Source organism: Butyrivibrio sp. M55, assembly GCF_900116865.1.
Classification (GTDB): domain Bacteria; phylum Bacillota; class Clostridia; order Lachnospirales; family Lachnospiraceae; genus Butyrivibrio.
Genome location: NZ_FPCD01000002.1, coordinates 57,672 through 113,049, shown reverse-complemented (window position 1 = coordinate 113,049; position 55,378 = coordinate 57,672). Strand labels below are relative to the sequence as shown.

General features: G+C 41.4%; 69 protein-coding genes (2 of these 69 only partly in view). 5 read left to right on the top strand and 64 right to left on the bottom strand.

Annotation, left to right across the window (positions count from 1 at the left end; genetic code table 11):
• The 3 genes in view from BM398_RS02880 to BM398_RS02870 are tightly spaced (at most 20 nt apart) and all read right to left on the bottom strand, a layout consistent with a single transcriptional unit that may run on beyond the window.
• A protein-coding gene (locus BM398_RS02880; RefSeq protein WP_092336330.1) for an energy-coupling factor transporter transmembrane component T family protein crosses the window boundary here: on the bottom strand, positions 1-147 show its 5' end (the start). Its footprint begins 657 nt before the window's first position; only the first 147 of its 804 coding nucleotides appear in the window; its start codon is at positions 145-147; the stop codon falls past the left edge of the window.
• A gap of 20 nt (positions 148-167) precedes the next feature.
• Positions 168-1,016 carry an energy-coupling factor transporter ATPase gene (locus BM398_RS02875; protein ID WP_092336329.1) on the bottom strand — a complete coding sequence of 283 codons (849 nt, stop codon included), beginning with the start codon at positions 1,014-1,016 and terminating at the stop codon, positions 168-170.
• 13 nt (positions 1,017-1,029) lie between these two features.
• On the bottom strand, positions 1,030-1,878 hold the full coding sequence (locus BM398_RS02870) for an energy-coupling factor transporter ATPase (protein WP_092336328.1): 849 nt from the start codon (positions 1,876-1,878) through the stop codon (positions 1,030-1,032).
• An 80-nt stretch (positions 1,879-1,958) separates the two neighbouring features.
• Here BM398_RS02870 and BM398_RS02865 point away from each other — a divergent pair, with 80 nt between their 5' ends.
• From BM398_RS02865 to BM398_RS02855, 3 genes are all read left to right on the top strand, one after another.
• A complete protein-coding gene (locus BM398_RS02865; RefSeq protein WP_092336327.1) occupies positions 1,959-2,873 on the top strand; it encodes a M15 family metallopeptidase in 915 nt (304 codons plus the stop codon).
• A 104-nt stretch (positions 2,874-2,977) separates the two neighbouring features.
• Positions 2,978-4,966, top strand: coding sequence for a methyl-accepting chemotaxis protein (locus tag BM398_RS02860; RefSeq protein WP_092336326.1), 1,989 nt, complete (start codon positions 2,978-2,980; stop codon positions 4,964-4,966).
• Positions 4,967-4,982: 16 nt separating this feature from the next.
• A complete protein-coding gene (locus BM398_RS02855) occupies positions 4,983-5,975 on the top strand; it encodes a substrate-binding domain-containing protein (protein ID WP_175531814.1) in 993 nt (330 codons plus the stop codon).
• 110 nt (positions 5,976-6,085) lie between these two features.
• Here BM398_RS02855 and BM398_RS02850 read toward each other — a convergent pair whose 3' ends face one another.
• The 32 genes from BM398_RS02850 to rpsJ form a co-directional block, all read right to left on the bottom strand.
• Complete coding sequence (locus BM398_RS02850) at positions 6,086-6,622, bottom strand: bL17 family ribosomal protein (RefSeq protein ID WP_092336324.1); 537 nt, start codon at positions 6,620-6,622, stop codon at positions 6,086-6,088.
• Between the two features lie 167 nt (positions 6,623-6,789).
• Positions 6,790-7,749 (bottom strand): DNA-directed RNA polymerase subunit alpha, encoded by a 960-nt coding sequence (locus tag BM398_RS02845; RefSeq protein ID WP_026655607.1) that lies wholly within the window; start codon positions 7,747-7,749, stop codon positions 6,790-6,792.
• A 48-nt stretch (positions 7,750-7,797) separates the two neighbouring features.
• A complete protein-coding gene (gene rpsD / locus BM398_RS02840; RefSeq protein ID WP_026655608.1) occupies positions 7,798-8,391 on the bottom strand; it encodes a 30S ribosomal protein S4 in 594 nt (197 codons plus the stop codon).
• A 139-nt stretch (positions 8,392-8,530) separates the two neighbouring features.
• On the bottom strand, positions 8,531-8,938 hold the full coding sequence (gene rpsK / locus BM398_RS02835) for a 30S ribosomal protein S11 (protein ID WP_026655609.1): 408 nt from the start codon (positions 8,936-8,938) through the stop codon (positions 8,531-8,533).
• Positions 8,939-9,021: 83 nt separating this feature from the next.
• On the bottom strand, positions 9,022-9,390 hold the full coding sequence (rpsM, locus tag BM398_RS02830) for a 30S ribosomal protein S13 (protein WP_026667352.1): 369 nt from the start codon (positions 9,388-9,390) through the stop codon (positions 9,022-9,024).
• 137 nt (positions 9,391-9,527) lie between these two features.
• On the bottom strand, positions 9,528-9,641 hold the full coding sequence (gene rpmJ, locus BM398_RS02825; RefSeq protein WP_013280022.1) for a 50S ribosomal protein L36: 114 nt from the start codon (positions 9,639-9,641) through the stop codon (positions 9,528-9,530).
• Positions 9,642-9,781: 140 nt separating this feature from the next.
• The gene (locus BM398_RS02820) at positions 9,782-10,594 is read right to left on the bottom strand and encodes a GGDEF domain-containing protein (RefSeq protein WP_175531813.1); all 813 of its coding nucleotides are present in this window, start codon (positions 10,592-10,594) and stop codon (positions 9,782-9,784) included.
• Positions 10,595-10,936: 342 nt separating this feature from the next.
• A complete protein-coding gene (gene infA, locus BM398_RS02815; protein ID WP_013280019.1) occupies positions 10,937-11,155 on the bottom strand; it encodes a translation initiation factor IF-1 in 219 nt (72 codons plus the stop codon).
• A gap of 23 nt (positions 11,156-11,178) precedes the next feature.
• Positions 11,179-11,931 carry a type I methionyl aminopeptidase gene (gene map / locus BM398_RS02810; protein ID WP_092336322.1) on the bottom strand — a complete coding sequence of 251 codons (753 nt, stop codon included), beginning with the start codon at positions 11,929-11,931 and terminating at the stop codon, positions 11,179-11,181.
• 14 nt (positions 11,932-11,945) lie between these two features.
• The gene (locus BM398_RS02805; RefSeq protein WP_026655614.1) at positions 11,946-12,590 is read right to left on the bottom strand and encodes an adenylate kinase; all 645 of its coding nucleotides are present in this window, start codon (positions 12,588-12,590) and stop codon (positions 11,946-11,948) included.
• Between the two features lie 88 nt (positions 12,591-12,678).
• Complete coding sequence (secY, locus tag BM398_RS02800) at positions 12,679-13,998, bottom strand: preprotein translocase subunit SecY (protein ID WP_092336321.1); 1,320 nt, start codon at positions 13,996-13,998, stop codon at positions 12,679-12,681.
• On the bottom strand, positions 13,998-14,438 hold the full coding sequence (gene rplO / locus BM398_RS02795) for a 50S ribosomal protein L15 (RefSeq protein WP_026655616.1): 441 nt from the start codon (positions 14,436-14,438) through the stop codon (positions 13,998-14,000). Before rplO ends, secY begins: the two co-directional genes overlap by 1 nt.
• A 117-nt stretch (positions 14,439-14,555) precedes the next feature.
• Positions 14,556-14,750, bottom strand: a complete 195-nt coding sequence (rpmD, locus tag BM398_RS02790; protein WP_026515601.1) for a 50S ribosomal protein L30 — start codon at positions 14,748-14,750, stop codon at positions 14,556-14,558.
• A 27-nt stretch (positions 14,751-14,777) separates the two neighbouring features.
• Positions 14,778-15,287 (bottom strand): 30S ribosomal protein S5, encoded by a 510-nt coding sequence (gene rpsE, locus BM398_RS02785; protein WP_026655618.1) that lies wholly within the window; start codon positions 15,285-15,287, stop codon positions 14,778-14,780.
• 17 nt (positions 15,288-15,304) lie between these two features.
• Entirely contained in the window at positions 15,305-15,673 is a 369-nt protein-coding gene (gene rplR, locus BM398_RS02780) for a 50S ribosomal protein L18 (protein ID WP_026515603.1), read from the bottom strand.
• A 20-nt stretch (positions 15,674-15,693) separates the two neighbouring features.
• Entirely contained in the window at positions 15,694-16,233 is a 540-nt protein-coding gene (rplF, locus tag BM398_RS02775; RefSeq protein WP_026655620.1) for a 50S ribosomal protein L6, read from the bottom strand.
• A 15-nt stretch (positions 16,234-16,248) separates the two neighbouring features.
• Positions 16,249-16,650: a 30S ribosomal protein S8 gene (rpsH, locus tag BM398_RS02770; RefSeq protein ID WP_026655621.1), complete on the bottom strand. Its 402-nt coding sequence runs from the start codon at positions 16,648-16,650 to the stop codon at positions 16,249-16,251.
• A gap of 191 nt (positions 16,651-16,841) precedes the next feature.
• On the bottom strand, positions 16,842-17,027 hold the full coding sequence (locus BM398_RS02765; RefSeq protein ID WP_026515606.1) for a type Z 30S ribosomal protein S14: 186 nt from the start codon (positions 17,025-17,027) through the stop codon (positions 16,842-16,844).
• 21 nt (positions 17,028-17,048) lie between these two features.
• Positions 17,049-17,588 carry a 50S ribosomal protein L5 gene (gene rplE / locus BM398_RS02760; protein ID WP_026515607.1) on the bottom strand — a complete coding sequence of 180 codons (540 nt, stop codon included), beginning with the start codon at positions 17,586-17,588 and terminating at the stop codon, positions 17,049-17,051.
• 22 nt (positions 17,589-17,610) lie between these two features.
• Positions 17,611-17,940: a 50S ribosomal protein L24 gene (gene rplX / locus BM398_RS02755; RefSeq protein WP_026655622.1), complete on the bottom strand. Its 330-nt coding sequence runs from the start codon at positions 17,938-17,940 to the stop codon at positions 17,611-17,613.
• A gap of 12 nt (positions 17,941-17,952) precedes the next feature.
• Positions 17,953-18,321 (bottom strand): 50S ribosomal protein L14, encoded by a 369-nt coding sequence (rplN, locus tag BM398_RS02750; RefSeq protein ID WP_022764361.1) that lies wholly within the window; start codon positions 18,319-18,321, stop codon positions 17,953-17,955.
• A 21-nt stretch (positions 18,322-18,342) separates the two neighbouring features.
• A complete protein-coding gene (rpsQ, locus tag BM398_RS02745) occupies positions 18,343-18,597 on the bottom strand; it encodes a 30S ribosomal protein S17 (RefSeq protein WP_013280005.1) in 255 nt (84 codons plus the stop codon).
• A gap of 33 nt (positions 18,598-18,630) precedes the next feature.
• On the bottom strand, positions 18,631-18,840 hold the full coding sequence (gene rpmC, locus BM398_RS02740; protein WP_026515609.1) for a 50S ribosomal protein L29: 210 nt from the start codon (positions 18,838-18,840) through the stop codon (positions 18,631-18,633).
• Complete coding sequence (gene rplP, locus BM398_RS02735; protein ID WP_026655623.1) at positions 18,830-19,267, bottom strand: 50S ribosomal protein L16; 438 nt, start codon at positions 19,265-19,267, stop codon at positions 18,830-18,832. Before rplP ends, rpmC begins: the two co-directional genes overlap by 11 nt.
• Entirely contained in the window at positions 19,267-19,938 is a 672-nt protein-coding gene (gene rpsC / locus BM398_RS02730; protein WP_022778093.1) for a 30S ribosomal protein S3, read from the bottom strand. The genes rplP and rpsC overlap by 1 nt, the downstream gene beginning before the upstream one ends.
• Before the next feature lie 19 nt (positions 19,939-19,957).
• Complete coding sequence (rplV, locus tag BM398_RS02725; protein ID WP_420314844.1) at positions 19,958-20,353, bottom strand: 50S ribosomal protein L22; 396 nt, start codon at positions 20,351-20,353, stop codon at positions 19,958-19,960.
• Between the two features lie 28 nt (positions 20,354-20,381).
• Entirely contained in the window at positions 20,382-20,672 is a 291-nt protein-coding gene (rpsS, locus tag BM398_RS02720) for a 30S ribosomal protein S19 (protein WP_026515612.1), read from the bottom strand.
• Positions 20,673-20,683: 11 nt separating this feature from the next.
• Entirely contained in the window at positions 20,684-21,526 is an 843-nt protein-coding gene (gene rplB / locus BM398_RS02715) for a 50S ribosomal protein L2 (protein ID WP_026655625.1), read from the bottom strand.
• Between the two features lie 185 nt (positions 21,527-21,711).
• A complete protein-coding gene (rplW, locus tag BM398_RS02710; RefSeq protein ID WP_026515614.1) occupies positions 21,712-22,011 on the bottom strand; it encodes a 50S ribosomal protein L23 in 300 nt (99 codons plus the stop codon).
• Positions 22,011-22,634, bottom strand: coding sequence for a 50S ribosomal protein L4 (rplD, locus tag BM398_RS02705; protein WP_026655626.1), 624 nt, complete (start codon positions 22,632-22,634; stop codon positions 22,011-22,013). Before rplD ends, rplW begins: the two co-directional genes overlap by 1 nt.
• A gap of 26 nt (positions 22,635-22,660) precedes the next feature.
• Entirely contained in the window at positions 22,661-23,344 is a 684-nt protein-coding gene (rplC, locus tag BM398_RS02700) for a 50S ribosomal protein L3 (RefSeq protein WP_026515616.1), read from the bottom strand.
• A gap of 170 nt (positions 23,345-23,514) precedes the next feature.
• On the bottom strand, positions 23,515-23,826 hold the full coding sequence (rpsJ, locus tag BM398_RS02695) for a 30S ribosomal protein S10 (RefSeq protein ID WP_013279995.1): 312 nt from the start codon (positions 23,824-23,826) through the stop codon (positions 23,515-23,517).
• Between the two features lie 477 nt (positions 23,827-24,303).
• Here rpsJ and BM398_RS02690 point away from each other — a divergent pair, with 477 nt between their 5' ends.
• On the top strand, positions 24,304-25,170 hold the full coding sequence (locus BM398_RS02690) for a class I SAM-dependent methyltransferase (RefSeq protein WP_092336320.1): 867 nt from the start codon (positions 24,304-24,306) through the stop codon (positions 25,168-25,170).
• 123 nt (positions 25,171-25,293) lie between these two features.
• Here the strand turns inward: BM398_RS02690 and BM398_RS02685 are convergent, their stop codons facing one another.
• From BM398_RS02685 to BM398_RS02650, 8 genes are all read right to left on the bottom strand, one after another.
• Positions 25,294-26,004 (bottom strand): GTP pyrophosphokinase, encoded by a 711-nt coding sequence (locus BM398_RS02685; protein ID WP_092336319.1) that lies wholly within the window; start codon positions 26,002-26,004, stop codon positions 25,294-25,296.
• A gap of 137 nt (positions 26,005-26,141) precedes the next feature.
• Positions 26,142-26,669 carry a hypothetical protein gene (locus tag BM398_RS02680; protein WP_092336318.1) on the bottom strand — a complete coding sequence of 176 codons (528 nt, stop codon included), beginning with the start codon at positions 26,667-26,669 and terminating at the stop codon, positions 26,142-26,144.
• A 27-nt stretch (positions 26,670-26,696) separates the two neighbouring features.
• Positions 26,697-27,149, bottom strand: coding sequence for a hypothetical protein (locus BM398_RS02675; protein WP_092336317.1), 453 nt, complete (start codon positions 27,147-27,149; stop codon positions 26,697-26,699).
• Between the two features lie 40 nt (positions 27,150-27,189).
• Complete coding sequence (locus BM398_RS02670; protein ID WP_092336316.1) at positions 27,190-27,717, bottom strand: hypothetical protein; 528 nt, start codon at positions 27,715-27,717, stop codon at positions 27,190-27,192.
• 14 nt (positions 27,718-27,731) lie between these two features.
• Positions 27,732-28,166, bottom strand: coding sequence for a hypothetical protein (locus tag BM398_RS02665; RefSeq protein ID WP_092336315.1), 435 nt, complete (start codon positions 28,164-28,166; stop codon positions 27,732-27,734).
• The gene (locus tag BM398_RS02660) at positions 28,163-28,687 is read right to left on the bottom strand and encodes an RNA polymerase sigma factor (RefSeq protein WP_092336314.1); all 525 of its coding nucleotides are present in this window, start codon (positions 28,685-28,687) and stop codon (positions 28,163-28,165) included. Before BM398_RS02660 ends, BM398_RS02665 begins: the two co-directional genes overlap by 4 nt.
• A gap of 117 nt (positions 28,688-28,804) precedes the next feature.
• The gene (locus tag BM398_RS02655; RefSeq protein ID WP_092336313.1) at positions 28,805-31,048 is read right to left on the bottom strand and encodes an extracellular solute-binding protein; all 2,244 of its coding nucleotides are present in this window, start codon (positions 31,046-31,048) and stop codon (positions 28,805-28,807) included.
• A gap of 305 nt (positions 31,049-31,353) precedes the next feature.
• The gene (locus BM398_RS02650; RefSeq protein ID WP_092336312.1) at positions 31,354-31,923 is read right to left on the bottom strand and encodes an HAD domain-containing protein; all 570 of its coding nucleotides are present in this window, start codon (positions 31,921-31,923) and stop codon (positions 31,354-31,356) included.
• 654 nt (positions 31,924-32,577) lie between these two features.
• Between BM398_RS02650 and BM398_RS02645 the strand changes: the two genes are divergently transcribed.
• Positions 32,578-34,107 (top strand): MFS transporter, encoded by a 1,530-nt coding sequence (locus tag BM398_RS02645; protein ID WP_092336311.1) that lies wholly within the window; start codon positions 32,578-32,580, stop codon positions 34,105-34,107.
• 66 nt (positions 34,108-34,173) lie between these two features.
• Here BM398_RS02645 and BM398_RS02640 read toward each other — a convergent pair whose 3' ends face one another.
• The 21 genes from BM398_RS02640 to fusA all read right to left on the bottom strand — a co-directional run.
• Positions 34,174-35,304 (bottom strand): DUF3048 domain-containing protein, encoded by a 1,131-nt coding sequence (locus BM398_RS02640; RefSeq protein WP_175531812.1) that lies wholly within the window; start codon positions 35,302-35,304, stop codon positions 34,174-34,176.
• Positions 35,291-36,703: a permease prefix domain 1-containing protein gene (locus tag BM398_RS02635; RefSeq protein ID WP_092336310.1), complete on the bottom strand. Its 1,413-nt coding sequence runs from the start codon at positions 36,701-36,703 to the stop codon at positions 35,291-35,293. Before BM398_RS02635 ends, BM398_RS02640 begins: the two co-directional genes overlap by 14 nt.
• A 2-nt stretch (positions 36,704-36,705) precedes the next feature.
• Positions 36,706-37,035, bottom strand: a complete 330-nt coding sequence (locus BM398_RS02630; protein WP_074462676.1) for a PadR family transcriptional regulator — start codon at positions 37,033-37,035, stop codon at positions 36,706-36,708.
• Between the two features lie 64 nt (positions 37,036-37,099).
• On the bottom strand, positions 37,100-38,518 hold the full coding sequence (locus BM398_RS02625) for a permease prefix domain 1-containing protein (protein ID WP_092336309.1): 1,419 nt from the start codon (positions 38,516-38,518) through the stop codon (positions 37,100-37,102).
• A gap of 8 nt (positions 38,519-38,526) precedes the next feature.
• Positions 38,527-39,948 (bottom strand): permease prefix domain 1-containing protein, encoded by a 1,422-nt coding sequence (locus tag BM398_RS02620; RefSeq protein ID WP_092336308.1) that lies wholly within the window; start codon positions 39,946-39,948, stop codon positions 38,527-38,529.
• A gap of 26 nt (positions 39,949-39,974) precedes the next feature.
• A complete protein-coding gene (locus tag BM398_RS02615; RefSeq protein ID WP_092336307.1) occupies positions 39,975-41,363 on the bottom strand; it encodes a permease prefix domain 1-containing protein in 1,389 nt (462 codons plus the stop codon).
• A gap of 47 nt (positions 41,364-41,410) precedes the next feature.
• Positions 41,411-41,740, bottom strand: a complete 330-nt coding sequence (locus BM398_RS02610) for a PadR family transcriptional regulator (RefSeq protein WP_026655646.1) — start codon at positions 41,738-41,740, stop codon at positions 41,411-41,413.
• A gap of 5 nt (positions 41,741-41,745) precedes the next feature.
• Positions 41,746-43,083 carry a permease prefix domain 1-containing protein gene (locus BM398_RS02605; RefSeq protein ID WP_092336306.1) on the bottom strand — a complete coding sequence of 446 codons (1,338 nt, stop codon included), beginning with the start codon at positions 43,081-43,083 and terminating at the stop codon, positions 41,746-41,748.
• A 70-nt stretch (positions 43,084-43,153) separates the two neighbouring features.
• The gene (locus tag BM398_RS02600) at positions 43,154-43,483 is read right to left on the bottom strand and encodes a PadR family transcriptional regulator (RefSeq protein WP_092336305.1); all 330 of its coding nucleotides are present in this window, start codon (positions 43,481-43,483) and stop codon (positions 43,154-43,156) included.
• A 54-nt stretch (positions 43,484-43,537) separates the two neighbouring features.
• A complete protein-coding gene (locus tag BM398_RS02595; protein WP_092336304.1) occupies positions 43,538-44,926 on the bottom strand; it encodes a permease prefix domain 1-containing protein in 1,389 nt (462 codons plus the stop codon).
• 52 nt (positions 44,927-44,978) lie between these two features.
• Positions 44,979-45,428 carry a permease prefix domain 1-containing protein gene (locus tag BM398_RS02590; RefSeq protein ID WP_092336303.1) on the bottom strand — a complete coding sequence of 150 codons (450 nt, stop codon included), beginning with the start codon at positions 45,426-45,428 and terminating at the stop codon, positions 44,979-44,981.
• Positions 45,429-45,447: 19 nt separating this feature from the next.
• Positions 45,448-45,726 carry a PadR family transcriptional regulator gene (locus BM398_RS02585; RefSeq protein ID WP_092336302.1) on the bottom strand — a complete coding sequence of 93 codons (279 nt, stop codon included), beginning with the start codon at positions 45,724-45,726 and terminating at the stop codon, positions 45,448-45,450.
• A 64-nt stretch (positions 45,727-45,790) separates the two neighbouring features.
• Positions 45,791-47,218, bottom strand: a complete 1,428-nt coding sequence (locus BM398_RS02580) for a permease prefix domain 1-containing protein (protein ID WP_092336301.1) — start codon at positions 47,216-47,218, stop codon at positions 45,791-45,793.
• Position 47,219: 1 nt separating this feature from the next.
• Positions 47,220-47,522: a hypothetical protein gene (locus BM398_RS02575; protein ID WP_092336300.1), complete on the bottom strand. Its 303-nt coding sequence runs from the start codon at positions 47,520-47,522 to the stop codon at positions 47,220-47,222.
• A 48-nt stretch (positions 47,523-47,570) separates the two neighbouring features.
• The gene (locus BM398_RS02570; RefSeq protein WP_092336299.1) at positions 47,571-47,900 is read right to left on the bottom strand and encodes a PadR family transcriptional regulator; all 330 of its coding nucleotides are present in this window, start codon (positions 47,898-47,900) and stop codon (positions 47,571-47,573) included.
• 132 nt (positions 47,901-48,032) lie between these two features.
• Entirely contained in the window at positions 48,033-49,046 is a 1,014-nt protein-coding gene (locus tag BM398_RS02565; protein WP_092336298.1) for a hypothetical protein, read from the bottom strand.
• Positions 49,047-49,081: 35 nt separating this feature from the next.
• Complete coding sequence (locus tag BM398_RS02560; RefSeq protein WP_175531811.1) at positions 49,082-50,434, bottom strand: MBOAT family O-acyltransferase; 1,353 nt, start codon at positions 50,432-50,434, stop codon at positions 49,082-49,084.
• 315 nt (positions 50,435-50,749) lie between these two features.
• A complete protein-coding gene (locus BM398_RS02555; RefSeq protein WP_092336296.1) occupies positions 50,750-52,402 on the bottom strand; it encodes a ribonuclease J in 1,653 nt (550 codons plus the stop codon).
• Between the two features lie 57 nt (positions 52,403-52,459).
• Entirely contained in the window at positions 52,460-53,461 is a 1,002-nt protein-coding gene (locus tag BM398_RS02550; RefSeq protein ID WP_026655659.1) for an asparaginase, read from the bottom strand.
• A 147-nt stretch (positions 53,462-53,608) separates the two neighbouring features.
• Positions 53,609-54,799 (bottom strand): elongation factor Tu, encoded by a 1,191-nt coding sequence (gene tuf, locus BM398_RS02545; RefSeq protein ID WP_092336295.1) that lies wholly within the window; start codon positions 54,797-54,799, stop codon positions 53,609-53,611.
• Between the two features lie 102 nt (positions 54,800-54,901).
• Positions 54,902-55,378, bottom strand: the final stretch of a protein-coding gene (gene fusA, locus BM398_RS02540) for an elongation factor G (RefSeq protein ID WP_026667375.1). 1,641 nt of this gene lie beyond the right edge of the window; 477 of the gene's 2,118 nt are visible here — the last part of the coding sequence; the start codon falls outside the window, past its right edge — the gene reads right to left on this strand; it ends in the stop codon at positions 54,902-54,904.

Here is a 55,378-nt window from a genome sequence, read left to right as displayed (position 1 = left end):
TCCTGCGATAACATATCCCAATGCGTTATTTACCATAAAAATAGCGATAAGAAAAACAAACGTGCCGACTATCTTAACTCTCGGGTCAAGTCTGTGTATTATGGATTCAGTTCTGTAATATTGTCCTAATGTAATATCTCTAAGCATCTTTTTGCCTTACATGTCTTTTATTTTGAAAAAGCTCTCAATATCTCGTTTTTCGCTTCGTCAAGAGTTGTGACATCTATGTCAACATCAAATCCGGCCGCCTTAAGCTCCTGCATAACGTACGTAACCTGCGGAGCCGCAAGGCCTATAGCCTCAAGTTCCTGTCTGTGTCTGAAAACTTCTTTGGGAACATCGTCAAATGCGACTCTTCCCTTATTCATAACTATTATTCTATCCACATAATCCGCGACATCATCCATACTGTGGCTTACAAGTATGATGGTTATGCCGACTTCATCATGGAGCTTTTTTACAAGATTGAGGATATCCTCTCTTCCCTTTGGATCAAGTCCGGCTGTAGGCTCGTCAAGAATAAGTATCTCAGGCTTCATGGCAAGAACGCCTGCTATTGCGACTCTTCTCTTTTGTCCGCCAGAAAGGTCAAACGGTGACTGGTAAAAATAGTCATCGTCAAAGCCAACCTGTTTCAGCGCTTCATAAGCTCTAAGTTCCACTTCCTTCTGTGAAAGTCCGAGGTTCTTTGGTCCGAAACAAACATCCTTAAAGCAATCCGTTTCAAAAAGCTGGTGCTCGGGATACTGGAAAACAAGTCCCACCTTGGCTCTTAATGCTTTTCTGTCAAACTCAGGATCACTGATATCTTTTCCTTCAAAATATACCGTACCGCTCGTAGGCTTAACAAGACCGTTCATATGCTGGATCAGCGTTGATTTTCCGGAACCGGTGTGCCCTATAAGTCCGATAAATTCGCCCTCATCAATCTTTATATTCACGTCCGTCAGCGCCGCATGCGCCATCGCGGTATCTTCATCATATATATAATTTACATGGTCGAGAATTATAGACATTTCCTTCTCCGTATCATCTCTTTAATTTCTTAAGTTCCTCAACAAACTCCTCTTTTGTGAGAATTCCGTCAGGAAGCGGCAAACCGCTCTTTTTAAGTTCGTGTGCCAAAAGAGTCACCTGCGGAACACCAAGCCTTAGCTCTTTGAGCTTCTCAACCTGGGAAAAAATCTCTTTAGGCGTGCCCTGCATCTCTACATGCCCTTTATCCATGACAAACACCTTATCGGCGTAGATAACTTCTTCCATATAATGTGTTATGAGAATGACAGTTATTCCTTCAACGCTGTTAAGCGCTCTGGCTGCCCTTATAACATCTTTTCTTCCGTTGGGATCGAGCATCGCCGTGGGCTCATCCATAATAATGCACTTGGGGTGCATAGCGATAACTCCGGCAATTGAAACTCGCTGTTTCTGGCCACCTGAAAGATGATTGGGTGATGATTTTCTGAATTCAAGCATATTCACCGCCCTAAGGCTCTCATCAACGCGCTCCCAGATTTCTTCCGTGGGAACACCCATATTTTCAGGGCCAAATCCGACGTCCTCTTCGACAACCTGTCCGATTATCTGATTGTCGGGATTCTGAAAGATCATTCCGGCTTCCTGTCTGATATCCCAGAGTTTCTCACTGTTTCTGGTATTCATTCCGTCAACAATAACTTCGCCTTCTGTCGGATATAAAAGAGCATTGAAATGCTTGGCAAGCGTCGATTTACCGGATCCATTGTGTCCGAGAACCGCAATAAACTGCCCGGGTCTGACATCAATATTGACATCATCGACAGCCCTTGTGATGCCTTCGACATTTCCCTCTTCATCTCTTCTGATATATTCAAATACAAGTTTATCTGTACGTATCATCTCTTTTTACCTACCATTCGAAATATTATAGCATAAATGTGGTAATATTGATTTATAAAATTAACATCGGAGATTTCCAAATGAACAGTAAATATGTAAAAGATCTTATTCTTCTTTTGGCGATAATCGTTTTTTGTGCTCTCGCCGCAAGACATCTTGCAGGTCACGAAACTCTCGAAGATTATGCCAATTCCCACCTTTCTGTAGAATCACAGGAAAACATCACAGCTTCGGCCGCGTTTGATTCAAATCTTGAACAAAGCTCATCAGTTGCCTCTTCCGAAAACACTTCCGAAGCATCGATCAGTGCATCAGAATCATCGACCGATACGGTCAATTCGAGTGTCATGTCAAGTTCAAACTTACCCGACGATTCAGACGTATATGACACAAGAGTCACATACGAAGAAGGCTTCTACTACGAGGAAATTCCGGATTCAATTGTATCAAAGATAACAGACGTATCATATCCTCATGATTGCAAAATCCCACTTGATGATCTCAGATATTGTGTTATCAGTTATGTCGATTTTGACGGTGAAGAACAGGTCGGCGAAATGATTTGCAATAAGGCAATTGCTGACGATATCATGGAAATTTTCCACGAATTATATGAGAATGATTATCAGATTGAGAGTATAAAGCTTGTTGATGATTTCAACGCAGATGACGAGGCTTCTATGGAAGCAAACAACACATCCTGCTTCAATTATCGCCCCATAGCAAAAGGCCATAAGCTCTCCATGCATTCTCAGGGACTCGCAGTCGACTTAAATCCTTTATATAACCCACAGGTTAAGTACAAGAACGGCACAACTACCATCGCTCCCGCTGCCGGCAAAGAATATACCGACAGGTCTGCCTCTTTTCCTTATAAGATTGACAAAGACGATCTTGCCTATAAGCTCTTTAGAGAACACGGTTTTACATGGGGAGGAAACTGGAATTCATCTAAAGACTATCAACATTTTGAAAAGAAATTCGCTAAAAAGTAAAATTGTTCATAATATTCCATATAATTTTCAATACAAAAAGTGTACAATAGCTATTAAGCTTCTAACATTCTTATCTATTTATATCTTAAGGAGACTTATCTAAAATGAAAAAAGGAAAGAGACACACAAAGATCAAAAACAAGCTTTTATTGTTCTTGGTCCCTGCCGTAGTTGCAACCATTCTTATTTTGGTGCTCATTTCAGGGTACCTGTCAGGTAAGAGTATGACACAGATGGCAACATCGGCACTTAATTCTTCTATTTCCAATCAGGCAGACAACATTGAAGCATGGCTCGACGAAAATCTCCAGAATTTCTCTACCGTTAAGCAAATGGTCGAAAAGACAAAGCCTACAGATGCACAATTGTCTGCTATGATGAACGCTTGCTACGGTTTTAACCCATATTGTAAAAACGGACCGTATATTGCCACAAAGAGCGGCAAAGTATACAAAGCTTCCGAATCTACAAAAGAAACAGGAAATGTCACAGAACAGGAATGGTTCAAACAGGGAATGACCCGCGTAAACATGGTTTACGGAAATACCTATCAGGATGCAAACGGCACAAGTGTCATAAGTGCATCGGGTATCATCGACGACGGATCTTCAGACCTAAAGATCATGGCTGCCGATCTCTCTCTTGACCAGATCAGTATCATCGTTAACTCTAAGGTTAAGATGGATCAGGCTGCTTCTTTTCTTGTTGATATAACAGATAACACTATTCTTGCCCATCGTGACAAGAACCGTGTATCAACCAAACTTGACACAAATGACAACGACAGACTTATGGCTGCAATAGCAGGCAAGATTGCCGAGAGAGACTACTCCACCGTTACTCTTGCCAACAATGTAGTTGCATTTAAGCAGATTGCCGGAACCGACTGGGTTCTTATCTCATATATAAGCAAATCGATTGTCATGAAGGACGTGACAAGACTTGTTACCACTCTTATCGTGACAGGAATACTAGCAATTATAGTTATCGTTGTACTTATCAACCTCATGGTTACCAAAGTCATTGCTCCTCTCGGCGGAATCACCAAGAACATTACAGATATGTCAGCCGGTGACTTCACTATCAACGTTAAACACGGAAGAAGTAATGATGAGATTGGTCTCATGGGCGATGAAGTAAATGAATTCGTTCACTCTATGAGAAGTATGCTCACCGCTATCAATGATGAATCAAAGAGACTCAGAGTGCAGTCCGACAATTCAGATATTGTATCAAAGAGCATGTATGAGGCATCTCAGTCACAGTCAGAAGCTATGAAGAACCTCAATTCAACTGTCGATCAGCTCGCTGTTGCAGTTAACGAGATTGCCCAGAATGCCACAACTCTTGCAATGGTAGTTGCTGACACAAGAGACAATTCAAATCAGGCTAATGAGAGCATGAAAGAAACTGTTGCGATCAGTAAGAAGGGCCGCGACAACATGGAACAGCTTGCCGATGCTATGCAGTACATTAAGAGCAGCAATGACGAGCTTGTTACTTCTATTGACGCTGTAGGAAAAGCTTCCGAAGAGATCACCAATATTGTCGGTCTTATCGCTGAAATTGCCGAGCAGACCAATCTCCTTTCACTTAATGCTTCTATTGAAGCCGCACGTGCCGGTGATTCCGGAAAGGGATTTGCCGTTGTTGCTACCGAGATTGGTAAACTTGCGAAGAACTCTGCAACAAGTGCCGATAACATTGCAAAACTTATCGATGAAGTCAGAAAAGCCATCGACAACGTTGTCGTTCAGGCTCAGACAAGTGCAAAGAATATTGAAAACAACAGCGATCTTATTGATACAGCAGTACAGACATTCGATCAGATCTATCAGAACATTGAAAAATCAAATTCTCTTATCGACCTCATGATCAAAGACGTGCAGAAGGTTGATGATGTTGCAAGCAATGTTGCTGCTATCTCCGAAGAACAGGCTGCAAGCACGGATGAAATCCTTGAAACCAGTCGTAAGATGGTTGAACAGGCTAATAGCATTACCAAGAACAGTCAGGACGTTGCCGACAACTCACACGAGTTGGCAAATACTTCAGAAACGCTTACATCCTATGTTCAGAAGTTCAAGATTTGATAAGGAGATACATATTATGAAAAATCGAATTAAAAGATCAATGGCTTATCTACTATGCGTGATACTGCTATCTCTTTCAATTACAGCTTGTGGCAAGGCAGGCTCCGGATCGGTTTCCGGTAACGGTATAAAAATACTTATGACGCTTCACGCTGACGATGACTCATTCCTAAATACACTTGCCGATTCAATAGTTGCAAAGGGACAAGAACTTGGCGCAACAATTGATGTCGTATACAGCCAGAAAGATACAGAAACACAGATGCAACAGATAGCAAACGCCGCTTCTGAAGGATATGATGCCATCATATGCAGATTATGTGATACAAGCACCACACTTCAGATGGAGAATGCAGCAGGCAATCTTCCTATTGTATTCATCAACAACGAACCCGAAAGTGACTATTTAAAAAGTGACAAATATGTCTATGTCGGTTCATATGAGCAGGATGCCGGTGAATTCCAGGCAGATTACATCTGGAGCGGTCTCGGAAAGCCACCTGCACTTAATGTGATCATCATGGTCGGAGAAAAGATGCATGCCGCTGCTCCAAAGCGTACAAATGCAGTAAAATACTTCTTCCTTGACAATAAGGTCGATGTAAACTATGTATGGGTCGACAACGGTGATTGGGTTGAAGACGTAACATATGACAAGCTCAATATATTCAAAAAGACAGGACAGTCATTTGATTGTATCATATGCAATAACGACACTATGGCGATGGGCGCTATCAAATGGATGAAAGAAAACGGATATGATACACACAAGATACTTGTAGCCGGAATCGACGCTACAGACGAGGGATGTGAAGCTGTAAGAAGCGGAGACCTTTATATGACGGTTCTTCAGGATACCGCAGGACAGGGTGCTGCAGCCGTACAAAGTGCTGTTTCACTTGCAAAAAACGGTTCGGTTTCTTCTGTTTCAGGCGTATCCGCAGACCATAAGTATATTTGGGTTCCATTTGTTCCCATAACGCCCCAGAATGTGGACCAGTATAAATAAATGACCATTGTCACATCATTTGTTTAAATCGCAAATAAAGGCATTAAAAAGAGGTTTCAGAGCATTTGCTCTGAAACCTCTATATTTATGGTTTAAATAATCAAAAGCTATTAAACAAGCTCAAGAACAACCATCATAGCTGCATCGCCTTTTCTCTGACCGATCTTGATGATTCTTGTGTAACCACCCTTACGATCTGCGTACTTAGGTCCGTACTCATCGAAAAGCTTTGCTACAAGGTCAACTTCCTTAGTGTTCTTCTTTCTTCCCTTGTTCTCCTGAGGAACATCAACTACAGGGTAAAGAGTCTTAAGAAGCTGTCTTCTTGCGTGCATACGTGTAGGAAGATCCTTCTTGATCTCCTTAGTAACAGTTGTGAACTTAGTAACTTTCTTACCGTCAACAACTTCCTTTACTCTCTTTCCGTCCTTATCCTTCTCAGGAATCTTAACTTCAACGGAAACAGTCTCATAATTGTCCTTTTCCTTAGCAGCTAGAGTGATCATAGGCTCTACGATCTTCTTGATTTCCTTAGCTCTTGCCTCAGTAGTAACAATCTTTCCATTGTAAAGAAGTGCTGTTACCTGGTTACGAAGAAGTGCTCTTCTGGGCTTTGTTGCTTTTCCAAGCTTTCTGTACATTGCCATGTTATTTTACATCCTTTCTCATTTGCGGAGTTCCCTCCGCTGTAGGTACATCATAAGATGCGCATCGGTCTTACTCTCACAATGCAGTTTTTTGATCCTATGAGAATCCGCATCAGTACGCTTCGGATTTACCTTCCGCGGACATTCATAATTAATAGTTCGTGATATTACTGTTCGCCATCTGACTTAAGTGAAAGTCCAAGCTCATCAAGCTTAGCAAGAACCTCCTCAAGTGACTTACGTCCAAGATTACGAACCTTCATCATATCATCAGAAGTCTTGCTTGCAAGCTCCTGAACGGTATTGATGCCAGCTCTCTTAAGGCAGTTGAATGAACGAACTGAAAGTTCAAGCTCATCAATTGACATCTCGAGAACTTTGCCCTTCTCATCGTCTTCCTTCTCGATCATAACTTCTGCTGTCTTAGCATTCTCAGAAAGGTCGATGAAGAGGCTCAAATGCTCACTGAGTACCTTTGCTGCAAGGCTTACAGCCTCGTCGGGAGCAAGTGTTCCGTCAGTGTGAACATCTAATGTAAGCTTATCGAAATCAGTTACCTGACCTACACGAGTGTTCTCGATGGTTATATTTACTCTCTCTACAGGAGTGTAGATAGAATCGATAGCGATAACTCCGATAGGAAGATCGCCTGTCTTATTCTTGTCAGAGCTTACATAACCTCTTCCCTTTGTGATGGTGAGCTCCATGTAGAGCTTAGCATCCTTTCCGGAAAGTGTAGCGATAACCTGATCAGGATTCATGATCTCAATATCCTGGTCCACCTGAATATCTGATGCTCTTACTACTCCTTCGCCGTTGAACTCGATATAAGCTGTCTTAGGTTCGTTAGTATCAGAGGAATTCTTTATAGAAAGATTCTTGATATTCATAATGATCTCAGTTACGTCTTCCTTTACTCCGGGAATAGAACTGAATTCATGCAGCACGCCTTCAATCTTGACCTGACTTACTGCTGCACCAGGTAATGATGAGAGCATAATCCTACGAAGGGAATTGCCCAGTGTAATACCGTAACCTCTTTCAAGAGGCTCTACTACGAATTTACCATATTTCTTATCATCTGAGATTTCAGCAACTTCAATATTTGGTCTTTCAAAATCAAACACTGATATACCCTCCTTATGTGACTAGTTAACAAGTTTCTATTTAATAGATTACTTAGAATACAACTCGACGATAAGCATCTCATCAACAGGAACGTCGATTACTTCTCTTGAAGGAAGTTCCTTTATTGTACCCTTAAGTCCTTCCTTGTTAACGTCAAGCCACTCAGGAACAAGTCTGCTTGCAGTGATTTCTGAAATATCCTTAAATCTCTGAATGTTCTTAGCTGCCTCTTTAACTTCGATGACATCACCGGCCTTAATGAGGTATGAAGGAATGTTGATTACCTTACCATTTACAGTGATGAACTTGTGAAGAACAACCTGTCTAGCTTCTCTTCTTGTTCTTGCAAAGCCCATTCTGAAGATAACGTTATCAAGTCTTGTCTCAAGAATAGTCATAAGGTTGGAACCTGTCTGACCCTTCATTCTGTCTGCTCTGTCGTAGTAATTTCTAAAAGGCTTCTCAAGGACGCCATATATGAATTTAGCCTTCTGCTTCTCGCGGAGCTGAAGTCCATACTCACTCATTTTCTTACCAGCGTTAGCTGATGTTCTCTTAGACTTTTTGTCATATCCAAGAAATGTAGGATCCAGATCAAGTGATCTGCATCTTTTTAATACGGGAACTCTGTTTACTGCCATTTTAGGCTCCTTTCTTTTACTCAGACAACATTCTGTTATCTGATGTTGTTTACAGTGTCATGCACCTTCATCCAACGCGTTAAATACATATATATTTGCACATGTATTCTGCAATGAGAGTAACGCGATATAAAATCGATTATACTCTACGACGCTTGGGAGGTCTGCATCCGTTGTGCGGTACAGGTGTTACATCTGTGATAGATGTAACTGTGAGTCCACTTGCAGCAAGAGCTCTGATAGCAGCTTCTCTTCCTGATCCTGGTCCCTTAACGAATACATCAACAGTCTTAAGGCCGTGAATAAGTGCAGCCTTTGTTGCTGTCTCTGCAGCTACCTGTGCAGCATAAGGAGTAGATTTCCTTGAACCTTTAAATCCGAGACCGCCGGCACTTGCCCAGCTAAGAGCGTTTCCTGCTGCATCTGTCAAAGTAACGATAGTGTTATTGAAAGATGACTGGATGTGCGCCTGTCCGTGTTCAACGTTTTTCTTGACACGTTTCTTTGCAGCTGACTTTTTAGCTGCAGTTGATTTCTGATTTGCCATTTTAAACTAACCTACTTTCTTCCTAATAATTACTGGTTATAATGTTACATCACTGATCTGCCATGCTCAGACATCAAGAAAAATTATTTCTTCTTGTTAGCGATTGTTCTCTTAGGTCCTTTTCTAGTTCTTGCATTTGTCTTAGTTCTCTGACCACGGCAAGGAAGTCCTCTTCTATGACGCATGCCTCTGAAACATCCGATCTCTGTGAGTCTCTTGATGTTCATAGCGATTTCTCTTCTGAGGTCACCTTCTACATCGTAGTCGTTACCGATAATCTCGGCAATTCTCTTTACTTCTTCGTCTGTAAGATCACGAACACGTGTGTCCGGGCTTACTTTTGCTGCTTCAAGAATCTTGTTTGAGCTTGTTCTACCAATTCCGTAGATGTATGTCAAACCGATCTCTACTCGCTTATCTCTAGGTAAATCTACACCTGCAATACGAGCCATTTTTTATTCCTCCATAACTTATAAATAATATTACTTGTTTGATTGGGGCCATGATTCACAGCCCAACCGGACAAAGAATGATCCGATCTTTCCAATACGCATTGGTATCAAAAAGTAATCCACCTAAACGGCTCGGATTATCCCTGTCTCTGTTTGTGCTTAGGGTTGTCACAGATAACTCTGATAACGCCCTTTCTCTTAATAACCTTGCACTTTTCGCACATAGGCTTAACAGAAGACCTTACTTTCATTGTTACTCCTTTCCTGCATGGTAAACAGATAATGCTTAAAGAAGGGCATAATAACCCCTCTACCTAAAAAGACCATTTGATATCATAACATATCCAAAGTCAATAATCAAGCAGTTTTTTCAGCTTTTTCATAAGATTTATTACGACAATTTTGAATTTATTTCTTTTTCTTCCTCATGAAGATTAAATGTGGCTTTTCCGCTCTCTTTTGCCTCATAAAGAGCTTCATCCGCCTTCTTATAAAGCTCACTGAAGCTTGCGCAGTCGTTGTCACTGACAATACCGATACTGCAAGTAAGCCCTGAAACCTGATTGATACGTGCAGTCTTAAATTCATGAAGAATACTTCTGCATCTCTTTTCCGCAAATCCTTCAGGCATCTCGCCCATAACGAGCACCATGAACTCATCGCCGCCTATCCTTCCCATGATATCGTAGGGATGGAAATAGCTCTGAAGTATCTCAGAGAACTTCTTAAGCACGTTATCACCCGTCTGATGGCCGTATGTATCATTTACTTCCTTGAAATTATCAAGGTCAAAGATAAACAGAATGCATCTTGCACCGGGTTTTCTTTTCTTAAGATATTCATTGCATTTCTCTTCAAAAGAAAGCTTGTTGTAAATACCTGTAAGAAGATCTGTGGTACTCTTTCTTTCAAGGATACGTCTGTCTTCACCTTTATTTATCGCAAGATCGACTATCTCAAAATAGCTGAACAGCGACGCGATGATGGCAACGCCCGCAACAAACAGATCTCTTTTTACACCATAATGGGGACGTATCATAGAATCCATTATGCAATATATGATGGTAAGTACGATCTTGTACACCGTAGTGGCCAAAAAGGTATCCATATATACCGCAGTTATCACGATAATGGCACAAGGGAACACGATACATCTTGATGTCATGTTCATGATAATATCAGCATAGGAGTATGCAAGTATCATCACTCCATAAAAAAAGAAGGAATACATTCTAGATAATTTGAAGCTCTCAGATATATTACTAAGAAAAACTTTCTGTACCAAATGTATTCCAACAAGAACAAACAATATTGCAATTAGAAAAAAACAAAAATAATAACTTCCCGAAAACAGTAAAATAAGAAATAGCAGGAACGCGCTAACACCGGATAAAAACATCACAGTGTCAGCAGTGTTTCGGATATTATCCTCCGCTATCTTATTCTTGTTATAATGTATGAACGAAATACTATCGAAATGCCTATCCAGAATTTTTTGTATCATAAATCCCTCACACACGTACCGTTATTAGATTAGATTATTATATTACTTGTCTCTCCAAATAATTCTTCCTTTTGTAAGATCGTAAGGTGATAACTCAAGTGTTACCTTATCACCGGGTAAAATTCTGATAAAGTTCTGGCGAAGCTTACCGCTTATATGTGCCAACACAACGTGTCCGTTTTCAAGTTCAACCTGGAACATTGTATTGGGAAGCTTCTCAATTACCTTTCCTTCAATTTCAATTACATCAGCCTTTGACATCTACATCTCCTCTTAATTTACAACTATATTAAAGTTAATATCTCCGGTTCACCATCCGTGATGGCTATTGTATTCTCATAATGTGCTGCAAGTGACCCGTCAAGTGTGACAACAGTCCAGTCATCCTCAAGCCAGCCTATCTTGCGGCTTCCCATTGTTATCATGGGCTCGACGCATATGGTCATACCTTTTTGAAGTTTCACACCTCTTGTCAGTTTCCTGAAGTTAGGCACCATGGGATCTTCATGTAAACTTGTTCCGATCCCGTGACCTGTAAGTTCCCTTACAATGCCGTAACCGTGTGGTTTGATATATTTATCGATAGCAGCGGAAATGTCGTGAAGTCTGTTTCCCGCTTTAGCTTTCTTAATTCCTTCAAAAAAGCTTTCTCTGGTGACATCGATAAGTTTCTGCGCTTCATCGCTTATCTTACCGACACCCCATGTTCTCGCCGCATCAGAATGAAAACCTTTATATATGAGTCCTGTGTCGAAAGAAACAATGTCTCCTTCCTGCAGGATTCGCTCACTGCTAGGTATTCCGTGAACTACTTCATTGTTCACCGAAATGCACACAGAAGCAGGAAATCCTTCGTAATCTTTGCAATTCGGAATCCCGCCCAGAGCACGGATAGTTCTCTCACCAATCTCATCAAGCTCAAGAGTTGATATACCGGGTCTGAGAGCAGCATGTAGTTCTTCATGAACCTTTGCCAATAGATGCCCTGACTGTCGCATAAGATTGATTTCTTCGTCTGTTTTGATACTTATAGCCATTTTAACACACCAGATTATGCATTCAATATGCTAACAATATCACTGAAGACTTCCTGCATATCCTTTGTTCCGTCTACAGTCTTCAAAATACTCTTTTTCTCATAGTAATCAATAAGCGGCTGAGTCTGCTCATGATAAACCTTAAGTCTGTTCTGAACTGTCTCAGGCTTGTCATCATCTCTCTGAACAAGCTCGCTACCGCACTTATCACAGATTCCGTCTTTCTGTGGTTTAATATGTTCAATATGATAGGTTGCGCCACACTTCAGACAAGCTCTTCTGCCTGACATTCTGCGAACGATATTCTCATCGGGAACGTCAACATTGATAGCGTAATCAACCTTATCACCAAGCTTTGTAAGTTCTGAATCAAGAACATCAGCCTGGGGAATTGTGCGAGGAAAACCATCAAGTACGTATCCGTTCTTGCAGTCATCATTTGCTACTCTGTCAAGGAGAAGTTCAACTGTAAGCTCATCGGGAACAAGCTGTCCCTTATCCATGAATTCCTTGGCTTTCTTACCAAGTTCTGTTCCGTTCTTGATGTTGGCTCTGAAAATATCTCCTGTTGAGATATGCGGAATGTTGAACTTTTCCGCGATCATCTGAGCCTGTGTGCCTTTTCCCGCACCGGGTGCACCCAACATAATAATCTTCATACTCTAATCCCTTCCATAAAGTAGAAACAAGAGGTTGCAGGGCCCACTGCGAGAGTAGGTCCCTGTACCTCTTTCATTAATTTTTTAATCAGTCTTCCAAAAATCCCTTGTAATTACGTACAAGCATCTGTGACTCAATCTGTTTTATAGTTTCAAGTATAACACTTACCACGATGATAAGGCTAGTACCACCGAATGAAACACTTGCCTTGAACATACCACTGAAGAAGTAAGGAATTATTGCAATAAGAATAAGTCCGCATGCTCCGATAAAGATGATATAGTTCAAAATGCTTGTAAGATAATCGCTTGTAGGCTTTCCGGGTCTGATTCCCGGTATGAAACCGCCCTGCTTCTTCATATTATCTGCAATCTCAATAGGATTGAAGGTAATTGATGTATAGAAATACGCGAAGAAGATAAGCAATAATATGTATACTACAAGACCAATGGAATACTCCCAATGGCTTGGATCAAACCAATTGTCCTGTCTTAAATATTCCAATATCGTTGCCCAAACGCCCGGTCCCTTATAACCTGTGAAATAAGTTATAACGCTGGGGAACTGGAACAATGACATTGCAAAAATGATAGGCATAACGCCCGCTGTGCTGACCTTAAGCGGAATCTCCGAACGATTTCCACCATAAGTTCTTCTACCCTGAATCTTCTTTGCATACTGAACAGGGATTCTGCGCTCTGCGCCGTTAAGAACTACGATCAGTACTACCAATGCAATAATAACCGCTATAATTATTACAGCTGATACTACTCCCCTTGCAATAGGCTTCCCACTCACAAAACGCTCGAAAAGCGAATGAAGATCTGACGGAATTCTTGAAAGAATGTTTATCGTCAGAACTATAGAAATACCATTCCCAACACCGTTTTCCGTGATTCGTTCACCAATCCACATGAGGAATGCACTACCTGCTGTAAATGCAGCTACAACCTGGATTGCCAAGAAGATTGACTTATCTGCAAGGGATCCACCTTTGTAGAAATTAACAGCCATTGCAATGGACTCGATAAGTGCCAAAACTACAGTAATGTATCTTGTCATTGCTGTTAGTTTCTTTCTTCCGTCCTCTCCGTCCTTCTGCCACTCCTCAAACTTGGGAATAGCAATAGTAAGAAGCTGAACAATAATGGAAGATGTGATATAAGGTGTGATGTTGAGAGCCAGGATTGAAGCACGCTCAAACGATCCACCTGTAAATCGATCCACAAAGCCAAAAGCATCGTTTCCGCTCTTTAAACCTTCAAACCAGATCTTAAAAGCCTGGACATCAATTCCGGGAACCGGAATAGTTGTTCCAAATCTGATAACAGCAAGCATTGCAAGAGTAAAGAGAAGTTTTAATCTGATTTCTTTGACTTTTAATGCATTCATTAGGGACTTAAACATTAGATCACCTCTGTTGTTCCACCAAGTGCCTCGATTTTCTCTTTTGCTGCTGCGCTGAACGCATTTGCTTTAACCGTAAGCTTCTTGGTAAATTCTCCGTTTCCAAGAATCTTTACACCATCAAGCTCTTTCTTGATGATTCCCTGATCCTTGAGTGCCTGAACATCTACAACTGCTCCGTTATCAAATACTTCAAGAGCGCTTACGTTAATTCCTACGATGTTTTTATGATTGATATTCTTGAAGCCTCTCTTAGGAAGTCTTCTGAAAAGTGGCATCTGTCCACCTTCGAAGCCAAGTCTGGGAGCACCTGAACGAGCCTTCTGACCCTTGTGTCCCTTACCTGCGGTCTTGCCGTTTCCTGAAGCATGACCACGGCCTCTTCTAAAATTATCGCTCTGTACAGAACCTTCAGCAGGTCTTAAGTTTGATAATTCCATGATAATCCTCCTTTATTTAACTCCGGAGCTTATACCGCTACACGCAGTGAACATCGCTGCTCACCACTCGCGTATACATACTGCAGCTCCGGATACATTTACATTTTACTTTAGAGATTAGATCTCTTCAACCTTTACAAGGTGTCTGATCTGCTGAATCTGTCCTCTTGTAGCGGAATTATCAGGAAGTTCAACAGAGCTGTTAAGTTTCTTAAATCCCATTGATTTTACTGTTGCCACCTGCTTAGGAATAGCACCGATTGTGGACTTAACCAATGTGATCTTAAGCTTCTTTTCACTACTCTTTGCCATTGATTTATACTCCTTATTTACTAAACCTTAAGCTGTTACTTCAGCAACGGACTTACCGCGCTTAGCAGCAACTTCTTCAGGTGTCTTCAACTGAGCAAGACCGCTGATTGTTGCATAAACAACGTTCTGCTTGTTGTTTGAACCAAGTGACTTTGTTCTGATGTTTCTGATACCTGCATACTCACATACCAAACGAGCAGGACCTCCTGCGATGATACCGGTACCTTCAGGTGATCTCTTAAGTAAAACTTCAGCAGAGCCGAACTTACCTACGAAATCATGTGTAATACTGTTGTTCTCATCAAGAGGAACAGTAATGAGGTTCTTAGTAGCATCTTCCTTACCCTTACGGATTGCATCCGGGATTTCAGTAGACTTACCAAGACCTACGCCAACGTGTCCGTTCTTATCACCAACTACTACAAGTGCTGTGAACTTCATGTTACGTCCACCCTTAACAACCTTAGTAACGCGCTTGATGGTAACAACTTTATCTGTCAATTCGAGCTGACTTGCATCAACTATTGTACGCTTCATTTGTGTTTTCTCCCTTCTTAGAATTCAAGGCCAGCTTCTCTGGCAGCATCAGCAAGAGCTTTTACTTTTCCGTGGTAGATATAACCACCTCTGTCAAATACAACAGCCTTAATGCCCTTTTCCAATGCTCTCTTTGCTACAATATCACCAACTTTTGTAGCAGCTTCAATATCGTCTGTATTCTTGAGTTCTGCCTTGATGTCTTTTTCAAGAGTAGAAGCAGATACAATTGTCTTGCCGGCTACATCATCAATAACCTGTGCATATACATGACTATTGCTTCTAAATACTGCTAAACGTGGTCTCTCAGCTGTACCGCTGAAACGATTACGAATCTTCATATGCTTTTTAGCACGAATTTTCTGTCTTGATTCTTTACTAACCATTTTGCACTCTCCTTATCTTATTACTTCTTACCTGTCTTACCAACCTTACGCTTGATAACTTCATCAACATACTTGATTCCCTTGCCCTTATAAGGTTCAGGAGCTCTCTTCTCTCTGATGATTGCAGCGTGCTGGCCAACAGCCTCTTTGTCGATTCCCTTAACAGTGATTATCTGTCCCTCAACTACTGTCTCTACTCCTTCAGGATCAGCAAGTTCTACGGGGTGAGAATAACCAAGTGTAAGAGAGAGTGTCTTGCCATTCTTAGCAGCTCTGTAACCTACACCGTTAACCTCGAGCTTCTTCTCGAAACCATCTGTAACACCAACTACCATGTTGTTAAGAAGGCTTCTTGAAAGACCGTGTAATGCTCTTGTCTTCTTCTGATCGTCAGGTCTCTTAACTTCGATCTGACCATCTGCCTGTGAGAAAGAAATCTCAGCAGGGAAAACTCTTGTAAGGGTTCCCTTAGGTCCCTTAACAGTCACCTTATTATTTTCTGCAACTTCTACTGTTACTCCAGCAGGAACTGCGATTGGCATTTTTCCAATTCGTGACATGCCCGTACCTCCAATTTACCAAATGAATGCAAGAACTTCGCCACCAACCTGCAGCTCTCTTGCTTTTTTGTCAGTTACAACTCCCTGGTTTGTTGAAATGATTGCGATACCAAGTCCGCCCAATACTCTGGGAAGCTCGTCCTTGCCTGCGTATACACGAAGACCGGGCTTTGAGATTCTCTTAAGACCTGTAATTACCTTGTCATTTCTATCAGCGCCATACTTAAGAGTGATGTGAAGATTCTTAAAAGCTCCGTCCTCAACAACATCAAGCTTCTTAATATAACCTTCGTCAAGAAGAATGTTTGCAATTGCAAGCTTCATCTTTGAAGAAGGAACGTCAACTGTGTCATGCTTTGCAGCGTTTGCGTTACGAATTCTTGTAAGCATATCTGCAATAGGATCGTTCATTGCCATTTTAAATTGCCTCCTTAATTATTTTTGCTTCGCCTTACTACTCCCCGAATTGAGCAGAGACACGAAGCCGCAATGCGCGCTTATGTGTTTCTCTATTTTTTAATTATACGAAGAATAATAACTTTGTAAATATGCGGTTTCCATCCTGAACCGCTTATATTACATCCCCCAAAAGGGGGAATTCTACAGAATTACCAAGATGCTTTACGTACTCCCGGAATTTCGCCCTTGTATGCAAGCTCACGGAAGCAAATTCTGCAGATTCCGTACTTTCTAAGATAAGCATGAGGACGACCACAGATCTTACAACGATTGTACTCACGTGTAGAGAACTTGGGCTTCATCTGCTGTTTCAACTTCATGGATAATTTAGCCATGTGTGCATTTCCCTCCTATTATTACTTTGCAAAAGGCATATTGAACAGTGTGAGAAGCTCACGAGCCTCTTCATCTGTCTTAGCTGTTGTTGTGAAAATGATATCCATACCTCTTGTCTTGTCAATCTTATCATACTCGATTTCAGGGAAGATAAGCTGCTCCTTGATACCAAGTGCATAGTTTCCTCTTCCGTCGAATGAGTTAGGGTTGATTCCTCTAAAGTCACGTACACGAGGAAGTGCGAGGTTTACAAGACGATCAAGGAAATCGTACATCTTGTCGCCACGAAGTGTAACCTTACATCCGATAGGCATACCCTCTCTCAATTTGAAGTTAGCGATTGACTTCTTAGCCTTTGTGTAAACAGGCTTCTGACCAGAAATAATAGCCATATCATTTGCAGCGTTCTCGAGAAGCTTAGCATTTTCCTTAGCTTCACCAACTGCCATATTGATAACGATCTTGTCAAGCTTAGGCACCTGCATTACGTTCTTGTAACCGAACTTCTTTGTCATAGCATCAACGATCTCGTTTTTGTATAAATCCTTATATCTACTCAACGTTAAATACCTCCTTCCTTAATTAGTCGATAACCTCACCGGTCTTTTTTGCGATGCGGTTCTTCTTTACAACCTTACCATTCTCGTCCTTCTCAACCTTGAATCCGATTCTGGTAGGTTTTCCTTTGTGAAGATACATAACGTTGGAGATATCAAGAGCTGCTTCGCTCTCTACAATTCCGCCATTGGGGTTCTTAGCAGAAGGCTTCTCATGCTTAGTTACCTTGTTGAGACCCTCTACAACAACCTTTCCGTTCTTTGTATCAACAGAAAGGACTTTTCCTTCCTTGTCGATTTCTCTTCCGGCGATAACCTTAACCATATCGCCCTTCTTAATCTTACTTGTTGACATCTGGGCGCCTCCTTATAATACTTCCGGAGCAAGAGAAAGAATCTTCATGAACTTTTTCTCACGAAGCTCTCTGGCTACGGGTCCAAAAATACGTGTTCCCTTAGGCGTACCATCTTCATTGATAACAACAGCAGCGTTTTCATCAAATCTGATGTAGGAACCGTCCTTACGACGTGTCTCTTTTACAGTACGAACGACAACAGCCTTAACAACATCACCCTTCTTTACAACTCCACCGGGTGTTGCTTCTTTTACAGATGCAACGATTGTGTCGCCGATTCTCGCATATCTTCTTGTAGATCCACCCATAACACGGATTGTAAGAAGCTCTTTTGCACCAGTGTTATCAGCGACTCTAAGTCTACTTTCCTGCTGAATCATGATATTTCTCCTTTTTTTGTATTACTTTGCACGTTCAATAATGGATACAAGTCTCCATCTCTTATCCTTGGAGATAGGCTTTGTCTCCATGACTTTAACTGTGTCACCAATACGGCACTCATTATTCTCGTCATGAGCCTTAAGCTTATATGTTCTCTTCACGATCTTCTTGTAAAGAGGATGCTTCACATGGTCCTCAATGGAAACTGTGATGGTCTTGTCCATCTTATCGCTTGTTACTTTTCCAACACGCGTTTTTCTTAAATTTCTTTCCACGATCATTTCTCCTTTTTAAACCAAGCAAAAGGCTTAGTTAGCAGCCTTAGCATTCTGTGTGATTACAGTCTGGATTCTTGCAATATTTCTTCTTACTTCTTTAATTCTTGCTGTATTATCCAGCTGGTTTGTAGCGTTCTGGAATTTTAAATTGAAAAGTTCCTTTTTAGCTGATACAAGCTCAGTCTGAAGTTCATCAGCAGTCTTAGCTTTCAGCTCGTCTACATACTTATTAGTTTTCATTAGATACACCGCCTTCCAAATCAGCCTTTGAAACGATCTTGCACTTGCAAGGAAGCTTATGTGTTGCAAGACGAAGAGCTTCTCTTGCGTCGGCCTCGGCAACTCCACCGATTTCGAACATTACACGACCAGGCTTAACAACAGCTACCCATCTATCAACAGCACCCTTACCGGATCCCATACGAGTTCCGAGAGGCTTTAATGTGATAGGCTTGTCAGGGAAAATCTTAATCCAAACCTGACCACCACGCTTGATGAAACGTGTCATAGCAACACGGGCTGCCTCAATCTGGTTTGAATTGATCCAGCAAGGCTCAAGCGCAACAATTCCAAATTCACCGTAAGTGATCTTTGTACCACGAGTAATTTTATGAGCCATTGAACCGCGGAACTGCTTGCGGTGCTTAACTCTCTTCGGCATTAACATTATTTATCGCTCCCTTCCTTATCTGAATTCTCACCTGCTTTGGTCGGAAGTACTTCACCCTTGTAGATCCATACCTTAACACCAACCTTACCGTAGGTTGTATCTGCTTCTGCAAATCCATAATCAATATCTGCTCTGAGTGTCTGAAGAGGAATAGTTCCCTCGCTGTAGAACTCTGAACGAGCGATATCTGCTCCGCCAAGACGGCCTGAGCAGCAAGCCTTGATACCAAGAGCATCTGTCTTCATTGTTCTGCTCATGCAAGACTTCATAGCTCTTCTGAATGATACACGGTTCTCAAGCTGCTGAGCAATGTTCTCTGCAACAAGCTGTGCATCCTTATCGGGCTTCTTGATCTCTTTGATATCAACGAGAACCTTCTTATCTGTAAGCTTTGAAAGTTCCTTCTTAGTTACCTCGATCTCAGCACCACCCTTACCGATAACAACACCGGGCTTAGCTGTGTAAACGATAACTTTTACTCTATCTGATGCTCTCTCGATCTCGATCTTAGAAACACCAGCTGCATATAACTTCTTCTTCAGAAATTTTCTGATATTGTAATCTTCTACAAGATTATTGGCGAAATCGCCAGATTCAGCGTACCACTTGGAATCCCAATCAGCGATAACACCGACTCTGAGTCCATGAGGATTAACTTTCTGTCCCATTCTTCGCTTCTCCTTTCAATTATCTCTCGTCCAAAATAACAGTCAGATGACTCATTCTCTTGTTGATTCTGTATGCTCTGCCCTGTGCTCTAGGCTGAATTCTCTTCATGATAGGGCCATTGCTTGCAGTACATTCAGCAACGAAAAGATTTGCTCTGTTCATTCCCTTGTTGTTCTCAGCGTTTGCTACTGCGCTGCTAAGGAGCTTGTAGATTACGCTTGAAGCATATCTGGGATTATACTGAAGGATTGCGAGTGCTGACTCAACATCCTTACCTCTGATAGCATCCATGACAAAGCATGCCTTCTGAACAGGTATTCTTGCGTAAGATAACTTTGCAAAAGGTCTTGTTTCTTTATTGTCACGATTTCTTTCTCTTTTAATTTTAGATCTATGCTTGATTTCCATTTCCATGGATTTGACCTCCTTTCATTGGCACTTCTTAGTGAACGCTGCTCTTTCTCTCAACGGGAGAACTTCCAGCATGTCCTCTGAATGTTCTTGTGGGAACAAACTCACCAAGCTTGTGTCCAACCATATCTTCAGTAACATATACAGGAATATGCTTTCTTCCGTCATGAACAGCGATTGTGTGTCCAACAAAAGACGGGAAAATTGTAGAACGACGTGACCAAGTCTTAACTATCTGCTTCTGGCCCTCAGCGTTCATAGCATCTATCTTCTTGAGCAGGCTTGCGTCTGCAAAAGGTCCCTTTTTAAGTGATCTAGACATTTTATTCCTCCTTATTTGATGGCCTTACCGTTTCTTCTTCTTACGATCAGCTTGTTAGAAGCCTTCTTAGCTTTACGTGTCTTATAACCAAGAGCAGGCTTACCCCAAGGTGTGCAAGGGCCTGAACGTCCAATAGGTGCTCTACCTTCACCACCACCGTGAGGATGGTCGTTGGGGTTCATAACAGAACCACGAACTGTAGGGCGGATACCCATGTGACGAATTCTTCCGGCTTTACCATAGTTAATAAGGTTGTGATCGCCATTTCCTACAACACCGATTGTAGCTCTGCACTCAATGGGAACCATTCTCATCTCGCCTGAAGGAAGACGAAGTGTTGCATACTTTCCTTCCTTAGCCATGAGCTGTGCAGCGTTTCCGGCTGAACGAACCATCTGGCCGCCCTTTCCGGGATAAAGCTCAATGTTGTGTACGTTTTCACCGACAGGAATAGCTGAAAGAGGGAGGCAGTTACCAACACGAATTTCTGCGTTAGCACCGTTCATAACTGTCATACCGTCTGTCAATCCGTTAGGTGCAAGGATGTAAGCCTTTGTGCCATCCTCGTACTGGATAAGTGCGATATTTGCTGATCTGTTAGGATCATACTCAATTCCGATAACCTTTGCAGGCATATCGTCCTTATTTCTTCTGAAGTCTACGATTCTGTACTTAACTCTGCCGCCGCATCCGCGATGTCTTACTGTGATCTTACCCTGGTTGTTACGACCAGCCTTGCTGTTCTTAGAAACAACGAGTGACTTCTCGGGAGTCTTCTTTGTGATCTCTGAGAAATCTGATCCAGTCATGTTTCTTCTGGATGGGGTATATGGGCCGTACTTCTTAATTCCCATGATTATTTCTCCTTTTTTGTTTATCACGTGACTAGTGTAAAAAACACTTGAATCCCGGACTTTTTATTGGATTCAGCACGTATATTTTTAGTGGTAATGCAAACTTCACTAAACTCGAAAGAACCTCGTTAAGTGAATTCGCATGGCTCACACTAAGCTCGGAACTACCTCGCTAAGTGTTCTGCTCAAAGTCCCTGGAAAATCTCAATATCTTTGCTGTCTTCTGTAAGCTGAACGATTGCTTTCTTAGTCTTAGCTGTGAAACCGATTGTCATTCCACGTCTCTTCTTTCTGCCGTTGGCATTAAGAGTGTTAACCTTAGCAACCTTAGCTCCTTCAAACATTTTCTCTACAGCTTCCTTGATCTGTGTCTTGTTAGCTTCAGGATTAACAAGGAAAGTGTACTTTTTCTCGCCCATGCCGGCCATGCTCTTCTCTGTAAGAACAGGCTTAAGGATTACGTCATAATACTGTAATGCTGCCATTAGCAATACACCTCCTCTATCTTTGTAACTGCGTCCTTTGTAAGAACGAGTGTCTTAGCGTTTACGATATCATACACGTTAAGTGTGTTTGTAAGTGTTGTGCTTGCTTCTGCAAGATTTCTTGCTGAAAGAACAACGTTCTTATCATTGTCTGCAAGAACAACAAGAGCCTTACGTGTAGCCTTGAGGTTGTTCATAACCTCTGCGAACTTCTTAGTCTTGATCTCATCAAACTTGAGCTCGTCAACAACGATGAGGTTGTTGCTCTGAGCCTTGTCTGTAAGTGCAGACTTAAGAGCAGCTCTCTTCTCTTTCTTGTTCATCTTGAAAGAGTAATCTCTCGGAACGGGAGCAAATACAACTCCGCCGCCCTTCCACTGAGGAGCTCTGATAGAACCCTGTCTTGCATGACCTGTTCCCTTCTGTCTCCAAGGCTTTCTTCCGCCTCCTGAAACTTCAGAACGTGTCTTAGCTTTCTGTGTACCCTGACGTTTGTCAGCAAGCTGCTGAAGAACTGCCATGTGTACGAGATGTTCGTTTATTTCAACACCGAAGATAGCATCGCTTAAATCAAGCTTACCAACTTCTTTGCCTTCCATATTATAAACAGATACGTTTGCCATCTGTTTGGTCCTCCTTTCGCGTTCTATTAACCGATAACCTTAACGGTTTCCTTGATTGTAACAAGTCCCTTCTTAGGTCCCGGAATAGCGCCCTTTACAAGAATAAGATTCTTGTCTGCATCTACTCTTACAACCTCGAGATTCTGAACTGTTACCTTAACACTACCCATGTGTCCGGGCATTCCCTTACCTTTAAATACGCGGCTGGGATCTGAACTTGAACCATTAGAACCCTGATGACGGTGGAACTTGGAACCGTGAGCCATAGGTCCTCTGTGCTGACCATTCTTCTTAATAGCGCCCTGGAATCCTTTTCCCTTTGAAATAGCTGTTGCGTCAATCTTGTCGCCTTCAGCGAAAACGTCAGCCTTGATCTCTGCACCAAGTGCATACTCAGAAGCATTCTCAAGCTTGAACTCTCTTACATATCTCTTGCAAGAAACTCCTGCCTTCTTGAAATGTCCCTGCTCAGCCTTTGTTGCTCCATGGCGATGAATAATTGTCTTGTTTCCGTTTTTGTCCTTGTTAACGATCTTTTCCTTCTTGTCAACAAAGCCAACCTGTACGGCACTGTATCCGTCGTTCTCAACAGTCTTGATCTGTGTTACTACACAAGGTCCTGCCTGAAGAACTGTTACAGGAATAAGTGATCCGTCCTCTTTGAAGATCTGAGTCATTCCGACTTTAGTAGCTAAAATAGCCTTCTTCATGTTTCTACCTCCTTATTACATCTACAGCGGATGCGTACTACGTTCGCAATGTCGTTTAATTACCTGCAACGTTTTGGTAATTCTCCAGTTATCACGGCATCATGCGCCTTGCATCATACTAGTAGAGGTGTGAATAGTTACTGTATTCGATAAATATGATATGGTTTATATCATTTCATCTTGATATTGATATTTACACCTGCAGGCATCTCGAGTCTCTGAAGAGCCTCAACTGTCTTTGATGTAGGTGTGATGATATCGATAAGTCTCTTGTGTGTTCTCTGCTCGAACTGTTCTCTGGAATCTTTGTATTTGTGAACCGCTCTTAAGATAGTAACAACTTCCTTCTTAGTAGGAAGGGGTACCGGTCCGCTTACCTGAGATCCGTTCTTCTTGACTGTCTCGATAATCTTCTTGGCTGATGCATCAACAAGCTGGTGATCATAAGCCTTAAGTGTAATTCTCATTACCTGATTTGCCATAAAAAAAGTCGCCTCCTTTTCGCACTTTTATATACAAGTACGACAAGCGGTGACTGTACACTTTCCCGTGTGTGTCCTATGTCTTAACACAAATTAAGGCCATAGAATCCCTACACGTCGTTTCTGCCTTGGGTTAGTCGGCAGACTTAATTGTCTGTACAGTGACTTGTCGTCAGTTTGTTTGACCACATCAGTGGTCTCTAGACATTCGCTCCACGGAAAACCTGCTTAACTGGATGAAAGCAGCAACCTCACGCTTCATAGCTATCATGTCACAGCGTTTATGATTGTAAAACATTTTAAAAGTATATGCAACCACTTTTTATAAATTAATCACTTTTATGCAAAAATAGGTGTTTTTAGCCAGTCTTTCTTGATGTTTTTTAACATCATTTCCTATCTCTCGATTTCTGTATCATATAGAAGCTTCTTTATATTATAATAGGCAATGAAAATTTTAGTCAGAAGGAAAAAAATATGTGGATTGCAAACGGATGGAAAGATTATGAGGTAATTGATACCTCTTCAGGTGAAAAGCTTGAGCGCTGGGGTGACTACATGCTGGTAAGACCCGACCCTCAGGTAATATGGAAAACGGACAAAAAACATTTCGGCTGGAAGAAATGGAACGGCCACTACCACCGCAGCAACAAAGGCGGCGGCGAATGGGAGTTCAGAAATCTTCCCGAAGAATGGACTATTAATTATAAGGAACTTACTTTTAATCTTAAGCCCTTCAGTTTCAAGCACACAGGGCTTTTCCCCGAGCAGGCTGCAAATTGGGACTGGTTCTCTTCATTAATAAAGGAAGCGAATCGTGAGATCAAAGTCTTAAACCTTTTTGCCTACACAGGCGGAGCCACTGTTTCTGCTGCCAAAGCAGGCGCTAAGGTCACACACGTAGACGCAGCCAAGGGTATGGTAGCTTGGGCAAAAGAAAATGCGGCATCTTCAGGGCTTGCAGATGCACCTATAAGATATCTCGTAGACGACTGTGTGAAATTTGTAGAGCGTGAAATCAGACGAGGAAACAAGTACGACGGAATAATCATGGATCCGCCTTCCTATGGAAGAGGCCCCAAAGGCGAGATATGGAAGATTGAGGACTCGGTATTTCCGTTTATCGAGCTGACATCAAAACTTCTGTCGGATAAACCTCTTTTCTTCCTTATAAATTCATACACAACAGGTCTTCAGCCTGCCGTACTCTCATATATGTTGCACACAGTACTCGATCCGATTCATCCGGGTGCCATAGAAGCAAGTGAGATTGGACTTCCCGTTAAATCAAACGGACTTGTCCTTCCCTGCGGTGCAAGCGGACGCTGGACAGCGAAAAACTAAAAATCTTACGCAAAGAGCCGCTACAGCTCTCCGCAAAAATACATATAAAAAGCCACAACCCCCGTAAATGCTCATTTTACAAGCGCTACGGGGGTTGTTATATAAATAAAATCTCCTACTAAATTATTCTTCTTCGCCGTCTATCTTGCGGCGAATCTGTTGCATCCTAAGATCGAGCTGATTTATAAGATCTGCACTGAACTTAAGATCATCTGCGATAACTTCCTGATTTGCCGAATCTTTTTTGTATCTCATCTTATGTTCAAGGCTCGCCCAGAAATCCATGGCTATTGTCCTGAACTGCACTTCGACTTTCATGTACTCTTTTTCCTGAACAAGAAAGATCGGAACTTCTATTATAAGATGCAGACTGCGGTAGCCGCTCTTCTTGGGATCTTTGATATAATCTTTTCGCTGGATAACCCTGATATCATCCTGATTTGCAAGACAGTCCGCCAACATGTAGATATCGTCCACAAACGAGCATACAACACGTATTCCCGCAACATCAGAGATGTACTTATCTATATTTTCAATCGAAAAATCCACGCCCTTGCCGATCAGTTTCTTATATATGCTAAGAGGAGTCTTTATCCTCATCTTGATAGCTTCAAACGGATTTCTGTTGTTCCTTAGAGATAATTCTTTATTTAATACATCAAGCTTAGTCCGAACTTCCAATAATGCGCTGTCATACTTCATCATAAGAATTCGAAAATCTTTGACCTGTCCCTTCATCTGAAGGAAATTCTCAAGATCTATTAAACTTACATCATCCCAATCGTCGTTCTTATTGTAGCTGATCTTTGAATAGTCAAAATGCTCTGCTGCCATATACAAAACTCACTTTCATGTAATTCTTATATTGTTAGTATATCAGCATCCGTTAAACGTTATATGAACGAATTATAAAAATTATCAAAATCTTGTACTTGTTTTTTAATTTGGATTCAAGCGTTTTTACAGCTTTTTTATAAAGAGGAATCCTTCTCATCCCTGCGCAATAGCTTTATTCCCGCGATCACAAAGATAATCGGCAAAACCGCCCTCGGCATTGATATTACAGCAAAATAAGAGTCTTCAAGTTTCAAAAGATCCGTAGTATACGCAATATCAACCACACAGCTGTAGATCACAAGCACGCAAACAGCCAAAGCCCAAGGTGCAAATACTTTTCGAAGCTTTTCCATTTCAGGAACAGCTTTTTGGCCGATCTCAAATTCCGTCCAGAAACACTTATCCTCCATCTGTACCAGCTTCTCCGCGCTTAATCCGTACATGTACCATGCATGGAAAAAAGAATATACCCACAAATAACCTAAAAGAACAAAAAGCATCGAGTCTGAAAGAAAATTTGTCGTGAATGCAATCGCGCCCAACATAACAAACGACGCCATCAGCGATAATCCTTTGATCATGAACCCCATGTACATCTCAACCGCTCCCGGCATAAATGCGAAACAAAAAGATAAGAATCCGTTTCTTTTTCTATATACCATATAAATCCCCTTTTCTCTCTACAATATCTACAGCAAATTTCCTGTGACGATATGGATAGTATTTTGCACGAAAGCGACAATCTTATTGAACACATCACAGTATTCATTGGGGAAAAATAAAGCAAACATGTAGTCACAAAGCGATACAACGCCGATAACTATAAGCCATACCGCAACTGACTTACTGCGTTTTTTCTCTTCTTCATTTTTGCTTCCCGCAATTCCATATTCAAGCCAGACATTTCTGTCTTCAATTTTTTGCCCGCTTAATTTGTAAATCTTCCATGCATGGAAAATAGCAAAAAACCATACTACCACCACCGCTAAGCTTGTATCACCTATACAAGCCAGTAGAAATGCAACAAAAAACGTTGTCCATATGGACATTCCGTTCTTTATATATCCCATATACATCTCTGCCGCTCCGGGTATGAACGAGAAGCAAAAGACCAAAAATCTGTTCTTTTTCTTACATTCCATATATTCCCTCCAATTCACTCTTTCCGTTTATGACCGGTTTTTATTCATCGATCTCCAGGTCATTCTTTTTATTCTTAATTAGTTTCAAGCCAAAAAATATGAAAATAACCGCAACCGGAACGTTTTCCACCAAAGAATTGGTTATACGCCAATAATCACCCGGAACAAATTGATAGATTATATCTTTTACAATGTCATACAGCGCCATAAGGCCAATAATCAGCAGACCTATTGCAACTCCCTTGCGAAGCTTCTTTTCTTCAATATCAATTTTTCCCGTAACGCCAAATTCTGTCCAGATATATCTGTCTTCCATCTTTACAAGTGTCTCGCCGTCCAGACGGTACATGTTCCATGCATGAAAAAAGGCATAGAACCAAGCAACCACCGCCATTCCCAGAAAGATATAAGTAAAATAAGACCAGCCGAGCGTAGCCAAGGCAAACAGCAGCACAAATGCCGCCATAATCGATACTCCGTTTTTCATAAATCCCATGTACATCTCAACCGCTCCGGGTATAAACGAAAAGCAAAAAACAAAAAAACCATTCCTCTTCTTATATTCCATCATTAACCTCCAACTCATCTGTTAAACATGTCAAAAAATCTTGTTTCTATTTCTTCCCTTTTCTGCACAAGGGTTTTACATAAATTATTTTCTTCCAATACTTCGTCTCTGTTTCTGCAAGTATCAAACAATCCCTGTCTTGTAAAAATATCCATTTCAGCCAGATATTCCTCTTTTGTGGGGATATCTCTATCTATAACAGGTCTTTGCGGAACTATGAACATTACCGCTATTGCTGCAGCAACGGCGAGAGCCACTTTCAGGCTGTATAATCTGTATTCGATTATCTTTTGTTTTTTGGTTTTCGCGATGTTGCCGGACTTACTTAAAGCACTGATCTCATCAAGCACTTTTTTCTGAAGATCCACGGGCGCTTCAGCCATGTCATTAAACTCAACATCGGAAATAAGCTTTTGTAATTCTTCATCACTCAGATATTCATGACTCATGTCAGCAGTTCCTCCTTCCTGATTATTTTCTTTAACATCTCGCGGGCTCTGTAGATGTGGGACTGCGTCGTCTTAAGAGGTATCCCTTTCTCAAGGCTTATCTCTTTTGCAGTCTTTCCTTGGATAAAATGCCCGACCGCCGCAGATCTGTACGGCTCATCAAGTTCATTGCACCGGTCAAAAAATCTTTTTTCCACATCACGTGCAATGTACGTTTCAAGCGGCCCGTCCCTGCCGGCGTCCATGGAAGCCTCAAGCTCATCGTCAGTCGAAGCCACCTCGCGCATCTTGCTGCTTCTTAGGTAGTCGATGCATTTGTTGCTCGCAATCCTGCATATCCACGCTTTTTCATCGCGTCCGTCAAAATCCTCAAGATGCCGATATGCGGAAATAAACGTTTCCTGCGTGATATCCTCCGCAGTAAAATGGTCGCCGGTAAGCTTAAGGCACACCGAGAAGACCAGATTCTTGTACCGGTCCATGAGCTGTATTAACTTTTCTCTCGAATCGATCTTCCCCAAACTTTTCTCCTGTTTTTTCTCTCTTCATTTAATATAACGATGCGCATGCAAAAAAGTCTGCAAAAAAATGTAAAAATTTTGCAGACTTTTTTTAAACTTCTAAATCAAGTTCTCAGATCAACTGTTTTCGGCAATATAATTGCTGATTCTGTTCTGAATGATATCTCCGACTTGTTCCGCCGTTTTCTTTCCCTTAAAGAATGCCGAGGCTTCTTCTGAAATAATATTTGTAACCTGCATATCATATCCGACGTTTGTATTTATTGAAACAGCATAATCATAGAACTTCTTTATATCCTCCTCTGACAGCGGTTCTAATTTTACATCTTTTCCGCTCAAAGGATCGTACGTTTGCGCCTTGGTGTTGCTATCGCTTATCTCGCCTGTAGCTTCTTTTAACTCTTCCTCAAACTTAGGCTTTACCGTAGAGAAGCCGTCACTTGTTTCTTTATCCGAAGTCATAAGCTCCCTGATAAGATCGTAGATAACATCCGCATGTTCTGTCTTGCTGTTTACACCCAATGTAGTTGTGCTTACCGCAGCCATGTTTTTGCCAAGGTTATTGGGACATCCGACCAATTCAACATCATCTCTGAATATATACTGCTTGAGCTTTGCATATTGCCATATATTCCTAAAATCTGCAGCGTAGAAAATTCCTTTTCCTTCGGCATACACCGCTTCAAGCTCGTCCTCCATGATACAATCAACCGGTTCCTCATCAGGAAACTTATTGGCAAAATTCAAAAACTCAGCAAACTCAGGCGTATTGAAATTGCACTTTTTATTCTTGAGGTCAAAAAACTCATCGCCGTAGTACGTCCAGAAATATGCGCAGACGTTTGATCTGGTATCATATGAGCCAAACGCCGTTTTATAATCCACGCCTTTACTGTTTATCAGTTCGTCACAGTCCTTGTATGTCAAAGAATTTTTTCCCTTTGCGTATTCTGATTTAACTGCATATGTGCTAATTCGGAACGTAGGCATAAATGTATAAGTCTTGCCATTGAACTTCATCATCTCCGCTATGTTCGGAAGAACTTCTATATCGCTCAAAGGGCCTCCGTTTTCAAAAGCAGGAGTTAAATCAAGAAGTATTCCTTTATCGGCATATTTTCTTACAGATGCTTCGTTTCCCGAAAAGCAGATGATGTCGGCAGCTTTTCCTGCTGTAATATCAAGATTAAACTGCTTTTCACATTGTTCATAATCGTTGTAAAACTCGCTGTAATCCAATATCTTTATCGCATACTTATCGCTTGATCTGTTAAATTCCATGATCTGACTTGCAATATCACGATCGACATACATACCCGATAAGGTAATAACGGTCTTATCTGCAACGTCTTCAGGATTTACTTTGGACAGTTTCACAAGAGTATTTACCCCACTGTCACCTTCTACAGTATCAGCGATTATTTCTTTTTCATTTACTGCAAAGAATCCCACCTGTGACATCATATCATCGGGATTTATTGATGAATCCCTGTAATCAAGAAGTTTTTCAAGTTTGTCTGCCTGAGTATCGCATTTATAGACTCCGTAGGAATCATCTGCATATAGGTTACCGTTTTCATCGTCAAAAAAGGTATAGTAACTGTGCTCCTGGAAATTTCCAAGCTTCTTTTCCACTTTCTTGTTATCTGCATCAACTATAACAAATGACTGGGCGTAAAGCTTATTATAATAATTTATAAACAGCTTATTGTCCGCAAGTTCTACCATATCTAGGATTCCTTCCATACCACTCATGGCCTTTTTATCCACAAGTTCTTTCAGACCATTCTGCTCGTCATAAGTCTTTACGCCGTCTTCAGTGCCGCATAAAAGGCCGTATTTATCACTCCACTCAAGGCATCTAAAGTAGAATGCATCATCTGCAAATTCTTCGGAGAGGTCGAACTTGTAAGCTATTTCTCCTGTTGGAGTGATTTTTTCAAGGAACGAGCTATAATCATCCCCACCTTTGTGTTCTTTATAAACAAGATATGCATTTCCTTCATTATCAAAGGTGCCAATAGTTATATAATCTTCCTTTTTTCCACCGAAATCGCAGGAATTAACCTCAGATCCGTCAGGGTTAAAAGAAAGATATTTAAACCCTCCGTCTCCGGTTTCCGCTTCGCAGATAGCCACTACCTTGCCTCCGCTTCGGCCAAGAACACACACCTTTTCTCCTTCGCCAAGGATTCCCGGAAAATCTTCCTGCTTAAAGATGCAGTTCTTATCAATCTGTTTTACCTGCGCAAGATCCTCTTCTGTAATCTTCTTTTTGCCGCAACCGGTAAATGATGTTATGCAAAGAGTAAACGCAAGAATTATGCTTGTTGTTTTCCCTATAATATTTCTTTTTCTCATCTTTTCTCTCCATTCTGTCGACGATTCGCATCATCTTATATGTGCCCGCCGCAACCTATGGGTTGCGGCATGTGGGCGGTTATTGTTCTATGTGGTTGTACGTTGTAGTGTAATTGCACGTGACGTGGAGTTGTATGTGTGTGATGTCACGTGCTGTATTATTGTATTAGTTACTTAGTACAATAATACAATAACTCCGGAGAGAGGGATTTGTCAATATGTGAATTGTGAAATTATGTGGAATGGGAATTGGGGACGGGAAGCTATGGAGAGGTGTTGCCAGAGATGTATTATTTATTCTGCATTTAAAGCTTCAAAATGTTCAGGGCTCTTCTTACATCTTCATGTGTGAGCCCAACATTTGGATCAGGCTTTAACTGATGCCTTGCTATCAAGCTGTTATGAAGTTCCAGGTCATCAAGAACAAGCCAATTTGCCGGAAAATCTGCATCTTTAGAAGTTTCATCGGTTTTGAAAGTTTCATCATTTGATGAGAAGTCACTATTTGCGGAAGCTATGTTCTCTTTAAGCCATAAGAGGATTTCTTCAGCCTTAACAAGGCTGAACTTCTTGCTCTTTCTTATTTCTTCGGTGGTAAGATTGGGTGTTACGCCGTCAAGCCTGATGCCCTCTTTAGCCATCACTGTGATCAAGTGCTCCGCTTCAGGCCTTAGCGGTTCAAGATTCTCGTCGAACCAGAAGCGCCATCCCGAGTGAAGGATCAGCTTTGCATCCGCCTTCTTTACAAGCTCCGCCAAGAGCCTCACCGCCTCTGCATCTACAAGCCTTCCGCCACTTATTTCGCGCTGATGCTCCTCGTCCCAGAACTTTGAATTCAAGACTCCGTCTATATCAAGAAATATTATGTTTTGCATGATGTTCCTCCATGATTTGGGTGTGATTCTATTATTTGCTTGATAAGCGCTACAGCGCATGACTCTATTTGAAATATCTGCAAGTGTAGTCATTGTGTTGCGCTCTGTCGTATGACTCTATGCGAGGTTTGGGCTTGCGGAGTCATTGGATCTTATTTCTGCATATGACCCTATTTGATATTTCTACAGCTGAAGTCATTGCATTACACTCCGCCGCATGACTCTATACGAGGTTTTGGCTTGTGAAGTCATGAGCTATTGCTTCCGCATATGACCCTATTTGAAATTTCTGCAAGTGAAGTCATTGCATCGCGCTCCATCGTATGACTCTATGCGAGGTTTGGGCTTGCGGAGTCATTGCAAACAACTTCAGTCCCTCCGTGTTAGAATTTGCTTATATTTTTACGTCTGCTCAGATATGTTTTATTTCCCGGCAGGAAACTTTTCTTTTCCCAGCACATACAAACGGTGTATTACACTCTTCCGCGCATCACGTTACACTGAAACCACAGATAAGGACACAAGCTTGTTGTCTACTTGCTGATGTGCCAGGCAAAAAAATAAACAATAGAACCGAACTTGCAATCAATTCTATTTCAATCTACAGCCGGACAACAGTCAGCAAAACAATGCGCCACGAAGGGAGAACCGGCTATGAAATGCAATAGCACCGCCAATACCAACATCACTACTAACAACTACAAAAATATCAACGCCATCAATAGCACCAATAATAACAAAAACGTCCGTACCAAAAGCAAAATCAAAGCGAATGCCACCACTCATTATAAATCCATACTGCGCGAAAGCACATACAGAAAGCTTCTGTTTGCAAATCTGATCAACAGGTTCGGGGATTCGATAGAATCAATTGCTTTTACGTGGATCGTGTATCAGATTACAGGCAGTGCGGCGTGGTCTGCGATAATATTTGCATTTATCATGTTGCCAAACGTTGTTGTTCAGCCGTTTGCAGGAGCCATTGTTGAAAAGATGGATAAAAAGCATGTTGTCATCACGACTCATTTTCTCAGAGCAATTCTAATCGCGCTTTTTATCTTTCTGTTTAAGCTTGAACTGGTGACTCCGGCACTCCTTTCAGTATTTGCGCTGACAATAACGAGTGTAGAGTCTTTCTACCTTCCTGCGACGAGCGCTCTTAGTGCGCAGGTGTTTAAAAGAGATGACATAAACGCCGGAGTGAGCCTTTATTCTGTTTTCGCTAATGCCGCCACCCTTGCAGGAAGCGGAATTGCAGGATTTATAATTGCAAAACTCGGCGTTGAAGCCGCAATGTTCACAGATCTCTCGACATTCATAACTGCTGCAGTACTGATTGGCATGCTCAAAACTGCAGCAGGGTCCGCTTCCGAAGCCGGTAGCACCGTCGTTGCCTCCAAAGCTGAAAGCATACATTCATTTAGCAAAAACAAAAGTGTAAGCTCTCTACATAAAACAGGAAGTAACAGCTCAATCCGTAAAAACAAAAATGCAAGCTCAATCCATGAAGCAGGAAACAGCAGCTCCCCCAGCGAGCCCGGCTACATATCCATGCTCAAAGACGGCATCTCATATGTATTTAGCACTCCGGTTGTACGAAACTTCTGCATCATCTGCGTACTGCTTAACGGAATGCTGATTCCATTGAACGCTTTTCAAGTTCCGATAGTATCCGAAATTTACGGAATGGGCAGCGAGCTTATAAGCATCTCCGGCATATTCTCATCAATAGGCGGAATCTTGGGAGCAGTGGTATTGCCGAATTTGTCAAAGAAACTATCGCCCCTTAAGATTACTGTCCTTGGAACCGCCCTGTTAGCCGGCGCAATGGCCTGTATTCCTTACGGAAGATTTGTAAAAGAAAACATATTTCTCGCATACACGTTGCTATGCGCATGCTACTTCGTCATGATGGCAGCCGCTTCACTGATAGGCGGAATCCTCCATATCCAGCTTATGAAATGTGTTGACCATAAGTATATGGCCCGCGCGTCAGCTGTATTTAATTCATCTTCAGCCGCCGTGACTCCCATCGGGTCATTTGCAATCGGTTTGCTGGTTTCCCGCGTCAGCATTTCACAAGTATTGACCATCAACGCTGCTTTCGCCGCAATCGTATTACTGCTTATCATAATCAAGCGACCTGTACTTGAAAAAGTTCCCTATTGTTGGGATTCTCACTAAACTCGTAAATAAGGAGCCTCACCTCAAATCAAGGTGAAAGCTCCTTTCTGCGTTCAAAAAACTCTATTATTTCATTGTCATTGAATCCCATGTATCTGACGGAACAAGTGTGATATATGTCTTACCTGTGTTGATCTGAATTTCTTCACCCTTGTCGTCGTAGAACTTGGTCAGATGAGTTGCCTCATCCTTAACCCATGTGATGGGCTTTCCAACGCCGTTTGTGATGTACCATCCGGGCTTTCCCGAATCGATACAGTTATAAATAAGATAACCGTTCTCATCAAGCTGATTGAAATCACATTTCTGGATAAGTACATTCTTAAAGCTAAGAGGCTCTCCGTCCTCTGCATCCTCATGGCGTGATCCGTACTCGTAATACTCGTACTGCTTAGTTTCGGCATTATACTTAAGTGTAGAAGTATTGTGCCAGAAAGGAAGTCCAATCTCCGTTACAGGATATGTCTTGTCATAAACCTTTGTAAGGTCAACTTCTTTGCCGTAAGGAGCAAAGTTGAAGTGGCTTCCCTCGTTTCTGTACTCGGTATAAGTTGTTGAATATGCGGGATCCTTTTTCATACTTGAGAAGTTACTCTCCATATCACCCGGACATATATATTCAGTAAACTCCTTGGGTTTTCCGTTCTTTACTCTGGAAAAAGTTCCGGAGAAATGCTGTGACCAAGGCTGATTCAAATATGCATTGATATGAACCGGAGGCCCTCCGTCATGGCAGAGCACCGCATCCCACTCGGCTGCAAGAAGAATATTTGTCGGACGGGTACTTCTGATACTGCCAAGCTGCTCTATCTTACCCCAGTCTTTTACAATGCACATAAGCCTTGTAATCCTGTCATTTTTTGTGCTGTTCATCATTTCATAAACAACATCCGCTTCTGCTGTTCCAAAGTGCGGAAGCGCGGTCTTTTCGTTATCGACCATTACAGCGATAGGACGCTGATCTTTAATATCTTCGCTTATTGGCTCACCTGTGATCTCGCTAAGGTACATTCCTTCAGGAATCTCAAAGTTCTTCACTTCATCAGATGAAGCTTCCGCAGCAGTATCGCTGCTCGCTACATCTTCGACAGAAACCTCAAGAGTAGCATCATCCGCTTCCTTTTTGCCACAGGCAACATCTGAAAGCACCATTAGCATGCACATTGCAAGCGCAACGATCTTTTTACTTTTTGTCATAGATAATTTCTCCCATTTTTTGTTTTATTAAAGCCTTTTTTTCTTCCTTCACCTCCTTACGTAGTTTGATGTCAAGCTCATAATTCAAAAGTTTCAGTTGAACTCCCGATTGAGCTTCAATGTCTACATGCTGTGAATAAGCATTCTTGTATTTATATATACTGAGAATTATCCCCAGGAAGACATACGATACTATAACGTTGCTGTCTGATATAAAAGGAAAAAAAGTATCGCCTACATATGTCGTCAAAAATAATCCAAATCCTGAAAGTAAATTTGCAACAGCATTTGCCGTAAGCCAAATGAGACAACCGCTTCCCATTGCGATTCCCACTTGATTCTTTATCTTAGATAAAGCAATAAAACCAAAAACAATCAGTCCGATAACGCTTAAAATAACCGCTAATCCTACAGCCCATCCCCAATCTGAACATATATACAAAAGAACATGTTCTCCTGTCGCTACGCCAAAATAATTGCTTGCGGCAATAGCCACATTTTTTCCGCCAAGATTACTATATACTACCCAGCATCCAAGCGGCTTAAGTCTATCCATAACATGTCTTACATTTATTAATTTACTGCTGGGAAAACAATTTCTTAGTTCAATCATCAAATTTCCAGGAAAAATCGCAAACGCAGCCCACAAAGATGCAATCACCTTCTTTTGTGGAATTTCAAACCAGCCCTTCTTTATTGCTATTGTAAGCTGAGCCAGCAAACTTAATGCGATCATCATAACATGCAAGGCAGCATGCCCCTCCAGTCGTGAATCCATATACATACACGGAATAACAATCCAAAGAACCGCCTTGATCAGTCCTTTATACGCCTGCCCTCTATACCTATAGATTATTCCGGAATAAAGAGGAATAAATAAGATAAACAACGTCGAAAAAACAACCCTTGTAGAGGAATATGGCTGCCATAAAAAATTTCCTTCCGGTCCATGTGAGTAAATAGCCTGATTAAGTACCATTCCCACTATCAACACAGCCGCCAGCAACTTAGAATATTTTAATATAGTCGTATAATCCACAAGAAATGCAAGCAACATCAAGGAAATACCAAAAAAAGCATTAGCAGCAATTACGAATTCATCATACTCAGAATATGCTACCGTCATCCTGATCATCGCTCCGACAGTTCCAATGGTCATTGCCGCGATTATCAAGCCCCATGCAACCTGCGGCCTGTGAACCCTGTCAAGCGACATTCCGACTTCCATGGGATCTCCCATGTCCTCGACAGCTTTTTTCTCCGCAGTCACACGGTCCATTCCGTCCGAAACATTCGCTTCTATCTGTTCTTCTATATGCGCCCTGATCTCATCACCTATAGCCTTGTGCGCCTTCTCAAAACGCACCTGCTCCAGTAACATTTTGATATATTCTTCCATACTCATACCCCGTAGGCCAGAACGTTTGCTATCGCGCCGGAATAAACCTCCCACTCCTGTGTCTTTTCCTTTAATAGCTTTCTGCCCTCTTTCGTTATGCTGTAATATTTTCTTGTCTTGCCGAGATACTCCTGCTCGTAAACCTTGAGAACACCTTTCTCCTCTAGTCCGTGAAGAAGAGGATAAAGCGTTCCCGCCTTAAATTCAAAGACATTCTGTGATCTCTTTCTTAATGTGTCGATCATTTCATACCCATACATGTCTTTTTCCGAAAGTAACTTCAGAACCAACATTGTACTGCTGCCTGTTAAAAGAGATTTATCTACTGCCATTTTTTCCTCCTTGATACGCCATCATAAGCGCCTGTTTATCTATACTAAGCCTTTCCAAATTTTTTCAGGATTGCAATCCTTTTTCCTTATTGCTGCGCCCCTTAATATCCACATGCTGCGGATACGCGTCCTTATATTTGTATACGCTTATCAGTACCCCTAAGAATACATACGAGATCACAATATTGTTATTAGATATAAATGGGAAAAAAGATGCATAAAACTCCGGAACAATTCCGAATCCCACAACGATATTGGCAATAGCATTTACCGCGATCCACATCATGCAACCGCATCCCATAATCTGTCCGAGCTGGTTCTTGGACTTTGCCATACTTACAAATCCAAAAACAATCAACGCTGCAACTATCATCACAACCGCCAGTCCTATAACAAGGCCCCAGGCTGCAGAGATATAAGTCAAAACATAACTTCCCGCAGGAGAACTTACACATCCTCTTGTCTGCATGGATGCAGAGCCGCCCCAGGTATATATTTTCCCTTCTCCAAATATCTTCATTGAATCCATGATTGTTTTTATTTCATTACTACCGCTTCTCATAAATCCGCCAACTTCAGTCCTGATAAAATAGACCAGATATAATACATAAGCCAGCCATATAGATATGATTGAAGGAATCTTCCGCACCTTTATCCAGCCTTTTTTTATTGCATAAGTAAGCTGAACAAGCATACTGCCTACAACTATAAAGGCGCGCATATTATAATATCTTGACGATACAAACGGTATGATCCTTGGCACAAAAACCCAAAGAAGAGCCTTTATAAGTCCTCCGTACGATTGTCCCCTGTATTTGTAGAGGATTCCCGCATAAAGAGGAATCAGTAAAAACATCAGTGCAAACGAAAAGCTGACACAATTATTCAAAAATTCTACCAGTGATTCCAGCCTGTCATAATTTACCGCTTCATCATTTAAAACATTCTTATCTGCTATCAGCCTAAAAAGCTTATAGCTTCCGTAATATGTGATAAGATATCCTGCTACCAATACAGTTGCGATCACTTTGGAATACTTGGCAACCGTTGTGTAATCCACAAGATACATGAAAAGCATCGCGCCAATCCCCAAAACAGTAAAAAGAATATAATATCTGTCATCGGCTGAAAAAGGCGGCTCATTTAATATATCAATCAAAAGTTTGTCCTTCTCCATATAGGTATGGATCATTATCCCTATAACACCGACAAGCACCGCCGCGATTATAACGCCCCACGCTATCTGCGGTCTGTGAACCCTGTCGAGCGAGATACCGACTTCAACGGGATCTCCCATATCATCAACAGCTCTTTTCTCCGCTGTATCTTCATCCATTCCGCATGAAATATTCGCTTCTATCTGATCTTCAATGTGAGCCTTAAGCTCATCGTGTATCCCCTGATGAGCCTCACGGAACCTCACTTGTTCCAATAGCTTTTTTATATATTCTTCCATTGTTACACCCCAAACTTCGGTTTGCATTACACTTTCTATCTCTTTTTTCTAAATCCTATATCTACGTGCTTCGGATAAGCATTCTTGTACTTATATATGCTCAGTATTATTCCCAGGAGAGCATAGGATGCGACCACCTTGTGAGTTGCAATAAACGGGAAAAAAGTTGAAGTTCTGTAATCCGGCAATACTCCAAGGCCTACAAGCATATTTAAAAGTGCGTTTATCGTAAGCCACATCATACAGCCGCTTCCCATGACAACTCCGAGTTGATTCTTTGTCTTTGCTGTGCTCACAAATCCAAAAACAATCAGCGCCGCAACCGCTGCAATAATTACCAGTACCAAAACCACTCCCCAAATTGCTGCGATCTTTGTCATCATATAGTTTTCATAATCAAAGTTGTTATAATTTTGCGAAACTACAAGGTTTCTTGTAGATACAGTCAGCTCTCCGCCCATATACCTAACATTTCCGCTTCCGAAAGCCTTTACTCCGCTCAATACCTCTTTTGCGTTATTTTTGGAAATATCCGGTGCCAAAAGAGACCATGCAAAGTACATCTGCTTTTCATTTATAAGTCCCTTCTCATACATAATACGTACCAAAACTACGGGTACAACCAGAATAACTGACCACAACGTCGCAATTACAGGAATCTTGGGAACCTTTATCCACTCCTTCTTTATAGCAATGGTAAGTTCTGCAAGTAAACAAATCACAATTACAATCGCACGATATTCCTGATAGTAACCGCTTGCGCCAATTCCTATAACTCCCATCCAGATAAGTGATTTTAAAAGCCCTTTGTATTTTTGTCCCTTATACTTGTAGATTATTCCGGCATAAAGCGGAACAAGCAAAAATACCAAGGGTCCTGCCCACTTGAAAGCATCATACAAATACAGATAAGAATCAGGAATTTCACTATAGCTTGTGCTTATAAGCATCAACTTTTTATATATCAAGGTGCTGATAGAATAAAAACCAAGCAGTATGACCGTCGCTATTTTGGAATACTTGGCAACCGTCGTGTAATCAATCAGATACAAAAACAGCATTACTACAATTCCGCGAATGACATTGTATATGTGCCATCCAACCGGCCCTACCGTTATATTTCCAAATATGGAATGCATTGAATACTCAGCGCTGTAAGAAGAAGGAACTTTGCTCAAAAAGAGCCTTATTATTATTCCAATCATTCCCACAACTAATGCAGCAATTATCACTCCCCACGCAATCTGAGGTCTGTGCACCTTATCAAGTGCAATTCCCGCTTCAACCGGATCTCCCATGCCTTCGACGGCGTTTTTCTCTGCTGCCTCTTTTTCCATTCCATCGGCAACATTGGCTTCTATCTGATCTTCTATATGTGATCTGAGCTCATCGCCTATAGCCTTGTGTGCTTTCTCAAAACGCACCTGCTCAAGTAATTTTTTGATATACTCTTCCATTGTTAAACTCCAAAAAACTCCCGGCTTTACAACTCCAAATTCTTAAATATAGCTCGAAATCCGACTTTCTCTATATCTATGTGCTCGGCATACGCGTTCTTGTATTTATATATGCTCAGTATTATTCCAAGAGACGCATATGAAACAATAATATTATTGTTCGAAATAAATGGTAAAAAGAGCTCCGAATCAGGTCTGAGTATTCCAAACCCGACACCTGTGTTAAAAATGACATTTAACATAAGCCATGTCATGCAGCCGCTTCCCATAACAAATCCCAACTGGTTCTTGGTCTTTGCTACAGTCCTTACTCCAAAAACAATAAGCCCCGATACCAAAGTGATGACCAAAAGTCCGATAATGATTCCTGCCATTCCGGTAACGCAATCCAAAATGCCGGTCTTATGGCAATTTGAATATTTCGTTATGATAATAGCGCTACTCGCCCTGCTTCCATAAGGAAGTACCGGCTTGCTTTCAAGAATATTGGCAGATCCTTCATTTACCAGATAAGATGCTAAAGGCGTATACTTATATATTTTATCTATTACAAATATAGGAAAGAAAGCAGAAGCTCCCCACAATATCGACAGCACCGGTATCTTAGGCACTTTTATCCATTCTTTTTTGATCGCTATAGTTAATTCTGCCAGCAATCCGATTTCCAGCATAACGGCCTTAAACCATTCGTAATCCAAAAACAGCATTACGCAAGGAACAATGATCCAGATAAGCGCTCTTATCAATCCTCCATGCGCCTGTCCCCTGTAGTTGTAGATTATTCCCGCATATAGCGGAATCATCAAAAGAAGTAGCGATAACGATTCTTTCCAGATCAGGCCTATTGGTACGAAATTATTCCCGACTAAAAAACGTGGCAGACCGACATGAGCATGACCACTCTTTTCTATAAACCAAAATCCGCACAAATAAGCTATCAGCAGTACATTACCTGCCACTTTGGAATACTTTGCAACCGTTGTATAATCCAAAAAATAAATAAGCAGCATTGTTACTATTCCTGCAAAGGAATAAAGAATATATTTAAGACACTCTGTTTTCTGTAAATCCTGAAATCTACGGAGATACTCATCATCCATATACTTATGCATGGCCTCTCCCAGACTTCCTGATAGCATAATATGAATTATCACTCCTATTGCTATCACAATAAGCGTAGCTGAAACCAATTCCCACGCCAGCTGCGGCCTGTGAACCTTATCAAGCTCTACGCCCGCGGAAACCGGATTTCCCATATCTGCGACAGCTTTTTTCTCCGCTGTCTCTTTGTCCATCCCCTCGGCAACATTGGCTTCTATCTGGTCTTCTATATGTGCTCTAAGCTCATCTGCTATCGACTTGTGCGCTTTCTCAAAACGCACCTGCTCAAGTAATTTTTTAATGTACTCTTCCATTTGGTAAAAACCTATCTGTCATTTTATTTAATGTATTGCTTAGTCTGTCATACACCGTATGCCAATACGCTTACGATAGCGCCCGAATACTCATTCCACTCATCGGTCTTAGCCTTTAAGAGCTTTCGTCCCTCTTTTGTTATGCTGTAATATTTTCTGGTCTTACCGAGGTATTCCTGCTCGTATGATTTGAGCATTCCTTTTTCTTCAAGTCCATGTAAAAGAGGATAAAGAGTCCCTGCCTTGAATTCGAAGACGTTCTGTGACTTCTTCCTCAAGGTGTCTATCATTTCATATCCATACATGTCTTTTTCCGAAAGTAATTTAAGAACCAGCATTGTACTGCTGCCGGTTAAAAGAGATTTATCTACTGCCATAATTCTCATCCCCCAAAATCTTTTGATCTTGCGCGAAGACTTATGTCTACGTGCTCTGCATATGCATTCTTGTATTTATATATGCTGAGTATTATTCCAAACATAACGTATGATGCTAACAAGCCGTCAAATCGTAGTCCCCCTGAAATAAACGGTAGAAAGGATGGGCTCTGAGAGACCATGCGCATCCCTAATCCACACGCTATATTAAAAATAACCTTTTCAATAAGCCATATCATGCAACCAATTCCCATAACCAGTCCCAACTGGTTCTTAGTCTTAGCTGTAACTATCAGTCCATAGATAATCAAACCAAGTACAACCGCTATAACTGCTATTGCAACACCAATTCCCATCGTTGTAGATATATATGTCAAAATACTGCTGTCTTCAGCCAAATCAATGTTGTCCCCTAGTACCTGTCCTCTCCCGAACAGCTTGGATGAAGTAATGATTGAGAATATACCTTCTTCGTTACTCCACTCATATATTCTAAGAGTTTGGATAATTATTACAATTCGCGGCACTAGCAATGACCAAATAAATATAATGGCAGGCATTTTACGTACCTTTATCCACTCTTTTTTTATAGCAATCGTAAGCTGCACAAGCATACATACCATTACTATTATCATTTCTTCAAAACTATACCTTCCGTCCCAAACAGATAATAGATCGCTACAAACAAGTATCCAAATTATTGCCTTTATAAGTCCGCCATACTTCTTGCCTCTATATTTATAGAGTATTCCGGCATAAATCGGTATCATCAAAAACATGATTGAAGATACCCGAGAGTTTAATCCATCTAAAATCTGCCAGATTTCATAATCCAATGAATCCGGATTCTCCATCACAATCCAACAAATTGATGAAAAATAAAGCGCCAGCAAAATAATTCCTGCAATCTTAGAATACTTGGCAATCGTTGTGAAATCCATAAGATATAGGAGCAACATTAAAGCCACTCCAAGTATAGAATAGAAAACAAACATTGTCCCCTCTTGAACAATATGCCCCTTAGATATCTGAAAAGCCAGGCCCCAGTTTAACTCTTTTGTCATAAAAATATGGAGTATAATGCTAAAAACTGTCACAGCCAATGTTGCAACAACAAGCTCCCACGCAAGCTGCGGTCTGTGAACTTTATCAAGCGCAATTCCCGTCTCAACGGGATCACCCATATCTTCAACAGCTTTTTTCTCCGCTGTCTCTTTATCCATTCCCTCGGAAATATTTGCTTCCGCCTGGTCTTCTATATGTGCTCTGATTTCATCCCCGATAGCTTTATGCGCTTTTTCAAAACGCACCTGCTCAAGTAATATTTTGATGTATTCTTCCATACAATCCTCCCTAGCCTAACCACTTGCTGCCGTGACGAAATATACATTCACGTTACTTTAGCTTCTTCTGTCATACACCGTATGCCAGCACGCTCACGATAGCGCCCGAATATTCCTTCCACTCCTCAGTCTTACTCTTTAAGAGCTTTCGTCCCTCTTTTGTTATGCTGTAATATTTTCTGGTCTTGCCAAGGTATTCCTGCTCATAGGCCCTGAGCATCCCCTTTTCCTCAAGCCCATGTAAAAGAGGATACAGTGTACCCGCTTTAAACTCGAAGACGTTCTGCGACTTCTTCCTCAAGGTGTCTATCATCTCATATCCATACATATCTTTTTCCGAAAGTAACTTTAAAACCAACATTGTACTGCTACCTGTTAAAAGAGATTTATCTACAGCCATTTCTTTTTACCCTCCTTATATCGTTCCATCTGTCATTGTGCCTTAAATATTCTGTCATGTATTTCCTGATTCGAATTTTCTTAACTTACTGCGAAATTTTATATCTATGTGCTGTGGGTAAGCATCTTTGTATTTGTATACGCTAAGTATTATTCCAAGAAAAGCATAAGATTCGATTACCTTGTGCTCCGATATAAACGGGAAAAAAGATGTGTGATAAAACGAAGGCAATAATCCCGTACCGACACCTATATTAAAAATCGCATTTATAATAAGCCACATCATGCAACCACTTCCCATTACAGCTCCCAACTGATTCTTTGTCCTTGCAGTTGCCACAAATCCCAAAACAATCAAAGCCACTACAGCGGCAATAACAACAACTGTCACTACACCTCCAAGAACTGCTGCAATCTTAGTGATCTCATAGCTTTCCCGATTAGTAAACTGGGAAAAAACTCCTGAACTTACAAGCGAACTTGTGGATACGGCCAAATTTCCTCCGACATAACTCACAGTTCCGCTACCAAAAGCCTTTACACCACTCATAATTTCTTTTGCCTTATTTTGGGAATCGGCAGAAAAGGTGATGTTATACATGAACCTTATTACGAACATGGGTATTATCGCAAATAAAGACCATATAGACACAATGGTTATTGTTTTAGGAACCTTTATCCATTCTTTATGTATTGCTATAGTAAGCTCCGCCAGTAAGCAGATCACAATTACCGCCGCACGAAATTGCTGATATTCTCCAATTGTAACCAGACCTATAGCCATTATCCAGATAAGTGATTTTATAAGTCCCTTATATTTCTGTCCCCTGTACTTGTAGATTATTCCTGCAAAAAGAGGGACGAGTAGTAGAACCAGTGTCTCCGACCGGCTAAAGAAGCTGTATAATACGTTTGGAATTACATAACCGCTTGCTTCCAGACTATCTATTTTTTTATTTATCGTGTAAGAAAAAAGTAGTATAGCCGCTATTATCTTGGAATACCTTGCAACCGTCGTATAATCTACAAGATACATTATCAGCATTACAGTGATACCGCAGACAACGTCGTATATGTAATAACCGATATCATCTACACCTATCATAAATTTACCCAGTATGTAAAGAGCCCTTACACTATACGATGATGATGGTATTTTGCTCAAAAAGAACTTAATTATTATTCCCAGAATACCCACGATAATTGCAACAACTATCACTCCCCATGCAACCTGCGGTCTGTGAACCTTATCAAGTGCAATTCCCGCCTCAACAGGATCACCCATATCTTCGACAGCTCTTTTTTCCGCTGTCTCTTTATCCATTCCCTCGGAAATATTCTCTTCCGCCTGATCTTCTATATGTGCTCTTATTTCATCCCCGATAGCCTTGTGCGCTTTTTTAAAACGCACCTGCTCAAGTAATATTTTGATGTATTCTTCCATACAATCCTCCTTAGCCTAAACACTTGCTGCCGTGACGAAATATACATTCTCGCTACTTTAGCTTTTTTAACCCCAATTTATTAAAATCAAATCTAAGTATTATATCTACATGCTGTGGATAAGCGTTTTTATACTTATAAATGCTGAGTAATATTCCAAGTAGTGCATATGACTCAACCAACTTGTCATTTGAAACAAACGGCAAAAATGCCCCACCGCCTTGATCATCGATAATTCCCGTTCCCATGATTGCAACAAAAAGAGCTATGATCACAACGCCCCATGCCATCTGAGGTCTGTGAACCTTATCAAGCTGCGCGCCTGCTTCAACAGGATCTCCCATATCTGCAACCGCAGTTTTCTCCGCAGTCTCTTCGTCCATTCCGTCCAAAACATTAGCTTCTATCTGATCTTCTATATGTGATCTGATCTCATCCCCAATAGCCTTGTGCGCTTTCTCAAAACGCACCTGCTCAAGTAACTTCTTTATATACTCTTCCATTTATAAAAAAACCTCTGTACTACTGTGTATCTAAATCTTCTTCCCCTTTTTGCTCTTTAGCGATGCTATAATACTTTCTCATCTTCCCGCGGCAGTATTGCTCGTATGAGTTGAGCGTTCCGTCGCCCTCAAGTCCATGAAGTAAAGGATAAAGCATTCCGGCTTTCTTTTCAAAAACGTTCTCCGATCTCTTTCTTAGAGTTCGTATCATCTCATATCCATACATGTCTTTTTCCGAAAGTAATTTAAGTACCAACGATTCGTTGTTATCAGTTAAATGAGATTTTTCTTCAGCCATTATTTTTTTATCCTCCTTGTATCGTGCCATTTGTCATTGTGCCTTAAATATTCTGTCTTATATTTCACGATTCGAGATTTTTTGACTTGGTTCGAATTGTTATGTCGATATGCTGCGGGTAAGCATCTTTATATTTGTATATGCTAAGTATTATTCCAAGCACCGCATATGATGCGACCACCTTGTGGTTTGATATGAATGGGAAAAAAGATGTGTACTGATACGTCGGCAACATTCCAAAACTTATAAACATATTTAGAATTGCATTTATTGCAAGCCATAACATACATCCGCTTCCCATTACCATTCCAAGTTGGTTCTTTGTCTTTGCTGTACTGACAAATCCAAAAATGATCAAAGCCGCAACAACAGTGATAATTGCAAATGCCAAAGCGCCTCCAAAAACTGCAGCGACTTTGGTTATCATATAGCATTTTCCACTGCTGATTCGCGAACTGATAAGATCCAATGTCGATACGGTGATCTTTCCGCCCATATAGCTTACAGAGCCGCTTCCAAAAGTCTTTACTCCACTCAATAATTCTTTTACTTTGCTTTTGGAAGTAGCGGGGCCAAAGAGTGATCTGACAAGATTCATTTTGCTCAAACTTAAAATCTTGTTGTCATACATGAATCTGATCAACACTATCGGAACCACCGTAAAAAATGACCATATCGCCGTAACTGACTGTACCTTGGGAACTTTTATCCATTCTTTTTCTATTGCGATGGTAAGCTCAACAAGTAAGCAGATCACAATTACAAGCGCACGGAATTCCTGATTGTTTATTCCCGTTGCAACCAAGCCGCTAACTACTATCCAGATAAGCGATTTTATCAGGCCTTTATATTTCTGTCCCTTGTACTTATAGAGTATTCCGGCAAAAAGCGGAACAAGTAAAAAAATACAAGGCCCCGACCAGCTAAAGAAGCTCTCTATAGATTGGTACACACTTGGAATCTCAGTCCCATATTCCGGATCAAAATTCTCAATTCTTTTATAAAATGCAAAGTTCTTTATTGTGTAGGAAATCAACAATAACGCCGCTACTACCTTGGAATACTTTGCAACCATCGTATAGTCTATAAGATACATCCCCAGCATTATGACAATTCCGCATACGACGTTGTATAAGTAGTAACCGGCATTATCTAAAGTAATATTTCCGATTATGTTAATTCCGTAGTCGGACGACGATGGCAATTTTCCCAATAAGAAATGAATTATTGCTCCGAAAAGTCCTACACCTATTGCTGCAACTATGACTCCCCACGCAACTTGCGGTCTGTGCACTTTATCAAGCGCTATTCCCGTTTCAACCGGGTCTCCCATGTCTTCAACAGCTATTTTCTCCGCTGTCTCTCTGTCCATTCCTTCCGAAATATTTGTTTCTATCTGGTCTTCAATATGTGTTCTAAGTTCATCACCGATTGCCTTGTGAGCTTTTTGAAATCTCACTTGCTCAAGTAACTTCTTAATATACTCTTCCATATCAGACTGCTCTTTTCTCTACCTTTTCCCTATCACTTTCGTGTTCCGTTTCCTGTTTTTTCCCTGAAATAACATCTTTACAGCCGATGCATTTCTCTGTCTTACTCTCTATAATATTCTCTTCTTTTCTGTCGTGTTTATCATTACTGTTTTCTGCGATGCTCGCAAGAACGTCGCCTCTCATATCGTAACCATCGCCCGTAATGAAAAACACACATAACCACACCAACAAAATAGCTACCAAGAACATGTGATACAAACCTATGCTATTGCCAAACACCATTATCGAAATTAATGCTGACATAATTCTCGCTCCTCCTTAATATTCTTAGTACATCTCTTTTTCTATATCTTAAACACCGTAAGCCAATACGCTTACAATTGCGCCGGAGTATTCCTTCCACTCCTCTGTCTTACTCTTTAAGAGTTTTCTTCCTTCCTTGGTAATGCTGTAATACTTTCTTGTCTTACCAAGGTATTCCTGCTCGTAAACTCTGAGCATTCCTTTCTCCTCAAGTCCATGGAGAAGGGGGTAAAGAGTACCCGCCTTAAACTCAAAGACGTTCTGGGATTTTTTTCTTAAAGTGTCTATCATTTCATATCCGTACATATCTTTTTCTGAGAGTAGTTTTAGCACCAACATTGTGCTACTACCTGCCAGAAGGGACTTGTCCACAGCCATATTGACCTCCTTATATCGTACATCTATATATCGTAAGTCTATATATATCGTTCATCTACATACTATATCGGTCGCCGATATATGTCAAGCAAAAAGAATCTTGTCTCAGATTTACTGAAACAAGATCCCTATTTATCCGGCGTTTATGCTATTTTTTATCTCACGGCTGTTGGCATCCCATGACTTGTATCTCTTCTCGCCTCTGTGGTCGGGAAGATCAAATCTGCTTGTGATCTCTTTTCCGAGATATTCTGTAAACTTCTCGGCCCCGTAGTAATTAAGGTGTGATTCATCCATGAAGTCTTTTTCAAAATCAAGCCCTATGGCATCGTAGTCATGGTTTGCATTGGTAAATCCGATTCCGTTTTCCTGAGCAATTTCTTTTAACCGGTTAAAAACAAGTTCCTGCTCGTCAGTGATAACGTACGGAGTTACTATCATATGCAGCTCGATGCCGTTCTGTTTGGTATAGTCGATTATCTTGCGAAGATAGAGCTCGGACTTTTCGGTCAGGCCTCCGCTGCTTTTTTGCGTGATCTGCGGTCTGGGCTGCGGCGTAACTTTGGTCATTGGCTTAAAACCTTTGAAGTTCCTAAGATACGTGAACTTCCTGATCGGATATGTGAAATCGTCCTTGGTAAGCCCGTGGAGTCTGCCATGGTAAACAGCAAAGCTTGGAAAGTATTCGGAGAAATGCTCTTTTTCAACGCTCACTTTGAACATCTGCATTTTATTAAGTGAAAAGCGCATGCCAAGGGCGTTAGGAAGCATCCACTTATACTGGTAATCGTCTTTTTGAAGTGCCGGCGAATACACATCGAGCACAACGAGCTTTGGCTTCTGCGTCTTGCATACTTCCTTCAGGTAATGGTATGTGATCCACAGTGGCTGTTCCGCGGCGCTGTAATCGTATGCCGCCATCCCATAGTCGTCCCAGAGCTTGCCCGTATCTATCGCGTAGTGTACATGACTTGAGCCCATCATAACGACATCAACGGTGTTGCGCGGCTGATAATAAAGGGCCGCCGCTTGCATGACCCCGTCATCGTTTTTTATACTCAAAACACCGTCCCAATACCATATCGAAAGGATTGTGACGATCGCAAATATTATGCTGAACCTATTGTTATAAAACCTCTTTAACATCTAATCCCACCAACTAATTTTTTCTGCGCACTTTTTTAAAAACTTACATACATAAAGCTGCTCGCATTGTACCCCGGTCCATATATTCCAAGCAGCAAAAGCGCCATGATCATTCCATACAGAACAACATATCGAAGTGCACACGGAAGGCTGTCCATCGCTCTTCCGATTCTCTTATTCTTCCTTGCTATCAAAAGGTCAAATGCAAAGACAATGCAGCCATAGATCGGAATTATCATATCTCGTCTCGATGCGCCGATATCAGCCGCCTGAGCCGCAAATGAATCAATTCCGGGTGTCATTGATAACATCCTTCCCACATATCCGAGAGCACTGCTCATATTAGGCGCTCCGAAAAAAATCCATGCAAAAGAAACAAGCAAAAATGTGATTATTCCGGATACTAAATTCGAGATAAATGTCGGCTCTTTTGTCGATTCTTTTCCTTGTGCCTTATTTATCTTTATCCCTGAAATTATTCCAAATGCCATCGTATAGACGCCGTGAAGCAGTCCCCATGCAAGAAAACTTGCATCTGCTCCATGCCAGATTCCACATATGATAAATACGATCGCAGTGTTAAGGAACCTGCGCGCGCTTCCCTTCCTGCTTCCTCCAAGCGGTATATAGATATAGTCTCGAAGCCATCTTGAAAGCGATATGTGCCATCTCCTCCAGAATTCGTTTATGTTCTTCGAAAGGTACGGCGCATGAAAGTTCTCGGTAAGTTCAACTCCGAAGAGATTGGACATACCTATCGCAACCGCACTGTATCCCGCAAAGTCGCAATATATCTGGATTGAATACATGAGCATTCCCAAAAAGAGCCATGCCGCCCCGAATCTTGCAGAGTCATTTAATAATCTTGTTGTAAAAAAAGCAAATCTGTCCGCCACTACCACTTTCATGAAGTATCCGTAAAGGATGGTCGTGAAAGAAATCGACAGGCGCTTGTTCTCTAACACTTTGACGTTAGGCAGCTCTTTTATCTGATGCAAAAAGTTATCTGCTCTCTCGATCGGGCCGCTGATGAACTTCGGAAAATAGCACATGTAAAGCGCAAAATGTACCGGGTTCTTTTCCGCCTTGGCCTTACCCCTATATACATCCACAATGTAGGATATTGCCTGGAATATGTAGTACGAGAATCCGATAGGCAGCAGGATCTTTATAAGCGCGTCGTCACGCTGTCCCCATCTTGCGACATTCTTTAGGGTAAAAAGAAGTACCGCACTCAGCCCAACGCCCGCTATTGCCACTATCTTCAGCGCTTTGGTACGCTTTTTTTCTTTGAGCTTGTCTTCCAAAATGCCGATGCCGTAAACTACCGCCGTTACCGACACAATCCACATGAGGGAATTAATGCCAAGGTGATAGATGAACGCCAAACTTGCCGCGAGTAAAATTAATGCTCTGGCTCTTTTCAGCAAGTGGAAAAATATGAAAATTATTGTAACAAATAAAAAAGTACTTATAGAAAAGGACATTATAAACTCCGCCTTTTTATATTAAATATTGCAATAAAAAATGACAGAATACGAAAAATAAGGCATAGTCTGCCCCCTCTTCATATTCTGTCACATATATAAATTTCTTTTCACGATGCGAAATGCTCGATTTTCTATAGAAAAACGACGTAAACCGCTTCATAAAAGCATTGCCTTTCAGCTATATATTGTAACAAATTCTATTTTATATACAAATTATAGCACAGGATTTGTTACAAAAGCAATAACTATTGGTGTTTTTCCGGACTTAAATTTAATAAAATTTTCCGCAACCGAGGTAACGCCTTTACTGATGCGTTCGTCTATCACACCCTGGCCCAAAAGCCTTGATATTTCCTTCATTGAAAGGTCTTTTAACTCATCTGAGATCTCATTAAATTTCTCATCGTCAAGAAAGCCTCTGCACATGATATTTAAGTCCGATACGCATCTTCCGGTCTTCTTATCAATGCAGATTTCGATTATGACAACGCCCGACTCGGATAAGCGCATTCTGTCGCAAATAACAGTGTTATCGATCTTGCTCTTTTCCCGCCCGTCTATAAGTATTTCGTTTAAGGTGATCTTACCGGAAACACTGCAACTATTTTCCGTAAGTTCGACCATATCGCCGTTTTTTATAAGAAAGACATTTCCAGCCGGAATGCCTACTTCTGTCGCTATTTTCTTTGCTTCTCTTCTGTATCTGTACTCTCCGTGCGCAGGGATTACGAATTTTGGATGAAGCATGGTAAACAGTAGCTTTAGTTCTTCTGCGCAGGCGTGTCCCGTAGCGTGAAGATCCTGAAATTCTATCTTTGCCCCCTGCTCCTCGAGGCTGTTTATCGTTTGACTGAATTCCAGCTCACTACCATGAATCGTGACTGAGCTGAACAGAACCACGTCATTTTTCTTTATCCTGATAACGGGATTGTTTCCTGCGGCGATCTCGGCGATACACTTTACAGATTCTCCGTGATTACCCGTCGTGAGGAAAATCAGCTCCTCATCCTTGTACTTATCAAGCATATCGTTTTCAACAAGCATGTCATCCGGGATATCAATATATCCAAGTTTTCGTGCCGCCGAAAAGACATCGAGAAGAAGGTCTCCCTCAAGTGCGATCTTTCGTCCGTATTTTTGTCCAAGCTTTATTATCTGCTGGATTCTGTCCATATTGGTCGCAAATGTCACGATTATAAGCCTGTTATCACGATACATGTTCATGAATCTGTCGAGCTGTTCGTTGACATATCTCTCCGACCGCGAAAAGCCGCTCTGCATGGCATTCGTACTGTCAGACAAGACTGCAAGCACGCCTTTTGTCCCGAGTGCGGAAAGTCTCGCAAGATCGGCTGTTTTGCTCATTACAGGGGACATGTCAAATTTGAAATCGCCTGTATCAAATATTATTCCCTGAGAGGTATAGATCGCGAGCATGGCTGAATCCGGTATGCTGTGATTGCCTCTTATAAATTCAATCTTAAAATTGCCGACAACTATGGTGCTTCCGAATTTTATTGCCTTTGTCTTGATCTTTTTTATCCCGAAATCCTGAAATTTCTTTTCCACCATCGCGATGGTAAGCGGAGTTCCGTAAACAGGCACGTTGATTCCGTCAAAAACGTACGGAAGAGCTCCTATATGGTCCTCGTGCCCGTGTGTAAGAATTATTCCCTTAAATCTATCGATATTCTCTTTAATATAGCTTATATCAGGTATTATCGCCGCAACGCCGGGCAGATTGTTGGGTGGAAAAGACATCCCACAGTCAATTGCGATAATGCTGTCTGAAGACTCTATAAGAGTCATATTCATACCGATCTTGTCGAATCCGCCAAGCGGAATGATCTTAATACTGTCTCCCATCTAACCTCGTAATCCTTCCGTTATGCTCAATGTTTTTTATCACATATTAGCATTGTATCATTTTCTTACAGTCATTTCCCCGATCATGTTTATTGAATAATAATCACGTATTTCCGAGAGATTATCCGTTATTCCAAGTATCCACATGAGCTTTGTAAGCGCCGCCTCTGCAGTCATATCATGGGCTTCCATCGCTCCGATAGCAAGAGTTCTTTTGCCCGTCTCATAGACATCCATCTTGGTGCCTTCATATCTGCACTGCGTACCTACAACAACCGCCATTCCGCCTGAAATGAGCTTATCAAGCGTTCCTATGAAGTCATGCTTTAAGAACGGCATTCCTCCGATTCCGTAGCCTTCAATATATAGCCCTTTATATCCCTGGTCGGCAATTGATTCTATAAAGCTTCTGTGCATGCCGGGAAACATCTTAACCATGCATACTTTATCAGAGTAGTTGTTTGAAAGAGTGAAAATACCTGTCCTTTCAGGCACGGCTGAAGTATCAATCTTCATTCCGAGAGAGCTTATCGTCGCGATATTGGGGTAATTGATACTCTCAAAAGCATCAAAACTAAGCGCCCTTACTTTAGACGCCCTGCATCCGAGCATGACTTTTCTGTTGAATGCAACAAATACTCCGGGAATATTGCTTGCCGCCATATGTATCGCACATCTGCAGTTCTCCATGGCATCTGCGACGGGATTTGTTATCGATAACTGCGATCCCGTGATAACAACAGGAATTGCGATGTTTCTCAGCATAAAAGAAAGCATCGAAGACGTATATGCAAGCGTATCTGTTCCATGTATCACAACTATTCCGTCATAGTCATTCCTGCATTCGCTGATGCGCTGCGCAAGCGCCGACCAGTCATCCGGAAAAATATTTGCACTGTCCAAAGAGCAGAAATCTTCTATCTCTATATCTGTATCCCCCGAAACCATCTTCAGCTCTTTCTGCATATCATAGATTGACAATCCCGGTATAAGGCCGTTCTTCTTCATAACCGAAGATAATGTTCCGCCTGTGTTGATTATAAGTATTCTCTTACTCATTGTTCTTTCCTTTTATTTCTACTTCAATTTCAAAAGTTGTGGATTCGCTGATGGAATCCTCCTATGTAAGAATAAAAAAGAGCTTGGAAAAGTGCAAGCACTTTCCAAGCTCTTTATAAAATCAGTGTTTATGCAATCCGATAAGAATTACTCAACGATTGTAGCAACCTTACCTGATCCAACTGTACGTCCACCTTCTCTGATAGCGAACTTAAGACCCTGCTCCATAGCGATAGGGTGAATAAGCTCGATTGACATTGTTACGTGGTCACCAGGCATGCACATCTCAACACCATCGGGAAGGTTGCAGACACCTGTAACGTCAGTTGTTCTGAAGTAGAACTGAGGTCTGTAGTTTGTGAAGAAAGGTGTATGACGGCCACCCTCGTCCTTTGTAAGAACGTAAACCTCAGCAGTGAACTTTGTGTGGCAAGTTACTGTGCCGGGCTTTGTGATAACCTGACCTCTCTGGATTCCATCACGGTCAACACCACGGAGAAGAAGACCAACGTTGTCACCAGCTTCGCAGTAATCCATTGTCTTACGGAACATCTCGATACCTGTTACAACAGACTTAGATGTCTCTTCCTTGATACCAACGATTTCGATTTCGTCGTTGAGGTTAAGGGCACCTCTCTCTACTCTACCAGTAGCAACTGTTCCACGTCCTGTGATTGTGAATACGTCCTCAACAGGCATAAGGAAAGGCTTATCTGTCTCACGAGTAGGTTCAGGGATATACTCATCAACTGTGTTCATGAGCTCGATGATCTTGTCGCCCCACTCGCACTTAGGATCCTCAAGAGCCTTAAGAGCTGATCCACGGATGATAGGTGTATCATCTCCAGGGAACTCATACTCTGTAAGAAGGTCTCTGATCTCCATCTCTACGAGGTCAAGGAGCTCTTCATCATCAACCATATCGCACTTGTTCATGAATACGATGATGTAAGGAACACCTACCTGACGAGCAAGAAGAACGTGCTCCTTTGTCTGAGCCATAACACCATCAGTAGCAGCAACAACGAGGATTGATCCATCCATCTGAGCTGCACCAGTGATCATGTTCTTTACATAGTCAGCGTGGCCAGGGCAGTCAACGTGAGCATAGTGTCTCTTCTCTGTCTCATACTCGATGTGAGCTGAGTTGATTGTGATTCCACGCTCTTTCTCTTCAGGAGCCTTATCGATCTGATCGAATGCTACTGCAGGGCTGAATCCTCTATCAGCAAGTACTGCTGTGATTGCAGCTGTAAGTGTTGTCTTACCATGGTCAACGTGTCCGATTGTTCCAATGTTAACGTGCGGTTTGCTTCTGTCAAATTTAGCTTTTGCCATTTCTAAATATCCTCCTTAAGGTTAAATGTTAAGAGTAACATTTACATACATAATTTCACATACTATATCGATTATAGCCAAACTTTAGCGTTTAATCAATATTTATTTTCCCTTATTCGAAAGAACTTTCTCCTGAACGTTCTTAGGAACGGGCTCATATTTTTCAAAGAACATTGAGTAGTTACCACGACCCTGTGTTCTTGAACGAAGATCTGTAGCGTATCCGAACATCTCAGCAAGAGGAACATAAGCTCTTACGATCTTTCCGCCGCCAAGATCATCCATTCCTTCTACACGTCCACGACGAGAGTTAACGTCACCGATAACATCTCCCATGTACTCTTCAGGCATTGTAACTTCAACCTTCATGATAGGCTCAAGAAGTACAGGTGATCCCTTAGCCATAGCATCCTTGAACGCCATTGATCCGGCAATATGGAATGCCATTTCTGATGAATCGACTTCGTGATATGATCCGTCGTATACAGTAGCATGTACACCTACAACAGGATATCCACCAAGTGTTCCGGCCTTCATAGCCTCTTCGATACCTTCGCTGATAGGCTGGATGAATTCCTT

What these genes read in the sequence shown, in the direction of transcription:
- BM398_RS02630 (WP_074462676.1), bottom strand. Translation starts at nt 37,035, where the DNA reads ATGGCAGTAGATAAATCTCTTTTAACAGGCAGCAGTACAATGTTGGTT.
- BM398_RS02875 (WP_092336329.1), bottom strand. Translation starts at nt 1,016, where the DNA reads ATGTCTATAATTCTCGACCATGTAAATTATATATATGATGAAGATACC.
- BM398_RS02595 (WP_092336304.1), bottom strand. Translation starts at nt 44,926, where the DNA reads ATGGAAGAATACATCAAAATATTACTTGAGCAGGTGCGTTTTAAAAAA.
- infA (WP_013280019.1), bottom strand. Translation starts at nt 11,155, where the DNA reads ATGTCAAAGGCTGATGTAATTGAAATTGAAGGAAAGGTAATTGAGAAG.
- BM398_RS02765 (WP_026515606.1), bottom strand. Translation starts at nt 17,027, where the DNA reads ATGGCTAAATTATCCATGAAGTTGAAACAGCAGATGAAGCCCAAGTTC.
- rplO (WP_026655616.1), bottom strand. Translation starts at nt 14,438, where the DNA reads ATGGAATTATCAAACTTAAGACCTGCTGAAGGTTCTGTACAGAGCGAT.
- rpsE (WP_026655618.1), bottom strand. Translation starts at nt 15,287, where the DNA reads ATGAAGCGTACAATAGTTGATGCAAGTCAGCTCGAATTGACAGATAAA.
- BM398_RS02550 (WP_026655659.1), bottom strand. Translation starts at nt 53,461, where the DNA reads ATGAGTAAGAGAATACTTATAATCAACACAGGCGGAACATTATCTTCG.
- BM398_RS02805 (WP_026655614.1), bottom strand. Translation starts at nt 12,590, where the DNA reads ATGAAGATTATTATGTTGGGTGCACCCGGTGCGGGAAAAGGCACACAG.
- rplP (WP_026655623.1), bottom strand. Translation starts at nt 19,267, where the DNA reads ATGTTAATGCCGAAGAGAGTTAAGCACCGCAAGCAGTTCCGCGGTTCA.
- BM398_RS02585 (WP_092336302.1), bottom strand. Translation starts at nt 45,726, where the DNA reads ATGGCTGAAGAAAAATCTCATTTAACTGATAACAACGAATCGTTGGTA.
- rplB (WP_026655625.1), bottom strand. Translation starts at nt 21,526, where the DNA reads ATGGGAATTAAGAAGTACGGCCCATATACCCCATCCAGAAGAAACATG.
- rpsM (WP_026667352.1), bottom strand. Translation starts at nt 9,390, where the DNA reads ATGGCTCGTATTGCAGGTGTAGATTTACCTAGAGATAAGCGAGTAGAG.
- rplC (WP_026515616.1), bottom strand. Translation starts at nt 23,344, where the DNA reads ATGAAGAAGGCTATTTTAGCTACTAAAGTCGGAATGACTCAGATCTTC.
- BM398_RS02650 (WP_092336312.1), bottom strand. Translation starts at nt 31,923, where the DNA reads ATGCAAAACATAATATTTCTTGATATAGACGGAGTCTTGAATTCAAAG.
- BM398_RS02590 (WP_092336303.1), bottom strand. Translation starts at nt 45,428, where the DNA reads ATGGAAGAGTATATAAAGAAGTTACTTGAGCAGGTGCGTTTTGAGAAA.
- secY (WP_092336321.1), bottom strand. Translation starts at nt 13,998, where the DNA reads ATGTTTAAGTCCCTAATGAATGCATTAAAAGTCAAAGAAATCAGATTA.
- BM398_RS02820 (WP_175531813.1), bottom strand. Translation starts at nt 10,594, where the DNA reads ATGATACTTGCATACTCCTATGCTGATATTATCATGAACATGACATCA.
- BM398_RS02850 (WP_092336324.1), bottom strand. Translation starts at nt 6,622, where the DNA reads ATGGCAATGTACAGAAAGCTTGGAAAAGCAACAAAGCCCAGAAGAGCA.
- map (WP_092336322.1), bottom strand. Translation starts at nt 11,931, where the DNA reads ATGGCTATAAGTATCAAAACAGACGAAGAAATCAATCTTATGCGACAG.
- rpsH (WP_026655621.1), bottom strand. Translation starts at nt 16,650, where the DNA reads ATGGCAATGAACGATCCTATTGCAGATATGCTTACAAGAATTCGTAAC.
- BM398_RS02665 (WP_092336315.1), bottom strand. Translation starts at nt 28,166, where the DNA reads ATGAGTCATGAATATCTGAGTGATGAAGAATTACAAAAGCTTATTTCC.
- BM398_RS02580 (WP_092336301.1), bottom strand. Translation starts at nt 47,218, where the DNA reads ATGGAAGAGTATATTAAGAAGTTACTTGAGCAAGTGAGATTTCAAAAA.
- rpsC (WP_022778093.1), bottom strand. Translation starts at nt 19,938, where the DNA reads ATGGGACAGAAAGTTAATCCTCATGGACTCAGAGTCGGTGTTATCGCT.
- rpsJ (WP_013279995.1), bottom strand. Translation starts at nt 23,826, where the DNA reads ATGGCAAATCAGGTAATGAGAATTACACTTAAGGCTTATGATCACCAG.
- BM398_RS02570 (WP_092336299.1), bottom strand. Translation starts at nt 47,900, where the DNA reads ATGGCTGTGGACAAGTCCCTTCTGGCAGGTAGTAGCACAATGTTGGTG.
- BM398_RS02865 (WP_092336327.1), top strand. Translation starts at nt 1,959, where the DNA reads ATGAACAGTAAATATGTAAAAGATCTTATTCTTCTTTTGGCGATAATC.
- rplX (WP_026655622.1), bottom strand. Translation starts at nt 17,940, where the DNA reads ATGTCAACAAGTAAGATTAAGAAGGGCGATATGGTTAAGGTTATCGCC.
- BM398_RS02645 (WP_092336311.1), top strand. Translation starts at nt 32,578, where the DNA reads ATGAAATGCAATAGCACCGCCAATACCAACATCACTACTAACAACTAC.
- rpmD (WP_026515601.1), bottom strand. Translation starts at nt 14,750, where the DNA reads ATGGCAAAGAGTAGTGAAAAGAAGCTTAAGATCACATTGGTTAAGTCC.
- BM398_RS02870 (WP_092336328.1), bottom strand. Translation starts at nt 1,878, where the DNA reads ATGATACGTACAGATAAACTTGTATTTGAATATATCAGAAGAGATGAA.
- rplN (WP_022764361.1), bottom strand. Translation starts at nt 18,321, where the DNA reads ATGATTCAGCAGGAAAGTAGACTTAGAGTCGCTGATAACACTGGTGCA.
- BM398_RS02620 (WP_092336308.1), bottom strand. Translation starts at nt 39,948, where the DNA reads ATGGAAGAGTATATCAAAAAATTACTTGAGCAGGTGCGTTTTGAGAAA.
- BM398_RS02575 (WP_092336300.1), bottom strand. Translation starts at nt 47,522, where the DNA reads ATGTCAGCATTAATTTCGATAATGGTGTTTGGCAATAGCATAGGTTTG.
- BM398_RS02675 (WP_092336317.1), bottom strand. Translation starts at nt 27,149, where the DNA reads ATGGAATGTAAGAAAAAGAACAGATTTTTGGTCTTTTGCTTCTCGTTC.
- rpsK (WP_026655609.1), bottom strand. Translation starts at nt 8,938, where the DNA reads ATGGCAAATCAGAAATCAACTGCAGCTAAAAAGTCAGCTGCAAAGAAA.
- BM398_RS02670 (WP_092336316.1), bottom strand. Translation starts at nt 27,717, where the DNA reads ATGGAATATAAGAAGAGGAATGGTTTTTTTGTTTTTTGCTTTTCGTTT.
- rplF (WP_026655620.1), bottom strand. Translation starts at nt 16,233, where the DNA reads ATGTCACGAATTGGAAAAATGCCAATCGCAGTTCCTGCTGGAGTAACA.
- rpmC (WP_026515609.1), bottom strand. Translation starts at nt 18,840, where the DNA reads ATGAAAACTAATAAGTATGTAGACGAGCTGAAAGCTAAGACTGCTGAT.
- rplR (WP_026515603.1), bottom strand. Translation starts at nt 15,673, where the DNA reads ATGGTTAGTAAAGAATCAAGACAGAAAATTCGTGCTAAAAAGCATATG.
- BM398_RS02605 (WP_092336306.1), bottom strand. Translation starts at nt 43,083, where the DNA reads ATGGAAGAATACATCAAAATATTACTTGAGCAGGTGCGTTTTGAAAAA.
- BM398_RS02565 (WP_092336298.1), bottom strand. Translation starts at nt 49,046, where the DNA reads ATGTTAAAGAGGTTTTATAACAATAGGTTCAGCATAATATTTGCGATC.
- BM398_RS02610 (WP_026655646.1), bottom strand. Translation starts at nt 41,740, where the DNA reads ATGGCAGTAGATAAATCTCTTTTAACCGGCAGCAGTACAATGCTGGTT.
- BM398_RS02600 (WP_092336305.1), bottom strand. Translation starts at nt 43,483, where the DNA reads ATGGCTGTAGATAAATCTCTTTTAACAGGTAGCAGTACAATGTTGGTT.
- BM398_RS02635 (WP_092336310.1), bottom strand. Translation starts at nt 36,703, where the DNA reads ATGGAAGAATATATCAAAATGTTACTGGAGCAGGTGCGTTTTGAGAAG.
- BM398_RS02690 (WP_092336320.1), top strand. Translation starts at nt 24,304, where the DNA reads ATGTGGATTGCAAACGGATGGAAAGATTATGAGGTAATTGATACCTCT.
- BM398_RS02640 (WP_175531812.1), bottom strand. Translation starts at nt 35,304, where the DNA reads ATGACAAAAAGTAAAAAGATCGTTGCGCTTGCAATGTGCATGCTAATG.
- tuf (WP_092336295.1), bottom strand. Translation starts at nt 54,799, where the DNA reads ATGGCAAAAGCTAAATTTGACAGAAGCAAACCGCACGTTAACATTGGA.
- BM398_RS02625 (WP_092336309.1), bottom strand. Translation starts at nt 38,518, where the DNA reads ATGCAAACCGAAGTTTGGGGTGTAACAATGGAAGAATATATAAAAAAG.
- BM398_RS02860 (WP_092336326.1), top strand. Translation starts at nt 2,978, where the DNA reads ATGAAAAAAGGAAAGAGACACACAAAGATCAAAAACAAGCTTTTATTG.
- rpmJ (WP_013280022.1), bottom strand. Translation starts at nt 9,641, where the DNA reads ATGAAAGTAAGGTCTTCTGTTAAGCCTATGTGCGAAAAGTGCAAGGTT.
- BM398_RS02615 (WP_092336307.1), bottom strand. Translation starts at nt 41,363, where the DNA reads ATGGAAGAGTACATTAAAAAATTACTTGAGCAGGTGCGTTTTGAGAAA.
- BM398_RS02655 (WP_092336313.1), bottom strand. Translation starts at nt 31,048, where the DNA reads ATGAGAAAAAGAAATATTATAGGGAAAACAACAAGCATAATTCTTGCG.
- BM398_RS02555 (WP_092336296.1), bottom strand. Translation starts at nt 52,402, where the DNA reads ATGGGAGACAGTATTAAGATCATTCCGCTTGGCGGATTCGACAAGATC.
- rpsS (WP_026515612.1), bottom strand. Translation starts at nt 20,672, where the DNA reads ATGTCTAGATCACTTAAAAAGGGACCTTTTGCAGACGCAAGCCTGCTC.
- BM398_RS02680 (WP_092336318.1), bottom strand. Translation starts at nt 26,669, where the DNA reads ATGGTATATAGAAAAAGAAACGGATTCTTATCTTTTTGTTTCGCATTT.
- rplD (WP_026655626.1), bottom strand. Translation starts at nt 22,634, where the DNA reads ATGGCAAACGTATCTGTTTATAATATGGAAGGCAAAGAAGTTGGTAAG.
- BM398_RS02685 (WP_092336319.1), bottom strand. Translation starts at nt 26,004, where the DNA reads ATGGCAGCAGAGCATTTTGACTATTCAAAGATCAGCTACAATAAGAAC.
- rplV (WP_420314844.1), bottom strand. Translation starts at nt 20,353, where the DNA reads ATGGAAATGGAAATCAAGCATAGATCTAAAATTAAAAGAGAAAGAAAT.
- BM398_RS02855 (WP_175531814.1), top strand. Translation starts at nt 4,983, where the DNA reads ATGAAAAATCGAATTAAAAGATCAATGGCTTATCTACTATGCGTGATA.
- rpsD (WP_026655608.1), bottom strand. Translation starts at nt 8,391, where the DNA reads ATGGCAGTAAACAGAGTTCCCGTATTAAAAAGATGCAGATCACTTGAT.
- rplW (WP_026515614.1), bottom strand. Translation starts at nt 22,011, where the DNA reads ATGGCAGCATTACAGTATTATGACGTAATCCTTAAGCCTGTTCTTACA.